Origin of the sequence: Olsenella kribbiana (assembly GCF_036408795.1) — a bacterium.
GTDB classification, from domain to species: Bacteria; Actinomycetota; Coriobacteriia; order Coriobacteriales; family Atopobiaceae; genus Olsenella_L; species Olsenella_L kribbiana.
In genome coordinates this window covers 106304-162797 of the sequence record NZ_JAZGJP010000003.1, presented here as the reverse complement: position 1 = coordinate 162797, position 56494 = coordinate 106304, and the positions used below count along the sequence as shown (strand labels likewise).

At 60.5% G+C, this 56494-nt stretch carries 54 protein-coding genes and 2 rRNA genes (2 of these 56 cut by a window edge); 44 read left to right on the top strand and 12 right to left on the bottom strand.

What is annotated here, in order from left to right; genetic code table 11:
- The 8 genes from VXJ24_RS03560 to VXJ24_RS03525 form a co-directional block, all read left to right on the top strand.
- Window positions 1-429: the 3' portion of a heat shock protein transcriptional repressor HspR gene (locus tag VXJ24_RS03560; RefSeq protein ID WP_330971547.1), read on the top strand. The gene continues 27 nt to the left of window position 1, outside the view; 429 of the gene's 456 nt are visible here — the last part of the coding sequence; the start codon falls outside the window, past its left edge; the stop codon is at window positions 427-429.
- A gap of 255 nt (window positions 430-684) precedes the next feature.
- Window positions 685-3363 (top strand): ATP-dependent chaperone ClpB, encoded by a 2679-nt coding sequence (gene clpB / locus VXJ24_RS03555; RefSeq protein WP_330971546.1) that lies wholly within the window; start codon window positions 685-687, stop codon window positions 3361-3363.
- Between the two features lie 181 nt (window positions 3364-3544).
- On the top strand, window positions 3545-5566 hold the full coding sequence (locus tag VXJ24_RS03550; RefSeq protein WP_330971545.1) for a PASTA domain-containing protein: 2022 nt from the start codon (window positions 3545-3547) through the stop codon (window positions 5564-5566).
- A gap of 2 nt (window positions 5567-5568) precedes the next feature.
- A complete protein-coding gene (locus VXJ24_RS03545; protein ID WP_330971544.1) occupies window positions 5569-5745 on the top strand; it encodes a hypothetical protein in 177 nt (58 codons plus the stop codon).
- Between the two features lie 400 nt (window positions 5746-6145).
- Entirely contained in the window at window positions 6146-6349 is a 204-nt protein-coding gene (locus tag VXJ24_RS03540; RefSeq protein ID WP_330971543.1) for a YlcI/YnfO family protein, read from the top strand.
- 2 nt (window positions 6350-6351) lie between these two features.
- Entirely contained in the window at window positions 6352-7650 is a 1299-nt protein-coding gene (locus VXJ24_RS03535; RefSeq protein ID WP_330971542.1) for a hypothetical protein, read from the top strand.
- Window positions 7647-8867, top strand: a complete 1221-nt coding sequence (locus VXJ24_RS03530) for an HNH/ENDO VII family nuclease (protein WP_330971541.1) — start codon at window positions 7647-7649, stop codon at window positions 8865-8867. Before VXJ24_RS03535 ends, VXJ24_RS03530 begins: the two co-directional genes overlap by 4 nt.
- 12 nt (window positions 8868-8879) lie before the next feature.
- Window positions 8880-9269 (top strand): SMI1/KNR4 family protein, encoded by a 390-nt coding sequence (locus VXJ24_RS03525; RefSeq protein WP_330971540.1) that lies wholly within the window; start codon window positions 8880-8882, stop codon window positions 9267-9269.
- A gap of 428 nt (window positions 9270-9697) precedes the next feature.
- On the opposite strand, the gene VXJ24_RS03520 is transcribed toward VXJ24_RS03525, so the two are convergent.
- Both VXJ24_RS03520 and VXJ24_RS03515 read right to left on the bottom strand, forming a co-directional pair.
- Complete coding sequence (locus tag VXJ24_RS03520) at window positions 9698-11008, bottom strand: AAA family ATPase (RefSeq protein WP_330971539.1); 1311 nt, start codon at window positions 11006-11008, stop codon at window positions 9698-9700.
- Between the two features lie 182 nt (window positions 11009-11190).
- Window positions 11191-11766 carry a hypothetical protein gene (locus VXJ24_RS03515; protein ID WP_330971538.1) on the bottom strand — a complete coding sequence of 192 codons (576 nt, stop codon included), beginning with the start codon at window positions 11764-11766 and terminating at the stop codon, window positions 11191-11193.
- Between the two features lie 318 nt (window positions 11767-12084).
- On the opposite strand from VXJ24_RS03515, the gene VXJ24_RS03510 reads away from it, so the two are divergent.
- The gene (locus VXJ24_RS03510; protein WP_330971537.1) at window positions 12085-12507 is read left to right on the top strand and encodes an Hsp20/alpha crystallin family protein; all 423 of its coding nucleotides are present in this window, start codon (window positions 12085-12087) and stop codon (window positions 12505-12507) included.
- Window positions 12508-12602: 95 nt separating this feature from the next.
- Here VXJ24_RS03510 and VXJ24_RS03505 read toward each other — a convergent pair whose 3' ends face one another.
- Window positions 12603-13427: an MBL fold metallo-hydrolase gene (locus tag VXJ24_RS03505; protein WP_330971536.1), complete on the bottom strand. Its 825-nt coding sequence runs from the start codon at window positions 13425-13427 to the stop codon at window positions 12603-12605.
- A gap of 108 nt (window positions 13428-13535) precedes the next feature.
- Between VXJ24_RS03505 and tilS the strand changes: the two genes are divergently transcribed.
- The 6 genes from tilS to VXJ24_RS03475 all read left to right on the top strand — a co-directional run bounded on the left by tilS (window position 13536) and on the right by VXJ24_RS03475 (window position 20147).
- Window positions 13536-15059 (top strand): tRNA lysidine(34) synthetase TilS, encoded by a 1524-nt coding sequence (tilS, locus tag VXJ24_RS03500; protein WP_330971535.1) that lies wholly within the window; start codon window positions 13536-13538, stop codon window positions 15057-15059.
- A 4-nt stretch (window positions 15060-15063) separates the two neighbouring features.
- A complete protein-coding gene (gene hpt, locus VXJ24_RS03495; RefSeq protein ID WP_330971534.1) occupies window positions 15064-15612 on the top strand; it encodes a hypoxanthine phosphoribosyltransferase in 549 nt (182 codons plus the stop codon).
- Window positions 15613-15668: 56 nt separating this feature from the next.
- On the top strand, window positions 15669-17633 hold the full coding sequence (ftsH, locus tag VXJ24_RS03490) for an ATP-dependent zinc metalloprotease FtsH (protein ID WP_330971533.1): 1965 nt from the start codon (window positions 15669-15671) through the stop codon (window positions 17631-17633).
- A gap of 36 nt (window positions 17634-17669) precedes the next feature.
- Window positions 17670-18839: a pyridoxal phosphate-dependent aminotransferase gene (locus tag VXJ24_RS03485; protein WP_330971532.1), complete on the top strand. Its 1170-nt coding sequence runs from the start codon at window positions 17670-17672 to the stop codon at window positions 18837-18839.
- The gene (locus VXJ24_RS03480) at window positions 18839-19231 is read left to right on the top strand and encodes a hypothetical protein (RefSeq protein WP_330971531.1); all 393 of its coding nucleotides are present in this window, start codon (window positions 18839-18841) and stop codon (window positions 19229-19231) included. The genes VXJ24_RS03485 and VXJ24_RS03480 overlap by 1 nt, the downstream gene beginning before the upstream one ends.
- A gap of 106 nt (window positions 19232-19337) precedes the next feature.
- Complete coding sequence (locus VXJ24_RS03475) at window positions 19338-20147, top strand: phosphatase (RefSeq protein ID WP_330971530.1); 810 nt, start codon at window positions 19338-19340, stop codon at window positions 20145-20147.
- 54 nt (window positions 20148-20201) lie between these two features.
- Here VXJ24_RS03475 and VXJ24_RS03470 read toward each other — a convergent pair whose 3' ends face one another.
- Both VXJ24_RS03470 and VXJ24_RS03465 read right to left on the bottom strand, forming a co-directional pair.
- Window positions 20202-20981 carry an exodeoxyribonuclease III gene (locus VXJ24_RS03470; protein WP_330971529.1) on the bottom strand — a complete coding sequence of 260 codons (780 nt, stop codon included), beginning with the start codon at window positions 20979-20981 and terminating at the stop codon, window positions 20202-20204.
- A gap of 54 nt (window positions 20982-21035) precedes the next feature.
- A complete protein-coding gene (locus tag VXJ24_RS03465) occupies window positions 21036-21935 on the bottom strand; it encodes a patatin-like phospholipase family protein (RefSeq protein ID WP_330971528.1) in 900 nt (299 codons plus the stop codon).
- A gap of 63 nt (window positions 21936-21998) precedes the next feature.
- Here VXJ24_RS03465 and VXJ24_RS03460 point away from each other — a divergent pair, with 63 nt between their 5' ends.
- The 3 genes from VXJ24_RS03460 (at window position 21999) to VXJ24_RS03450 (ending at window position 25010) form a co-directional block, all read left to right on the top strand.
- Entirely contained in the window at window positions 21999-22739 is a 741-nt protein-coding gene (locus VXJ24_RS03460) for an NAD-dependent protein deacylase (RefSeq protein ID WP_330971527.1), read from the top strand.
- A 114-nt stretch (window positions 22740-22853) separates the two neighbouring features.
- On the top strand, window positions 22854-24296 hold the full coding sequence (gene folP / locus VXJ24_RS03455) for a dihydropteroate synthase (protein ID WP_330971526.1): 1443 nt from the start codon (window positions 22854-22856) through the stop codon (window positions 24294-24296).
- Window positions 24297-24299: 3 nt separating this feature from the next.
- Complete coding sequence (locus VXJ24_RS03450) at window positions 24300-25010, top strand: hypothetical protein (RefSeq protein WP_330971525.1); 711 nt, start codon at window positions 24300-24302, stop codon at window positions 25008-25010.
- On the opposite strand, the gene VXJ24_RS03445 is transcribed toward VXJ24_RS03450, so the two are convergent.
- Window positions 25007-25789 (bottom strand): type III pantothenate kinase, encoded by a 783-nt coding sequence (locus VXJ24_RS03445; RefSeq protein ID WP_330971524.1) that lies wholly within the window; start codon window positions 25787-25789, stop codon window positions 25007-25009. The two genes, VXJ24_RS03450 and VXJ24_RS03445, sit on opposite strands and share 4 nt — an antisense overlap.
- Window positions 25790-25984: 195 nt before the next feature.
- Between VXJ24_RS03445 and rpmE the strand changes: the two genes are divergently transcribed.
- The gene (gene rpmE, locus VXJ24_RS03440) at window positions 25985-26419 is read left to right on the top strand and encodes a 50S ribosomal protein L31 (RefSeq protein ID WP_330971523.1); all 435 of its coding nucleotides are present in this window, start codon (window positions 25985-25987) and stop codon (window positions 26417-26419) included.
- Window positions 26420-27300: 881 nt separating this feature from the next.
- Here rpmE and VXJ24_RS03435 read toward each other — a convergent pair.
- The gene (locus VXJ24_RS03435; protein ID WP_330971522.1) at window positions 27301-28104 is read right to left on the bottom strand and encodes a trigger factor; all 804 of its coding nucleotides are present in this window, start codon (window positions 28102-28104) and stop codon (window positions 27301-27303) included.
- Between the two features lie 141 nt (window positions 28105-28245).
- Between VXJ24_RS03435 and VXJ24_RS03430 the strand changes: the two genes are divergently transcribed.
- The 4 genes from VXJ24_RS03430 (at window position 28246) to VXJ24_RS03415 (ending at window position 33401) form a co-directional block, all read left to right on the top strand.
- Entirely contained in the window at window positions 28246-30408 is a 2163-nt protein-coding gene (locus VXJ24_RS03430; RefSeq protein ID WP_330971521.1) for a DUF6273 domain-containing protein, read from the top strand.
- Between the two features lie 141 nt (window positions 30409-30549).
- Entirely contained in the window at window positions 30550-31617 is a 1068-nt protein-coding gene (prfA, locus tag VXJ24_RS03425; RefSeq protein ID WP_330971520.1) for a peptide chain release factor 1, read from the top strand.
- A 71-nt stretch (window positions 31618-31688) separates the two neighbouring features.
- Window positions 31689-32759, top strand: coding sequence for a N5-glutamine methyltransferase family protein (locus VXJ24_RS03420; protein ID WP_330971519.1), 1071 nt, complete (start codon window positions 31689-31691; stop codon window positions 32757-32759).
- A 3-nt stretch (window positions 32760-32762) separates the two neighbouring features.
- Entirely contained in the window at window positions 32763-33401 is a 639-nt protein-coding gene (locus tag VXJ24_RS03415) for an L-threonylcarbamoyladenylate synthase (protein ID WP_330971518.1), read from the top strand.
- Between the two features lie 74 nt (window positions 33402-33475).
- Here the strand turns inward: VXJ24_RS03415 and VXJ24_RS03410 are convergent, their stop codons facing one another.
- From VXJ24_RS03410 to VXJ24_RS03395, 4 genes are all read right to left on the bottom strand, one after another.
- A complete protein-coding gene (locus VXJ24_RS03410) occupies window positions 33476-34237 on the bottom strand; it encodes a MurR/RpiR family transcriptional regulator (protein ID WP_330971517.1) in 762 nt (253 codons plus the stop codon).
- A 96-nt stretch (window positions 34238-34333) separates the two neighbouring features.
- Window positions 34334-35593 (bottom strand): subtype B tannase, encoded by a 1260-nt coding sequence (locus VXJ24_RS03405; protein ID WP_330971516.1) that lies wholly within the window; start codon window positions 35591-35593, stop codon window positions 34334-34336.
- On the bottom strand, window positions 35509-35820 hold the full coding sequence (locus VXJ24_RS03400; protein WP_330971515.1) for a hypothetical protein: 312 nt from the start codon (window positions 35818-35820) through the stop codon (window positions 35509-35511). The genes VXJ24_RS03405 and VXJ24_RS03400 overlap by 85 nt, the downstream gene beginning before the upstream one ends.
- A gap of 59 nt (window positions 35821-35879) precedes the next feature.
- The gene (locus VXJ24_RS03395) at window positions 35880-36356 is read right to left on the bottom strand and encodes a hypothetical protein (RefSeq protein ID WP_330971514.1); all 477 of its coding nucleotides are present in this window, start codon (window positions 36354-36356) and stop codon (window positions 35880-35882) included.
- Between the two features lie 79 nt (window positions 36357-36435).
- On the opposite strand from VXJ24_RS03395, the gene tnpA reads away from it, so the two are divergent.
- Window positions 36436-36828 (top strand): IS200/IS605 family transposase, encoded by a 393-nt coding sequence (gene tnpA, locus VXJ24_RS03390; protein WP_330971513.1) that lies wholly within the window; start codon window positions 36436-36438, stop codon window positions 36826-36828.
- A 2-nt stretch (window positions 36829-36830) separates the two neighbouring features.
- A complete protein-coding gene (gene tnpB, locus VXJ24_RS03385) occupies window positions 36831-38012 on the top strand; it encodes an IS200/IS605 family element RNA-guided endonuclease TnpB (RefSeq protein WP_330971512.1) in 1182 nt (393 codons plus the stop codon).
- 75 nt (window positions 38013-38087) lie between these two features.
- Here tnpB and VXJ24_RS03380 read toward each other — a convergent pair whose 3' ends face one another.
- Window positions 38088-38966 carry a PTS transporter subunit EIIC gene (locus VXJ24_RS03380; protein ID WP_330971511.1) on the bottom strand — a complete coding sequence of 293 codons (879 nt, stop codon included), beginning with the start codon at window positions 38964-38966 and terminating at the stop codon, window positions 38088-38090.
- Window positions 38967-39221: 255 nt separating this feature from the next.
- Here VXJ24_RS03380 and glpK point away from each other — a divergent pair, with 255 nt between their 5' ends.
- The 19 genes from glpK to VXJ24_RS03285 form a co-directional block, all read left to right on the top strand.
- Window positions 39222-40703 (top strand): glycerol kinase GlpK, encoded by a 1482-nt coding sequence (glpK, locus tag VXJ24_RS03375; RefSeq protein ID WP_330971510.1) that lies wholly within the window; start codon window positions 39222-39224, stop codon window positions 40701-40703.
- Between the two features lie 76 nt (window positions 40704-40779).
- Complete coding sequence (gene rpiB / locus VXJ24_RS03370) at window positions 40780-41250, top strand: ribose 5-phosphate isomerase B (protein WP_330971509.1); 471 nt, start codon at window positions 40780-40782, stop codon at window positions 41248-41250.
- 2 nt (window positions 41251-41252) lie between these two features.
- A complete protein-coding gene (gene upp / locus VXJ24_RS03365; RefSeq protein ID WP_330971508.1) occupies window positions 41253-41897 on the top strand; it encodes a uracil phosphoribosyltransferase in 645 nt (214 codons plus the stop codon).
- Between the two features lie 167 nt (window positions 41898-42064).
- Window positions 42065-42337, top strand: a complete 273-nt coding sequence (locus VXJ24_RS03360; protein ID WP_330971507.1) for a hypothetical protein — start codon at window positions 42065-42067, stop codon at window positions 42335-42337.
- Between the two features lie 34 nt (window positions 42338-42371).
- A complete protein-coding gene (gene atpB / locus VXJ24_RS03355; protein WP_330971506.1) occupies window positions 42372-43181 on the top strand; it encodes a F0F1 ATP synthase subunit A in 810 nt (269 codons plus the stop codon).
- 90 nt (window positions 43182-43271) lie between these two features.
- A complete protein-coding gene (gene atpE, locus VXJ24_RS03350; protein ID WP_330971505.1) occupies window positions 43272-43460 on the top strand; it encodes an ATP synthase F0 subunit C in 189 nt (62 codons plus the stop codon).
- Window positions 43461-43491: 31 nt separating this feature from the next.
- The gene (atpF, locus tag VXJ24_RS03345; RefSeq protein ID WP_330971504.1) at window positions 43492-44106 is read left to right on the top strand and encodes a F0F1 ATP synthase subunit B; all 615 of its coding nucleotides are present in this window, start codon (window positions 43492-43494) and stop codon (window positions 44104-44106) included.
- On the top strand, window positions 44090-44557 hold the full coding sequence (gene atpH / locus VXJ24_RS03340; RefSeq protein WP_330971503.1) for an ATP synthase F1 subunit delta: 468 nt from the start codon (window positions 44090-44092) through the stop codon (window positions 44555-44557). Before atpF ends, atpH begins: the two co-directional genes overlap by 17 nt.
- Window positions 44554-46167, top strand: a complete 1614-nt coding sequence (gene atpA, locus VXJ24_RS03335; protein ID WP_330971570.1) for a F0F1 ATP synthase subunit alpha — start codon at window positions 44554-44556, stop codon at window positions 46165-46167. Before atpH ends, atpA begins: the two co-directional genes overlap by 4 nt.
- A gap of 10 nt (window positions 46168-46177) precedes the next feature.
- Window positions 46178-47092 carry an ATP synthase F1 subunit gamma gene (gene atpG, locus VXJ24_RS03330; protein ID WP_330971502.1) on the top strand — a complete coding sequence of 305 codons (915 nt, stop codon included), beginning with the start codon at window positions 46178-46180 and terminating at the stop codon, window positions 47090-47092.
- Window positions 47092-48582: a F0F1 ATP synthase subunit beta gene (gene atpD, locus VXJ24_RS03325; protein ID WP_330971501.1), complete on the top strand. Its 1491-nt coding sequence runs from the start codon at window positions 47092-47094 to the stop codon at window positions 48580-48582. The genes atpG and atpD overlap by 1 nt, the downstream gene beginning before the upstream one ends.
- Window positions 48583-48592: 10 nt before the next feature.
- Complete coding sequence (atpC, locus tag VXJ24_RS03320) at window positions 48593-49027, top strand: ATP synthase F1 subunit epsilon (protein ID WP_330971500.1); 435 nt, start codon at window positions 48593-48595, stop codon at window positions 49025-49027.
- 11 nt (window positions 49028-49038) lie between these two features.
- Window positions 49039-50322, top strand: a complete 1284-nt coding sequence (gene murA, locus VXJ24_RS03315; protein WP_330971499.1) for a UDP-N-acetylglucosamine 1-carboxyvinyltransferase — start codon at window positions 49039-49041, stop codon at window positions 50320-50322.
- 158 nt (window positions 50323-50480) lie between these two features.
- The gene (locus VXJ24_RS03310; protein ID WP_330971498.1) at window positions 50481-50903 is read left to right on the top strand and encodes a metal-dependent transcriptional regulator; all 423 of its coding nucleotides are present in this window, start codon (window positions 50481-50483) and stop codon (window positions 50901-50903) included.
- 6 nt (window positions 50904-50909) lie between these two features.
- Window positions 50910-51833: a homocysteine S-methyltransferase family protein gene (locus VXJ24_RS03305; RefSeq protein WP_330971497.1), complete on the top strand. Its 924-nt coding sequence runs from the start codon at window positions 50910-50912 to the stop codon at window positions 51831-51833.
- A 182-nt stretch (window positions 51834-52015) separates the two neighbouring features.
- Window positions 52016-52912: a UTP--glucose-1-phosphate uridylyltransferase gene (locus VXJ24_RS03300; RefSeq protein WP_330971496.1), complete on the top strand. Its 897-nt coding sequence runs from the start codon at window positions 52016-52018 to the stop codon at window positions 52910-52912.
- Window positions 52913-52919: 7 nt separating this feature from the next.
- Window positions 52920-54308 (top strand): phosphohexomutase domain-containing protein, encoded by a 1389-nt coding sequence (locus VXJ24_RS03295; RefSeq protein ID WP_330971495.1) that lies wholly within the window; start codon window positions 52920-52922, stop codon window positions 54306-54308.
- A 353-nt stretch (window positions 54309-54661) separates the two neighbouring features.
- Window positions 54662-56174 (top strand): 16S ribosomal RNA (locus tag VXJ24_RS03290).
- A 266-nt stretch (window positions 56175-56440) separates the two neighbouring features.
- Window positions 56441-56494: ribosomal RNA gene (locus VXJ24_RS03285) — 23S ribosomal RNA — on the top strand (it continues 2875 nt past the right edge of the window).
- The 16S and 23S rRNA genes sit together here, the layout of an rRNA operon.

Below are 56494 nucleotides of genomic sequence, written 5' to 3'. Positions count from 1 at the left end.
AAGAACAAGCCGCTCTACATGATCAGCGTAGCCGCAGAGCTTACCGGCATGCATCCCCAGACGCTTCGTGTCTATGAGCAGAAGGGGCTTGTGACACCGGGACGTTCGAGAGGCAATACCCGTCTCTACTCCCAGGCAGATATCGAGCGCCTGAACCTTATCGCGAAGCTCACGGACGAAGGCATCAACCTTGCAGGCGTCATCCGCATCCTCGATATGCGCGAGGTTGCAGACAAGCGCAACAAGGAGATAGACGAGCTCAGAGAACGTGTGCGCGAGCTCGAGGACGAGGTCCACGAGCTCCGCATGCGCGAGAAGATAGTGGCGCTTACTCCCTACAAGGGACAGACCGCAGAGCAGGTCATGCGCGGCCTCCTCTCTTCAGGGGCAGATGCGGACGACGACGTCGATGAAGATCGGGACGTCTAGGGAAAACTGCATACGAGCGTGCTTGGAAGGCAGCCTCGCGGCTGCCTTCCTTCGTAGGAGAGAAACCTCCTGACCCTATCTATCGTCACTGATACTACTGATAGCCCTCAAAGACTGAGTCATGGAGATACAAAAAATCTGATATGAAATGACTTAGATATGTATGAGAGAGGGGCAATGCGGGAACACTAGTACCTGAAAAGGAAAGACGGATTGGAAGAGATGCCTTCCATTCCAAAGAGAGGTGAGTGCTATATGAACATCAACAAATGGGCTGTGACGGCCCAGGAAGCGCTGCAGAGCGCTATGGGTGTGGCTGTTGATGCGCAGGCTGGCGCTCTGGAGCCCATCCATCTGCTGAAGGCGCTGCTCGATTCCGGCGAGCGCAACATCACGGCCATCATCGAGCGTGTCGGCGCAGACCCGAAGAGCATACAGAACCAGACCGACCAAGCAATCGCCCGTGCTCCCAAGGTATCGGGAGACAGCTCTCAGATGGGCATGAGCAATGACTTCGTGCGCCTCACGAACGACGCAGAGAAGATTGCAGCGAAGATGGATGACCAGTATGTCACATCCGAGCATCTGCTCATTGCGCTGGCTGACGACAAGTCAGATGCAGGTTCGATCTTGAAGGCTTCGGGCGTCACGGCAAAGCGCATCCAAGAGGCCTATACAGAGCTCAGGGGCGACTCCCGCGTCACATCGCAGGATGCAAAGCCTGAGTTCGAGGCGCTCGAGCGCTACGGCAGGAACGTCACGGACCTTGCCCGCCAGGGCAAGCTCGATCCTGTCATAGGACGAGTGGAGGAGATCCGCCGCACGATCCAGGTGCTCTCGAGGCGTACGAAGAACAACCCGGTGCTGATCGGCGAGCCGGGTGTCGGCAAGACCGCTATCGTCGAGGGCCTGGCCCAGCGTATCGTTAACGGCGATGTGCCGTCCACCCTGCGCGACAAGGAGCTCATCGAGCTCGATATGAGCGCGCTCGTGGCTGGCGCCAAGTACCGTGGCGAGTTCGAGGACAGGCTCAAGAGCGTCCTCAAGGAAGTCGAGAAGTCGAACGGCAAGATCATCCTCTTCATCGATGAGCTGCACACGATTGTGGGTGCCGGTGCCACGGAAGGCTCGATGGATGCAGGCAACATCCTGAAGCCGGCCCTGGCCCGTGGCGTCCTTCACGCAATCGGTGCTACGACCTTGGACGAGTACCACAAGTACATTGAGAAGGACCAGGCTCTGGCCCGCAGGTTCCAGCCTGTCATGGTCGGCGAGCCTAGTGTCGAGGATACAATCTCAATCCTTCGTGGCATCAAGGACAAGTACGAGCAGCACCACCGCGTCCGCATTACGGACTCGGCGCTTGTTGCGGCCGCCGATCTTTCGAACCGCTACATCTCCGACAGGTTCCTGCCGGACAAGGCCATCGACCTCGTCGATGAGGCAGCATCGAGGCTCCGCATGGAGCTCGATTCCATGCCTGCCGATATCGATGCAGTAGATCGCCAGCTCACGCAGATGCAGATCGAAGAGCAGGCTCTCATGAAGGAGGAGGACGATGCTTCGAAGGAACGCCTGAAGACGCTCCGCAAGGAGATTGCCCAGACCCAGGAGAAGCTTGATGGCATGAAGGCGAACTGGCAGAACGAGAAGTCTGCCATCGACAAGGTGCAGGACCTGAAGAGCCAGATCGAGGACGCGAAGACCGAGATGGAGCGCGTCACCCGCGAAGGCAACCTGGCCCGTGCCTCCGAGCTCCGCTATGCCACGATTCCGGCCCTTCAGAAGCAGTATGACGCTGCAGAGAAGGCGCTCAATGCCAAGCAGGAAGAGGGAGGGCTCCTCAAAGAGGAGGTCACCTCGGAAGAGATCGCAGAGGTCGTTTCGAGCTGGACCGGCATTCCTGTGTCCAAGATGATGCAGGGCGAGATGGACAAGCTCAGGAACCTCGAGACCGAGCTCCACAAGCGTGTCGTGGGGCAGGACGAGGCCGTGCGTGCCGTCGCAGCCGCTGTCAGGCGCAGCCGTGCGGGACTCTCGGATCCTGACCGTCCTATCGGCAGCTTCTTCTTCCTCGGCCCTACCGGTGTCGGCAAGACGGAGCTTGCAAAGGCTCTGGCTGAGTGCCTCTTCGACGATGAGAAGGCACTGGTCCGTATCGATATGTCCGAGTACATGGAGAAGTTCTCGGTCCAGCGTCTTATCGGTGCTCCTCCTGGATATGTGGGCTACGACGAAGGTGGCCAGCTCACCGAAGCCGTACGCCGTCATCCCTACTGCGTGATCCTGCTCGACGAGATGGAGAAGGCACATCCTGATGTCTTCAACATCCTGCTCCAGGTCCTGGACGATGGCCGCCTCACGGATGGCCAGGGCAGGGTCGTGAGCTTCAAGAACACGATCATCATCATGACATCGAACGTGGGCAGCCAGTACATCGCCGGTGCCAATGCATCGAGCGACCCGGCAGAGGTCCAGCGCCAGGTCAACAATGCCCTGCGCCAGACGTTCAAGCCCGAGTTCCTGAACCGTATCGACGACGTCGTGGTCTTCCATCCGCTTGGACTCGAAGACATCGAGAAGATTGTCGATATCCAGCTCAAGGACGTCCGCAAGCGTCTCGAGCGTGACCGCATCGTGCTCGAGCTCACGGACCCCGCAAAGCAGTCCTTGGCTCTCGATGGCCTGGATCCGGTCTTCGGTGCACGTCCTCTGAAGCGTCTGATCCAGCGCCAGGTCGTGGACAATGTCGCCAACCTCATCATCGACGGCAAGCTCCACGAGGGCGATGTCGTGAAGGTCGATGTGGGGGCAGACGACAGGCTCTATGCAGAGCGCGACGATGCCGCTTCCGAGGCCCGGAAGAAGGAGCAGGAGGCAGGTTCCTCCGAAAGCTCCGAAGACGAGCCGCTCGAGCCTGACGACGTCGAGTAATTGCGCATAGCAGCTGATTAGCCAGCTGCCTGATATGAGAGGCCTCCTGTGCCAGCAATGGTGCAGGAGGCCTCTTTGCGTATGCGGATATATGCCGGGGAACTGGCGCTGGCGTATCATTTCATTCAGGAATGTTTCGGGCAGACGCATGCCTGCCCATAAGATAAGGAGCTTGCCGATTATGAAGTGCCCGAAGTGCGGAGCAGAAGTCTTGGATACAGCCCGCTTCTGCACGCAGTGCGGCTATCCCTTGAAGCCTGGTGCCAAGGCGCCGAAGGTGCATGTCGTGGAAGCAAAGGATGCTGCAGCGACCGTTGCTGCAGGCCAGATCGATGAGGCAGTGAGGAAGGCCGCCGAAGCACGTTCCCAGGGACAGACCCAGCCTATGGGGGCGGTGGGAGATGCCACGGTCCCTACGACCCATGCACCTGAAGCGACGGCCCGCGTCGTCCCTGAAGCCATGGCAGAAACAGCCAAGGTCGAAGAGGGGCCCACAAATGCGGTGGACTTCGAAACCTATATCAAGGAGAAGGCTACCGAGGCTGTCTTCGAGAATGAGGAAGAGGACACAGATCCTTCCTTGGGCCTTGAGCGCATAGACGGCGAGAGCATCGATTCCGATTCCACGCTCACACAGGTCGCGCCGGTCGCGGTGCCACTCGATATGGCGGCAGCGCCTGAGCCGGCACCAGAAGAGCTGCCCTCCGAGGAGGGGCCTGCAGGAGAAGAGGGCGCGGAGGCTCCTGCAGATCAGGAGAAGCCAGAAGAGGGAGATGGCACAGAGCACGGCTCCACACCCAAGCGCCGCCGCACGATCGCTATCGCAATCTGCGCCGTGGCTGCCGCTCTTGCCATTGGCCTCATCGGCTACATGTTCCAGTGGTGGGGAGGCGTGAGCGTCCCTGATGTCCAGGGACTTACAGAAGATGTAGCGGTCCAGAAGATCGAGGAGGCCGGCTTTGTGGCAGACGTCGGCTACACGTATGTGGATGCAGATGCCGGCAAGGTGCTCTCGCAGGGAACCAAAGCAGGAGAGCGTGAGGCCAAGGGCACGACGATCTCTCTTGAGGTGGGCAAGGCGCGCACCATCCCCGACATCATCGGCAAGACGAAGGAGGATGCATCTGCCGCACTCTCCGAGATCGGTGCAGGCACGATTCACTGTGTGTACCAGAGCTCAGACTCCGATGCTGGCACGGTCCTAGCTGTTGATCCTGATGTGGGTACCACAATCTCTTCAGGCGATACCGTGACACTCACGGTTGCCCAGGGCTATGAAGTGCCTGACGTCATAGGCATGACAAAAGACGCTGCCGTGAGCACGCTTTCCCAGAGCGGCCTTGTCGCCAAGGTCGTCTATGTGGATGCAGACCGCGACGCCGGCACTGTGGACTCGACCGATCCAGAAGCCGGTACTCAGGTCTCTTCGGGCACGGTCGTGACCGTGCGCGTTGCCAACGAGAAGAAGGAAGAGGAGAGCTCCTCCCTCACTGATGCAGACCATGTCGCAGACTACTTCTCTGCCACACCGCAGGACATTGCCAAGTACATGGAGCAGCAGGGCTATGCGCTTGTCTATGGTGCGTCTTCCGACAATGTAGCCACCTGCACCTATACGAAGGAATATGCACCGACCATCGCCTTCACGCCGACGCCGCATGCGAAGGCACAGACGTCAGGCGCTACGGATGATGTGCTTTCCTCTGGTGCCACGATCTCGGGCGTGCAGCTTACAGTTGCAGCCTCTGACGCCGGTGCCACGGCATTGACGGATGACGGAGTGTCTGCGGTCATGTCGTTCTGCGGCCTTTCCACGAAGGGTGCCACGGTATCGAGCAGCACTTCTTCCTCGACATCCACGAATGGCAGCAGCACGTCTTCCGGCGCGTCCTCTCAGAGCCAGACGACAAACTCCTCGAGCTCCTCTTCGAGCACGTCCACAAGCACGAATGCGAACTCGAATACATCTTCAGATGCTTCGAAGGAAAGCTCGAGCACGAAGACAACGTCCGGCACTTCCTACATCTGCAGTGCTGGCAGCCAGGGAGACCTTATCTGGACCGTGCTGCTCTATCAGGAATCGGGCTCTTCGACCATCCAGGCAGTCGTGACCTGTGCTCCGAAGGATGCCTATTCGGCGCAGTCGGGAGACCTGAAGCAGATTGCACAGTATGCAGCAGATACCTATCTGGGAGTGAAGTAGCCATGGGAAAGCCAGACGATAGCAAGAAGAAGGAACCGAAGAAGGAGCATGACAGGAAGAAGCCGGATGTCGATCCTGCCTATGCCCGTCCCGAGAACGAGGACGACGACGGATACGATCCGTGGTCTGACAGAAGGCCCAAGGCGGAACCGCTCTTCGAGCGCGACCCCTGGGACTAGGGATTCTGGCATTCAGAGAGTGAGATGGAGGGGCGTCTGTAATGCGCGGGCGCCCCTCCTGTGTTGACTCTCATGCAAGCAAGTGCGTCAGTAAAATGACACTTGCCCTCTGGGAGAGAAGACACCAACTGGGCAAACGCTATTTCGGCGAGACCAAGTGTAAATTTTGGAGCCCCGAAATTTACACTTCGCTGCGAGCGTGCGGATTGCCCACGGCGAGGTACAGGGGACAGAAGCAGCCATCTGATTGACATTAAGCCTGCTGACGGGACGGCCGCCCCATGCAGCTGTCTTACCGTTTGTATACCTCCGCTTACAGGTCGCTGACTTCTCTTGGCAGAACCTGAAGGTAATATGATTGCAAATTTATTGCAGTCTGCCATCACGACAGAGGAGACCTATGAAGTACTCCGAACTGGTCGAAAGCGGTGCCACGGAATCCGTGCGTCAGGACTTCCTTGTAGAGGGAGAGCCGACAGCGGTAACCCTGCGCATCCCCAAGAACCTCAAAGATGCTGTAGCCGAGTCAGCCCGTCTCCAGGGCATCAGCTTCTCGGCCTACGTGCGCTCCTGCCTCATCGAGAAGCTTTCGGGAGGCGAATAGCCATGTCCTGCATCAAGCGCCTGAACTCTCTGCACTCTGCTATTGTCGCAGCTATGGCAGTTCTCCTTCTTCTGTCCTGCTCTGCCGTGACACCTCACGTAGCATTGGCAGAAGATACCGATAGCGCTTCGGCCAACAACAGGTATTACTACGATACGAAGGTCAACACCGGCCGCGACAATGGCTACTCCGGCTCAGAAGAGATCGGCGTAGACGATCCTCACTTCGGCTGGAATCTTGGCAGCTTCGTCGTGAGCGGTTTCACGAGCCGAGCCGATGACAACGGCACGCCCGTCTTCCTCAAGAATGTTGGCGACGAGGTCAAGCTCTCCTTCATCCTCGATCAGGACATCGATGCCCTGAATGGAGACAGCAAGAAGAAGATCAGCAACGACAAGAACGGCTATGACCAGGAGTTCGAGATAGCCAAGAACAATGATGGTTTTGGACGTGGCACGCTCATCGTGCAGCATACCGACTTCCAGAATGCCTCGACTGACCCTCAGGTCTTTCGCGACTACCTGCCCGCCCGGGAGGTCGGGGCAGAGACCGACATCGATCTCTGCGAGGAGGGCGACTATGTGGTGGCGCTCGACTACGAAGTGGAGACAGCTGGCAACATCCCTGTGGTTTCGAACATTCCTATTACACATCGCTTCGATGACTACCGCATCGCCTTCCGCTTCAAGGTGCGCAACAGCAATACGATGATGTTTCTCATCGACACGGGTACAGGAAGCGAGCTCTACAACGGTTTCGTAACACAGAATGGCTTCCGCATCGATCTTGCTGGTTCCCACTACCTCGACGTGAGCGTGAAACGCGAGCTTATGAATGAAGGACATGATGGCCTCGTCGAGGACACGAAGTTCAATAGGACTGCTACAGACGGTGCCACCTACACTCAGGAAGGCATCTACACAATCACGGTGAAGAATCCGAGCACCGGCGAGGAGCCCACTACAAAGCGGATATACGTCGGCGACGACGATGTATTGAAGGCGGCCGTAGCGAACCACATGGATGTCGCCGACGTCGAAGAGCGCATCGAAGATGGTGCCACCGTCGGAGCCGACGGGAAGTTCGTGCAAGCATCTGCGGCGGATAGTACGGAGGACGTTTCTGCGTCAGAGGATAGCAGCCAGATTGCCAATGCCAGCAGCGGTGGAAGCTTGTCCATTGCGGTGCCTGCCCTGATTGCCATTGCTGTAGCAGCTGTCGTTATCGTTCTATGGGCAAAGAAGCGCAAGCGTGACAAGGCTCAGAATCCGTCGCAAAGCAAGGGCAGTGATGCCAAATGATTGGAAAGAGAATCATCACGGCTGTTCTTACAGTTGCGCTGGTGCTCAGCGGCCTTCCTGGTTGCGGCTCGACATCACAGCCAGCATCGGACAATCAGGCCTCAAACGAAAATGCGTCGGATGCCGGCGAAGCCTCTTCCTCCACGGACGCTGAACCAGAATTCAGCAGCCTGTCTGATCCAGACCTGCAGCGTTATATCGAGGACACCACCTATGAGCAGGTAGTAGAACAGATCGATTCAGACCAATATTTCGTCGAGAATGTCCAGGCTGTCTACGTCTCACAAGAGTACTTGGACGAGCTTGCGTACAACTCTAAGAAGAATATCTATTTCGGATATACTCTCGACGAGCTTGAGGACCAATTTCAAGGCACAAGGTACATCTTTACCCTTGATGAAGATGGACATACGGCTGTCAAGGCCGTTGACGATCATGATGATACCTTCAATCAGGTCGTTCGCAATGTAGCCATTGGCGACGGTGTCATCCTTGTCTGTGTCACCATTTCCGCCGTGAGCGCTGCCGCTAACGCCCCGACAGTAAGTGCAATCTTCGCTGCTTCGGCTACCCATGCTGTTCGTTACGGCCTTGAAGGCGCAGCAATTGGTGCCGGAGCCGCTGTAATCTCCACGGGGATGCAGACCGGGGATACAGATGAAATCCTAAAGGCAGCTGCCCTTTCAGGAAGCGAGGGCTTCAAGATGGGTGCCATTTGTGGCGCCATTGAGGGAGGGGTTGATGAGGCTGGTGTCCTGCGCGGGCTCACCTTAAATGGCCTCACCATGGACGAGGCTGCCGTCATACAGAAGGAAGCAAAGTATCCGCTGGATGTAATCAGACAGTTCCACAGCATGGATGAGTATCAGATCTATCAGCAGGCGGGACTCAGAGCTCAGATGGTCGATGGAAAGCTCGCACTTGTCAGAGACATCGATCTCAACTACAAGAGCTTGCTTGCGGACGGGACCGAAGTGACCAATCTCGAGAGAATGATGCAGGGCTATGCCCCTATTGATCCGGCAACTGGAAAGGCTTATCAGCTGCATCATATCGGACAGAAGTCCGATGGTACTCTGGCGATCCTTACCGAGGCGGAACATCAGGGAAATGCTGGTATTCTCAATATCCCTGGCAAGGAGAGCGAGATTGATAGGAATGCCTTCGCTAAGGTTCGTCAGGAGTTCTGGAAGAGCTTTGCCGAAAGCCTCTCTTAAGGATGGACAGACATGCTCACTTTGAATGAACTCATAGAAAAGGGTCCTTGCCTCTGCGTTGGAAACGGGGCGCCGGAAGACCGCATCGATGAGGCCGAAAGGCAACTGGGGCTCAGGTTCTCAGAGGAATACCGGAGCTATCTGCAGCGGTTTGCGGTCGCTGCGCTCAATGGACATGAACTGACGGGAATCACTGACGTCGCACGCTGCAATGTTGTAGCCGTTACAGAAGCCGAACGAGAGCACGCGCCTGCCGCCAAGGGAAGCTGGTATGTTGTCGAGCAGGCTGATATCGATGGAATCGTTCTTTGGCAGGATGCAGACGGATTCGTCTACCAGACCATAGAAGGTGGACGGCCCATCCTGTTTTCAAAATCGCTTGCTGAATACGTGATGAAGTGAGATGCAACGCAAAGCTGCATGAACGAGGTATATTTGCTTCAGCCGGGGTCGTTGCGGACGTAGGCCCAAGGGAGCTGCATCGCGGCTAGCATGAGGTACCCGGCTCATTCTTTGAGATTCTTGCTCTGCAGATAGCTTTCGCGGAGCACAAGGTGGGAGTCTCTGTCTATATGCCAAGTTCAGGGAACAAGGCCTCTGCTATCTGATAAGTCCTGTGATTGGGGCTGGCCTCTATAGCGTCTACTTCGTCCATAGCCTGACGGGTGTCTGTAGGAATGGATCCTGCTGGACTAAGAGGGGCAATCCTCAACCAGAGCTTGCCGTCTTTAAGTATCGTGATGGGGAACCGGTTCTGCTGATTGAGTCACAGAGCTCTTCGAAGTGGATTTCTGCTTCTGCCATATCGACACTTGGCATTGCGTTGGGCTTCATTTCCGCCCCTGTACCTTCTCGGCGCTATGCGCTTGAATCTGATTGAAGGGCAGACTGCCAAAGTCGCCGGACAGAACAGGTACGCCGCCGTATCTTCCGAGAAGATAGCCTGAAGCGAGAGGCTCTCCTTCTCTCGGAAGATAATCCAGAAGAGGCGAGATGGATGTGCTGCCAGAAGCATCTTTGTCTGCAAGCCATATCTGGTCACGTCCCAGGAGATCGTGCTGCATGAAGACCGGATCGAGGGCTGTGAAGATAAGCTGGACAGGCTGCGTCTGTCCTGGTCGTTCGAAGAGCCTGACAATCTCTGTGGCAAGCATTGGATGCAGGAAGGCATCGAGCCCATCTACGATAAGCGTTCCTTGGTTCTGGAAGGCGCTGCCGATTGAAGCGCTCAGAGAGAACAGCTGCTGAGTCCCCGACGACTCAGCCTGATATTCGATATCGGCCGAACCATTGACGCCCATATGTTCAAATACGACGGTCTTCTGCATGGCCATCGTTGTGTTCCAGACACCCAGGCTAATGGGCTTTCGCACAACAGCAGCAGACGAGATTCCCAGGTCGGAGCACCTCATCATTCTCTGCACGAAGCGCTGCTGATAGCCGTCACTCGGGCTCCCGTCAAGCAACTCGCCTGTTGAAGGGAATGTAGCTGTGAGGTCCTTCTTCCAATCTGGGATGGCGAGGGCGTTCTTGAAGAAATCGCCGGCAGGCTTGATGGCTGCAGATCCCGGCATGCCGGGATGATGGAAAACGAGCGACAGTAAGAGCGTGTTGGGATTGAGCATGCTTGCTATAGCATGGCTGATTGGCACAGAGGAAGAGCCTCTGAGCAGGGAATGGCCAGATGGTCCTATCGTGCGACTGAACAAGGTGCGGCGGGAGCCTCTGGGGAAGGAGCAGAGCTTCTCCTCTACGATGGCTTCTTCGTTGTAGGAGAAGCGGTATTCATAGCGGATGTTCTCCCACACAAAAGCGATGAAACAATCGGTGGGCTTCTGCGCCGATTCATGGTCGAGAGCGAAGGGGCTATAGGGGAGTCTCCTGTCTGGAGAATACGATGCTGATTTCAGCACCAACTCCTGCATCATGCACAGGGCATCGATGAGGTTCGACTTGCCGGATCCGTTGGCTCCGAAGATTGCTGCCGAATGCAGGAAGCGTTTGCCCGAAAGGCCCGGGAGCTCGTAGCGGATGAGCTGCGCCTCGACGCCGTCTCTTGTCCGGTCCGGTGCAGCGACCAGGCTCAGCTCCTGCTCGTCTCTGATGGAGCGGAAGTTCTTCACGGAAAAGAGGATGAGCATCTATGCACCCTTCCTGGAAGCATGCTGGGCAGCGCCAAAGCATAGGGAATGAATTGCCCAGCCCTATTATCGACGAATCCCTTGCAGCGGGGTGCGTGGCTGCAAGGGAAGATGCGGAATAGAAAAGGAGCGCCTGCAATGCAGACGCTCCATGCAAGTTGCTTGATTGACGAGCCTTCTGCTTACATACCGAAATTGGAAATCAGGAGCTGGAATACGCAGATGGCAGCAATGGCCAGAATGGCCACGACCACAGCAAGCGCGATGACAGACTTCGTGCGGCGTGCACGCTCCTGGGAAGCGAAGATGGAACGGCGTCCCTTCGGAATCTCGAGGTACTGGCCGTAGTGCAGATCGCGCTGGAGACGCTTCATCTCGGAGCGGGAACGACGGTAGGAGGCACCGGAGAGCGGGCCGCCACCGCCAATTGCGATGCCGGAATCATGCGTATAGTCGCTCGGATACTTCGTGTTCTGGGGCTCGGAGATCGTCGGCTGGGTCTTGCGGGGACGGGACGGATGCACATAGCCGCCCTGGCGCGGGAAGCTGCCGGTTGGGCGGACATCACGCTCGGCAGGAGCAGCATAGCCTGCATCCTGCTCATGGGGAGCAGGGGCATAGCCATTCTGTGCAGGAGCGTATCCCGTATTGTCCATATTGTTCACATGCTGCGACTGGGTCCTCGGACGGGGCTCTCCTGCAGAGCCTTCGTATTCCCCGGCGTCTGCATCCTCATATCTATAACCGTTCTCGTCCACAGATATCCTCTCCCATAGGCGAGCGAAGTTTCATCTCGCCCCATTCTATCTCATGGAGCCCTGCCCCATGCAAAACTGGACAGCTGGCGGCTTTCAGATTCCGAGAAACCACAAAGCGGCGCTGTGTCTTGCGGCAGACTGAATGGGTTAGACTGTTACGCTCAATATCTAACAATATAGACTTAGATATGCTCAGTCTATGAAGAGCAGAATATCTTTGTTCTAGTGTTTAAAAGACCTCTCGGAGGGCACATATACCAGCAGACAACAAGAGCGTCCCAGAAGAGGGGCGCGCAGGATCTGCTAGGAGTGATAGATATGATGGGCCTTATTCCGTTTGATCGCTATGACCGTGATATGCTTCGTGCCTTCGATGGTATGGATGACCTCTTCAAGAGCTTCCCGTTCGTCGAGAGCGCCCCTGCCTTCCCGATGGATGTCGAGGATGCAGATGACAAGTACGTCGTCTCTGCTCCGCTTCCGGGCCTGAAGAAGGACCAGATCGATGTGGAGCTTAATGAAGGCACCCTGTCCGTCTCCGTCGACAAGAAGGAATCCGACGAAGAGAAGGGCAAGAACTACCTCCACAAGGAGACCGGCGAGTGGAGCGCTACGCGCAGCGTCTATCTGAAGGATGCCGCAACGCAGGGCCTCACCGCACGCTACGCAGATGGCGTGCTCACCGTCACGGTGCCGAAGCAGTCTGCAAAGCCGAACGCAACGAAGATTGCAATCGACTAGCTGCTGACGTCGGCTGTATGAGATAGCAATGGGGACAGAGCTTCCGAGCTCTGCCCCCATTTTTCTGTACTGGCAGGTTTTCTCAGAGCGGTCTTCTACCAGACGCTCACTGCCTCATGCTGCGAGGCAGGAAAGACGGTAAGCAGGCCATCAGGGGTCCTGGCTTCCGTGAAAGTCGTGTTCGTAGGCTCTGCGCCCAGCGCCTCTGCGAGCGTGCGGATGCAGACGCTCGGGCGGTTGTTCTCCTCGGAAAGATGGAGGGCTACGACGCACTCCGTATCCTTCGTGACGAGGTGCGGCAGCACGGCTGCTGCCTGGGCGTTCGAGAGATGGCCGCCCTCTCCCTTGACGCGGTCCTTGAGGTAGCGGGGGTAGGGACCCGTTTCGAGCATCTTCTCGTCGTGGTTGCTCTCAAGCCCCAGGATGCGGCAGCCGTAGAGTGCATCCAAGGCTTCGTCTGTCACATATCCCGTATCGGTGCACCAGCCGAGCGAGTCCTGGATCTCTCCCTCGCCGTCTATCACATCGAAGCGGAAGCCTACGGGATCGTTCACATCGTGTGAGGTAGGGAAGGCGCGGATGTGCATGCCGGCAAGATCCAGGGAATCGTTGTTCTTGATGAGTTCGAAGGGCATCTCCTGGAGATAGGACCTTCCTGCCACGGTGCCTGCCGTGGCAAAGAGAGGGCCGTCGAAGTGGTTGCAGAAGACAGAGAGGCCCGAGGTATGGTCTCCGTGCTCGTGGGTCAGAAGCACGGCACAGATATCGTCCAGAGGGGCTGCTACCTCCTGCGCTCTGGTTCTCAGGGCCTTGTAGGAGATGCCGTCGTCGATGAGAATTGAGCCTTCGGGGCCCTGGACGATGGCGGCATTGCCTTTGGAGCCGCTTGCCAGCACGAAAAGATGTATCGAAGGTGTCATATATTTCCCGTTTCTTGGGGCGCTGTTCTAGAATCAGACCTTACTAGCTTAGACATTCCTTGCCTGGGGCACCGAAAACCCTAGGGAAGGAACATGCAAGGGAGAGAAATGACAAGCGTTGCCAGAAGATATGCGCCGCCTGCCAAAGCGGCGCCCGGCTCGGAGGGACGAGCTCCTGTCGTCCTGATGGTCTCGGGCGGCGCTGATTCGACGGCCCTGCTCGTTCTGGCAGCCACCTCGAAGCTCGATATCGGCGATGGCAGGGGCCTGGCCCATATCGCACGGGAGCGCCTGGTCGTCCTCCATGTGAACCATGGGCTTCGTGGCATCGATGCGGAAGAGGACGAGGAGTTCGTACGGGGGCTTGCCGAGCGCTTCGGCATTCCCTGCCATGTGGAGCATGCTGACATAGCAGCGCTTGCAAAGAAGGGCGATGGAAACGTCGAGAATGCGGGACGCGAGTTCCGCTATGCCGCTGCAGCAAAGCTCGCAAACGAGCTCTGTGCCGAATATGGCTCTCCGCGTGGAGCAGCAAGGATCGTCACGGCGCACACGGCAGACGACCGTGCCGAGACCTTCTTCATGAATGCTATCCGTGGCACCGGCCCCTCCGGCCTCTCCTCGATCCCTCGGCAGAGAAACAGGATCGTGCGTCCGCTTCTGGGATATTCGCACGAAGAGCTCTGCGATCTTCTGCGCATGCGCGGCATCGTATGGCGCGAGGACCAGACGAACGCTGATACCGCCTATCTTCGTGCGTACGTGCGGCATGAGATCATGCCGGTCGTGAAGGCCAGGAATCCGAAGGTGCTCGCAAGCCTTGCCACGACCTGCGACATCCTCTCTGATGAGGATGCGTACCTCACGCAGGTGACGTCCCGCACGTTCCATGAGCTGGAGAGACGTCGGCAGGAGGGCATGGTCGCGCTCGATGCTGCACGACTTGCTGCGACCGATGTCGCTGTGGCACGCCGTGTCGTACGGCAAGCCCTCCTTGCGGTGGCGCCTGATGCCCGCCTCGAGGCCAGGCATATCGAGCGCACGCTCGAGCTTGTGGCAGAAGGCACAGGTTCCCAGACCATCCCTCTCGGTGTGGATGTGCGCGTGGAGCACGGGCTTCTCTTTGTCCGGGCACGGTCTGCGAGGGAACGCTTCACGGGTGGCTTTCTTCCGGTGCCGGGCACGCTCGAGCTGCCGGATGGCTCGGTGCTCACGGCTGCTATCACGCCTGTTGCCAAGGGTTCCGACCCTGTGGCAATCGCCCGGGTTCACGGACGCGAGTGGGCAGGATCTTCGGTCCTGCTCGATGCAGAGCGTGCAGGTGCCTCTGCCCATGATGCAGAGCTCTGGGTGGAGCCGCCGCAGGCAGGGGAGGTCTTCTGCCCTCTTGGCATGCATGGCCAGTCGAAGAAGCTCTCTGACGCCCTCTGCGATGCGAAGATTCCTGCTGCCGACAAGCAGGACGTCGCCGTCGTCCATACAGGGCCGACCGGACACATCGTCTGGGTGGCCGGTCTTCGGGCAGATGAGCGATGCCGCGTGAGCGCTGCCACGAAGCTGCTGCTAGAATTACGGCTTGAGAGTCCCTCTGAGGGAGCCAAGTCCAAAGGTGCGAATGCAAAGGAGCAATGAGCCCATGGAACAGCTGCATCCTGATGTAGACCATATCGTTCTGACCGAGGAAGACATCCACGATATCGTGACGCGTCTCGGAAGCGAGATCTCGCGCGACTATGCGGGGAAGAACCCGCTCGTCGTCTGCGTCCTCAAAGGTGCCTTCGTCTTCACGTCCGATCTTCTGCGTGCCATCACGGTGCCCTGCGAGGTCGATTTCATGGCCGTCTCGAGCTATGGCTCGGGCGTCAAGACCTCGGGCGTCGTCCGCATCGTGAAGGACCTGTCCACGAAGCTCGAGGGCAGGGACGTCCTGATCGCAGAAGACATCCTCGACTCGGGCCTCACGCTTTCGTACCTGATCGACCTCTTCAAGGCGCGCAATCCCAAGTCGGTCCGCATTGCCGCCTTTGCCGTCAAGGATATCCCCGACCATGTCCCGGCCGTCGAGCCTGACTACGTCGGAACGCATGTCCCGAACGAGTTCATCGTCGGATATGGCCTCGATTACGCCGAGCGCTATCGCAACCTGCCCTACATCGGCGTGCTGAAGCCTGAAGTCTATAGCTGATCTTTTGAGCCGCCTGCCTCCGCAGGCGGCTCGACCCTGCCTTTAAGGAGCGATTCGTGCCTGACAAGAAAGACCCGAAGCGGGGACTCGACCCCGACAAGCTCGACGGGACCACGACCCGCCGCGCTTCCATCATCTCCCTCCTCATCATCATTGCCCTGATTGTCTATCTGATTGTGAACATGGGCGGCAGCTTCGGCGCCCCGCAGACGAAGAGCCTGACCACGAGCGAGTTCGTGGCTGCGGTCCAGGACGGGCGTGTCGATACGGCGACCTACGCCACGAAGAACGGCACCCTCTCAGGCACGTATTGGGAGAACAAGGGCGATGTCGGCAATGACAGCAAGCTCGAGCACTACAGCTCGACCTATGTCGGCACGGACAACCTCGACGACCTCATGCAGGACCATACCGAGGTCAAGTTCGATGTGAACACGAGCACGGATGACTGGCTCGAGACGATCCTCATCTCGGTCGTTCCCACCATCCTGATCGTCGCGGTCATGATCTACTTCATGAACCAGATGCAGGGACAGAACAACCAGGCGATGTCATTCGGCCGCACGAAGGCAAAGACGACCGAGGAGACGCGCCCGAAGGTCAAGTTCAAGGATGTCGCTGGCATCGATGAGGCCGTGGAGGAGCTGAAGGAGATCCGCGACTTCCTGAAAGATCCTGATCGCTACCACAGGATGGGTGCAAGGATCCCTCGCGGCGTCCTTCTGGTCGGCCCTCCGGGCACGGGCAAGACGCTCCTCGCGAAGGCCGTTGCCGGCGAGGCAGGCGTGCCCTTCTTCTCGATCTCTGGCTCCGACTTCGTCGAGATGTTTGTCGGCGTCGGCGCAAGCCGTGTGCGCGACCTCTTCAAGCAGGCAAAGGAAGCCTCTCCCTCGATCATCTTCATCGATGAGATCGACGCCGTGGGTCGCCAGCGTGGCGCTGGATTGGGCGGCGGACACGACGAGCGCGAGCAGACGCTGAACCAGCTTCTCGTCGAGATGGACGGCTTCGAGGAGAACGAGGCTGTCATCCTCATCGCTGCCACGAACAGGCCGGACATCCTCGACCCGGCACTGCTTCGTCCGGGCCGCTTCGACCGCCAGGTCACGGTCGACAGGCCGGATGTGCGCGGACGCGAGCAGATCTTGAAGGTCCATGCAAAGGGCAAGCCGATCGACGAATCCATCGACTTCGCAAAGCTTGCAAAGCTCACGCCGGGCTTCACCGGCGCCGACCTTGCGAACCTCATGAACGAGGCAGCGCTCCTCTCGGCCAGAAGGAACAAGGACACGATCTCGCAGGCAGAGATCGAGGAGGCCATGGAGCGCACGATTGCCGGCCCCGAGCGCAAGACCCGCGTCATGACAGAAGGGGAGAGGAAGACGATCGCCTTCCACGAGTCCGGCCATGCCCTTGTGGGACATGTGCTCGAGAACTCCGATCCTGTCCACAAGATCTCGATCATAAGCCGTGGGCAAGCTCTTGGCTACACGCTCCAGCTTCCGACCGAGGACCACTACCTCGAGACGAAGAATGGCATGCTCGACCAGATTGCCGTCCTTCTGGCGGGCCGCACGGCAGAGGAGCTCTGCTGCGGCGACATCACGACAGGCGCTTCGAACGATCTCGAGCGCGCGACGAAGATGGCCCGCGAGATGGTCACCCGTTACGGCATGAGCGAAGAGCTCGGCACGCAGGTCTTCGGCGAGGCGCAGCACCAGGTGTTCCTGGGCCGCGACTATGCAAACCATCAGGACTACTCGGCTGAGACGGCAAAGAGGATCGACGACGAGGTCGAGCGCATCATGCGCGAGGCGCACATGCGTGCACAGAACGTCCTCTCCGAGCGCAAGGACCAGCTGAAGCTCATGGAGCAGGTGCTCCTGGAGCGTGAGACCGTCGAGGGCGAAGCTGTGGAAGCGCTTCTCGACAACAAGTGGGACGAGTACCTGGCGTCCCATCCTGAGGAGCAGAAGAAGGAAGAAGAGGCTGCCGAGGAGGCAGGCCATACGGAGGACTGAGCCTTTCGGTTTGCCGGAGGCAGAAAGCGAGGAAGCATGGATATCAACGAGACGAGCTATGGCCTGGGTGCATCCAAGTCATCGATTCGCGAGATTGCCGCCTACGGCTCGCGCCGCAAGGCAGAGATCGGGGCAGACAAGGTCTATGACTTCTCGCTCGGCAATCCTTCCGTGCCGGCTCCTGCGGAGGTAAAGGAATCCATCGAGAAGTCGCTCGAGCTCGATCCGGTCGCCCTCCACTCCTATACGCCGGCAGCAGGCCTTCCCTTCGTGCGTGACGCCGTGGCAGAGCACCTCAACAAGGAGTGCGGCACCTCCTACAAGGGCGGAGACCTCTACCTCACCTGCGGCGCCGCAGCATCGCTCACGATCACCTTCCACGCAATCGCGAACCCGGGCGATGAGATCATCGTTATCGCTCCCTACTTCCCGGAGTACAAGGTCTTCATCGAGGCCGCAGGTGCCACCTGCGTCGAGGTCATGGCAGACCCCACAACCTTCCAGATCGACTGCGACGCCGTGCGTGCTGCCATCACGCCCCGCACGAAGGCTGTTGTCATCAACTCTCCGAACAACCCGATCGGCACGGTCTATTCGCGTGAGACGCTCGAAAAGCTGGCCAAGGTTCTCTCCGAGGCTGGCCAGGACATCTGCCTTGTCTCCGACGAGCCGTACCGCAAGATCGCCTTCGGCGCCGAGGTGCCCTGGGTGCCCTCGATCTACCCGAACACAGTCGTCTGCTACTCCTACTCGAAGAGCCTCTCGCTTCCGGGCGAGCGCATCGGCTGGGTGCTTGTGCCTGACACGAACCCGAACCACGACAGGCTGATTCCGGCCGTTGCTGGCGCTGGCCGCTCCATGGGCTTTGTCTGCGCACCTGCGCTCTTCCAGCGCGTTCTTGCAGACTGCGTCGATGTGCCGTCCGATGTCGCCGCCTACGAGAGGAACAGGAAGGCTCTGACCGAGGGCCTCTCTGCACTTGGCTATGAGTACATCGAGCCGGAAGGCGCCTTCTATCTCTGGGTGAAGTCGCTCGAGCCGGACGAGAACGCGTTCTTCGAGAAGGCAAAGTCGCTCGAGCTCCTGCCGGTGCCGTCCGATTCCTTCGGCTGCCATGGCTGGGTGCGCGTCGGCTACTGCGTGAGCTACGACACGATTGTGAACTCCATGCCTGCCTGGAAGAAGCTCAAGGAGCTGTACCAGTAATGACAAAGAAGAAAAGGAGCTGCGAGGAGTGCGCGCTCTCGACGGAGAAGCCGGGCTTTCTCCGCTCGAAGGCCGTGTGCCTGGCACCAGAAGGGTCAGGTGCTGATACCGCAGAAGGCGGCAGGCACTGCCCGCGGTTCGTGCCGCGCATGAAGAGCCTGAACGCCGTCCAGAACCTTGAGGCCATGAACCTCTGGGCCCACAAGAACGTGAGGCGTGCGGAGGCAGGAGAGGAAGTCACGGTCACAGAGACCGTCGAGGCCACTGACGACGACCTCGCGCTTGCTGCGGCTGAGGCCAAGGCACGTGCTGCCAGGGCCCGGGCCGAGGCGGCAGAAGCCGAGGCAGAGCTCGCCGAAGCACGCCTGAGGGCACGCCAGAAGCGCTCCTAAAAATATGGGCATAGCGTGAGAGGGGGCAGGCATCCATGCGGTGCCTGCCCCCTTGCCGCTACGATGGGCATGAAAAAGACGATTTCAGCTTCAGAAGGTGTGCTCCATGAATCTGGTCTCAGATGTCCATACCCATACGCTCTTCTCCCGCCATGCCTACTCGACGATCCAGGAGAACGTGACGGCAGCGAAGGCCCAGGGTCTCGAGCTCCTGGGCTCGACCGACCACTTCTCCTCGATGCTCTTTACAGAGCAGGACCTGCGCAACTTCCAGTTCTTCATCAATCTCGACGTCTGGCCAAGGGTCTGGGACGGGGTCTTTGTCCTGCGTGGCTGCGAGGCCGATATCGTCGATATGCAGGGACATCTCTTCGGCTGGGATATCGACGTGCCCACAGGCATCACGGACATGCCGTACCAGAAGAAGCGGAGCCTGAAGGACATGGTCTTCCGCGGCATCGACTATGCAATCGCTTCGGTGCATGGAAAGGCATTTGCAGATGGCGCCGATCCGGTGCAGGTCTCGGAGATGTATATCAAGGCATTGCAGGATCCGAAGGTCGCGATCTTGGGGCATATCGGACGCTCAGGCCTGAAGTTCGAGCTCGATCCCGTGCTTGTGGAGGCAGCTCGCCTCCACAAGATGGTCGAGATCAACGAGCACAGCCTCGATATCTCCCCGTCAGGCAAGATCAGCAAGAAGTGCCGGAAGATTGCCGAACGTGCGGCCGAGCTCGGCGTCCAGATTGCCGTGAGCACGGATGCCCATATCGCGACAGATATCGGGCATCTCGATGCTGCCCGCTCGATGCTCGAAGAGATCCACTTCCCCGAAGAGCTTGTGGCCACGCGCTCGAAGGATGCGTTCCTGAAGGCGCTGAGAGTTGCCAACGTCGCAGATATCCAGATCGACTAGATGAAAGAAGAGGCCGGGTCACCCCGGCCTCTTCTCGTAGCTGCATGTTCTGCGCTAAAGTGCGATATCGAGCTCGATCGGGCAGTGGTCCGATCCCATGATCTCGTCGTGGATCTTTGCGTCCTGGACGCGGTCCTCTGCACCGTCGCTCACGAGGAAGTAGTCGATGCGCCAGCCGATGCCACGGGCACGGGCACGCATGCGGTAGCTCCACCACGTATAGGCACCCTCGAGCGTCGGGTTCGCCTCGCGGAAGACATCGTGGAAGCCGGCAGCGAGGAGCTTCGTGAAGCCCTCGCGCTCCTGGTCGGAAAATCCTGCATTCTCGTGGTTTGTGTCAGGGTTCTTGAGGTCGATCTCCTCGTGGGCGACATTGAAGTCGCCGCAGGTGACGACCGGCTTGTCCTTTGCAAGCTTTGCCAGGAAGTCCGTGTAGGCACGGTCCCACTCCATGCGCTCGTCGATGCGGGCAAGCCCCTGCTTCGAGTTCGGCGTATAGACGCAGACGAACCAGAATTTCGGGAATTCGAGGGCACAGACGCGGCCTTCGTCCTCGGCGACAGGCGAGCCGATCTCGCGGATCACCTGGAGGGGCTCCTCGCGGCTGAAGACCGCTGTGCCGGAATAGCCCTTGCGTGCGGCGTAGCTCCAGGTCTGCGTATAGCCGGGAAGGACGAGCTCGACCTGGCCCTCCTGGAGCTTCGTCTCCTGGATTGCGAAGATATCGGCATCGAGCGATTCGAATATCTCCTGGAAGCTTGGCTCCTTCTTGAGGACGGCGCGCAGGCCGTTCACATTCCAGGAGATGAACTTCTGCGTATGTGTATCACCCATAGGATGCTCCTTGCTGGTTGGAAATGATGCTTCAAGACTAGCGTATCTCAGGCCTCAGCCAAAGAGCCACTGCTCCCATCGGGGCCACTCCTCGACTCCTTGGGCATGTCCCTGTGCATAGGCATCCTCGAGCTTCGGGCGGTCGATCGTCGTGGACTTCACCGGCATGACGCGTGGCCGGACGACAAGGGCGCGTCCTTCCTCTTCCAGCCGGTCAAGCTCATCCAGGCTCTCGTTGTAGCGCTCGTTCCTTGTCTGGAGCGCCTGCTCCAAGGCTTCGTCTCCCTTTGCGATCCTGTGGTAGACGCGGCGCATCAGAGGTGTCGGCTCCTTCTTGCGGTAGCCCTTGGGACGGGTCGCAATGACCATGAGGCGCTTGAAGCCGCGCTCGCGGACCAGGTGGAGCGGGATGCCGGCACCGTCTCCTATGCCGCCGTCAAAGAGCTTGTGGCCGCCCAATACCTGCGGCTCCATCATGCCGGGAAGCGTCGAGCTTGACCAGACTTTCCTCATGAGCTCATGGACATCGGGCATATCGTCCTTCGTCCATACAAGCGTGCGTCCCGTGTTGCCTTCGAAGCACTGGATCGCGATAGGTGTCGGGTTTTTCGCAAACGCCTCGTAGTCGAAGGGCAGATAGCCATCGTCGACGCAGCCGATGTAGTCGTACCATGCATTGAAGTAGCCGTGCCCCGTCAGGAACGAGCGCACTCCTCCTGCCTCGGGCCGCCTGTCTGCGAGCACGATGAAGGCGTTCTTCACGCGCTCCTGGTCTCCCGAGACGAAATCGACCGTATGGCTTGCTCCTGCGCTCACGCCGCAGACGAAATCGAACGATACGCCGTGCTCCAGAAGCACATTGGCAAAGCCTGCGGTATAACTGGCTCGGTAGCCTCCTCCTTCGAAGAGGAGTGCGCAATCGCTCACGTGGCGCTCATGTGCAGCTGTCTCCATGACTGCGACCTTTCTGGAACAGCGCTCATGAGCACTGTGGCATGCGAGAAGGGATGAGGTGCTATGGGAGAATATCTTACCAATCCGGCCGATGCACAGGCTGCGATGAAGAAGGTGATGGAGAAGGCACACCATGCGGTCTTCTTCGGAGGTGCTGGCGTCTCCACGGCAAGCGGCATTCCTGACTTCAGGAGCCCGAATGGCCTCTACAACCAGCGTGGCTACAAGTATCCGCCCGAGGAGATGCTCTCGCACAGCTTCTATATGACGCACAGGGAGGAGTTCTTCGACTTCTATCGCCATGTCATGTGCGTGCCTTCGGCCAAGCCGAACCAGTGCCACAGGAAGCTTGCCGAGCTCGAGCAAGAAGGAAAGCTCGACTGCGTGATCACGCAGAACATCGATGGGCTCCACCAGGCAGCAGGCTCCAGGCATGTGATAGAGCTCCACGGCTCGACGCACCGGAATATCTGCCAGAAGTGCGGAGCAGTCTACTCCGAGGAGTGGATCCTGGATACGGAAGGCGTGCCGAAGTGCCCGAAGTGCGGAAGCGATGTGAAGCCCGATGTCGTGCTCTACGAGGAGAGTCTCAAAGAGGAGAATCTGATCGGTGCCGTGAAGGCAATCCAGAAGGCAGACGTCCTGATCATCGGCGGCACGTCGCTCGTCGTCTATCCGGCGGCGGGGCTAGTGGACTACTTCCAGGGTGACACGCTTGTCGTCTGCAACCTCGAGGCGGGGCCGCGTGACAGTGCTGCAGACCTTATCTGCGCCTGCGATATCGCAAAGACCTTCGACTTCTAAGGTTTCGAAGAACGCACAGGTACGGCCTTCAGCGGCACAAGGTGCGCGCGACGGCTACAATCGAAACCATCCATCTACAGATTCTGCTGCCCTTGCGGCATGGAAGGACCGATCATGCTCAGAGAGAACTATGCCACGTGGCACTGTGCGGGACATGAGATCTCGCTGGCGCGTCCGCACATCATGGGCATCCTCAATGTGACCCCTGACTCGTTCAGCGACGGCGGCAAGCACGCCGACGCCGACTCTGCGATTGCCTATGGCCTCAAGATGCTCGACGGCGGCGCTGACATCATCGACGTCGGCGGCGAGTCCACGCGCCCAGGAGCGACACCGGTCGATCCCGAGACCGAGCTCGCACGCATCCTTCCGGTCGTGCGTGCCTTGGCCGATGCTGGCGCCATCGTCTCGGTCGATACCTACCATCCGCAGGTCGCAGAGGCCGCGCTCGAGGCAGGAGCATCGATCCTGAACGATGTCACCGGCTTCACGGACCCGGAGATGGTGCGTGTCGCTTCCGAGAGCGACTGCGGCCTCATTGTCATGTACTGGAACAAGGAAGGCCTCGGCACCCATGCGACGAGGCGCTCTGTCGAGCTCGACGTGAACAGGCCGAACCGCCCCGTGGCACGCCGCGTTCCTTCGGCCAGGCGCTTCACGCTTCCCGAAGAGGCGCAGATCATGCGTCAGGTCATGGGCTTTCTGGGCGACCAGGCAAGGAAGCTCATGCGTGCCGGCATCGCGCATGACAGGATCTGCATCGATCCGGGTCCTGGCTTTGACAAGTTTGCCGACGAGGATGTCGTGATTCAGCGTGCGACGCCGAAGATGGTGAGCATGGGCTATGCCTATCTCTGCGCACCGTCACGCAAGCGCTTCGTCGGTGCCGTCTCGGGCGTCACGGAAGCAGACAAACGCGATGCTGCGACAATCGGCATCTGCCTGGGTGCGGTCGAAGGCGGCTGCCGGCTTCTGCGTGTCCACAACGTGCCCGAGGTCGCACAGGCCGTCGATGCCTTCTGGGCTGTGCGCCACCCGGATGCACGCCAGGCCTTCATCTCGCTCGGCACAGATATGGGAGATGTGGACGAGCGGCTCGATACCCTGGGCCATGCCTGCCGCCTGATCGACGAGATCCCGCTCACCTGTGTCGTGAACGTGAGCCATGCCTACGAGACCGATCCTGCCTATGGGCTCAAGGATGAGGTCGCGAATGCCGTGGCAGAGATCAGGACGGAGCTTGCGCCGCTCGTGCTCCTCGATGCCCTCATGAAGGTCGAGCAGGAGCTCGGGCGCACACGTCCGGAAGACGGATCGATGGGCCCCAGGACCATCGACTGCGACCTTGCGTGGTATGAAGGGGAGACCCATGCCGGCAACAAGCTGACGCTTCCGCATAAGGGGCTCGGCGAGCGTGACTACGTGCTCGTGCCGATGGAAGATCTGCTCCACGACCCCGTGCGCTTCCTGGCGCACTCCGGCGTCGAGGTGCTGCCGCCTGAAGAGCGCGTGGGGCATGTCCGCCGCGAGCTCGGCCGCATCCTCTGGGAGGCATAAAAGATGGAAGAGATGCCGCTTTCCGGGACCGGTTCCTTCGAGGAGGCACAGGCGAAGGCAGAGGAGGCAGGGCGTGCAGGCGCTCCTGCAGGAACCGCCTTCTTCGCGGTCGCGGAGGAGAAGGGTACGTCGCTTCTCTGCGTCTCGGTCGTGCTTGCGCCGAAGATTCCGATGCCGTACTACGAGAGCCTGCCTGCGGTCTCTGCCCTGGGCGTCGTCGAAGGGCTCGAGAGCGCAGGAGCGCAGGGCCTTTCTGTCGGCTGGCCAGATACGGTGGTCTTCGAAGGCGCGACGGTAGGGCGTGTGCGCGCGAAGGCAGGATATGGAGATGCCGGCATGTTCTGTGCCGCAACGGTCACGCTGACGGCTGCCTCAGCCGATGAATCCGTGCCTGCGCTCGAAGGAGCATTCGGCGGCGCGCTTCCCCAGGCGTCTGCCTTGGCAGAGATCGTGCGCGAGGCGCTGCTTGCTGAGTGCCGCGTCTGGGAGGAGGGCCTGCAGTCGAACGGAGCAGGACCCATGGCGCCAGTGCTCGACCGCTACTTCGACCGCGTCCACCTCATGGGCGAGACCGTCGATGTCGTGTATCCGAACGGACGCGTGCGTGCCCAGGGCCGCTTTGCCGGCATCGATATCTGGGGCAGGGCCACGGTCGTGCTCGAGGACGGGTCTGAGCTCGAGTTCGCTGCCGCAGAGTCCCAGATTCGGGGCTAGGAGTGCCGCTCCTGCGCGGCGTGCCAGATCAGGTAGACGCCCCGAAGCGTCAGGTCGGGGTCGATTGCGCAGAAGAGGTCGGTCGCCTCGCTCACGGTGCGCGCCAAGCCACCCGTGGCGATGACGGGAGCTGAAGGGGCTGCAATCTCGCGCTTGATGCGTGCGACGAGTCCTTCTGCCATAGCGGCGGTGCCGACGACGAGGCCTGACTGGAGCGCGCCTGCCGTATCCTTGCCGAGGGCATGCTCGGGCGCCTCGATCGGGATGCTTGCCAGCTTCGCGGCACGTTCGAAGAGCGCCGCGGCCGAGAGCATGAGGCCGGGAGCGATGGCGCCACCCACGAAGGCACCATCCTTGTCCACGACGTCGATGTTCGTCGCAGTGCCGAAGTCCACGACGATGGCAGGAGAGCCGTAGCGCTCCTTGGCTGCGACGGCGTTGCAGAGGCGGTCCGCACCGATCGTCTCGGGGTAGGGCATGGAGATTTCGAGATCGGGCACGTCTTTGGCAGAGACGATCAGGGGCTCTTGCCCGGTCAGGATCAGGAAGACCTTTCTCCAGGCGCGGGCAAGCGTCGGCACGACGCAGGAGATGCCTGCCGCATCGATTGCAGTGGCGCCGAGGCCTGCTGCAGCGAAGAAGGCATGGAGCTTTGCCAGAAGCTCGTCTGCCGTGTCGGTGCGGTCAGTCTTCAGCCGCCAGCCATGCACATGCTCGCCGCCCGTGCCATAGAGCGCAAGCGTCGTCTGGGTATTGCCTACATCGACCGCGAGAAACATGCGCGACCTTTCTCTCCTGCCACATTTCAGCTCATCAGTATCGCAGATGCGCACCTCAGTGTCTCCATATTCTGCGCGAATGCTTGCACATCAGGCGCGAAAAAGCGTACTATGTTTAACTTGCGAGCCCTGGATACAATCAGGGCCATAGCCCCTCGTCTGGTCGGAAACCAGACCTACCAAAGGAGTCCTGCCATGAAGCAAGGTATTCATCCTCAGTACGTGGAGTGCACCGTTCGCTGCACCTGCGGCAACACGTTCAAGACCCGCTCCACGAAGAGCGAGATTGTCGTCGACCTGTGCGACAAGTGCCACCCGTTCTACACGGGCCAGCAGAAGCTCGTCGACACCGGCGGACGTGTCCAGCGCTTCTCCGACAAGTTCGGCGGAGCAGCAGCTGCACGCCTCGAGGCTGCAAAGGCCGCCAAGGCTGCCAAGGCTGCAAAGGCTGCCGAGCAGGAGGCTGCCCGCAAGGCTGCAAAGGAGGCCAAGGCTGCCGAGAAGGCAAAGCGTGCTGCAGAGTACGCAAAGAAGGCCGAGGCTCAGGCTGCAGCAGAGGCTGCCAAGGAGGCTGCAGAGACCGCAGCTGCCGAGGCAACGAACGCTGCAGAGGCACCCGCTGCAGAGTAGATCTGACTGAGAGCAGATGGAGGAGGGAGTCCGGAATGTCCGGGCCCCCTCCTTTCATGCTGAGGGCCCGTGCGCGATTGACGGGCCGACAAGTACTGGATGATGCGTGAGGTCTTGGGGCTTGGAGGCCTTCGAGGAGCTGCTATGATGTGACGGAGCGGCGAGAGCCGCCAAGCTTGGGAGTATGTCCCCTGGCTGGACCTAGGTTCGCGTGCTGTCACGCGGACTGCAGGTGAAGGCCAGGGGACTTCCATTTTCTAGGTGCCTATGATTTCCCCGAGTAACGCAGGAAGTCGTAGATTCTCACGCACTTGCGGGAGAGCCTGCCAAGGAGGCTGCAGAGACTGCAGCTGCCGAGGCAACGAACGCCGCAGAGGCACCCGCTGCAGAGCAGCTCTGACTGAGGCAGATGGAGGAAGGAGCCCGGGAAACCGGGCCCTCTTCTTTAGTATCGCTCACTACCGCGTGGAGAGAGCTTTGAGGCTGAGCCCTTGCATGCTGTACTCCAAAAGGATTGGTAGATGGCGATTCCTCTTCGAGTTCGCTGCATGCGCCTTACTATCGCTCGCTACCGCCCACTACCGGCTGTGGTGTCGCAGAGGGTTTCAGGTGACCGGCAGCACAGTACCGGACTCTGGCTTTCGGTGCCCGATATGGCGCTGCGGGACTCTTCAGACGTGCTTCTCTGCGGTCATGAGGCCTTTCCACTCGCCGTGGAGCATGGGGAGGATGGATGAGGAGATGGCCTTCACGTCGCAATCTGCCAGGTTGAGGCGCCGTAGCAGAAGACCCGTCTTCTGTGTTCTCTCGCGCCTCGCTACAGACAGCGGGAGCCTTTCTTTCGTCCCTGACCCCCCACGGATCTCTCGAAGGGCCTCTTTTCATGTCTCGGGGAAGAGGCGCTGACGTTCGTGTTCAAGGTCGATATGGGCAAAGGCAGGATATGTCTCGTAGCTTTGCCAGCGCGCCTTGGCTGAAGCCTCTGACTCAGGGACAAGATGGCATTGGCAGCGCTCTGCAAGCAGAAGCGCGCACTTGTTGCGCCGGGCATCTCTGAGAAGGACCGGATAGCTCCCGTCGTGCCTTGCCTGCTGGATGCGTGCCTTGGCCTGCATGGGTGCCATGCGCAGATAGCGCGGAAGCTCTGCCTCGGTGACCTCTATGTTTTCGTGTGCGCCCCAGGCATCGAGCGCAGAAGCCTGTGCGGCCACCTGCGGGGCGAGCTGCGCTGCAAGCTCTTCGGCTGAGGCAACCTTCTGGAGCCTCAATCTCTCCTCGAAGCCTTTGGGGTCATGCGTGCGCTCGGCAGCAAGGCTCTGGAGAAGCCCGAGCCTTACGTGCTCGACCGTCATGTCATCAGGAGGCTCGATGAGCCTTTCTGCCAGCGCCTGGGCGCAGCGGGCGGGCTTCTCTGCAAGCGCCTGATCGTGCTGTGCCTGTACGAGCTGCTCTTTGAGCTTTGCAAGCCAGCCTCTGGCTCCTGTGCCCTCTGGCACATGGAGCGTACCTGCGTGGCTCCTGACCCACTCGTCGGTGAGATCCGGGAGATGTGCTCCCGAAGAGGAGAGATAGGCCTCTGCCGCCGCAAGCACATCCATCTCTCCTGCCTGGGGCACGACAATCTCTATCTCAGGGGGCTCATAGGAGCGCAGACGCGGTCCTCTTGCCCCTTCATCTTCAGCCATGGTCCATCCTTCTTTCAGCGGTACGGGTAGAATCTTCCCTGTCCGGTGTGCAGACATACCCAAGACTTGGCCTTCCGCATGCGCCAAGCGCATGCACAAGGTATCATCGGTTCATACAGAACACGCGGTGAAAGGTGACGCATGAAGTGCAGCAATTGCGGCTATGAGCTTCAGGAAGGCATGAAATTCTGCCCTGAATGCGGCATGAGGGTCAAGGGCACGAAGCATATCAATGCGCCAGGAAAGACGGCCGCGCTCGGCTCTCCCGACGAGACGCATGTGATTCCTGGCGGTGCCTCTGCGATAGTGGCGCCTGATGCAGACAGGACGACCGTGCTGCCCCATGAGGTGGCAGCAGATATCGCATCGGAAGCGACACAGGTCCTGCCGCACGACGTGGCAGCGGACATTGCAGCCGATGCCGCCGAAGAGGGCTCGGCCCCCTCATTCCTGGCTGGCGCAAAGGAGGAGCCTGAGGCAGAGCCCGAGCCTGCAGAAGAGGAAGCTCCTGCCTCTGAGGAGAGCGGGAAGACGCAGGCTGGCAGCAGGAAGGTGACGCTCCAGCGCGGACCCCAGGTGGCCCGCATCCATATCCATGTGCCTGAAGGCAAGAAAGCCCCTGCGGCAGAAGAGCTTGCCGAAGAGGCTCCTGCTCAGGAGACGGCTGTCGAGGAAGCGCCCGCAGAAGAGCCTGTGGCATCAGAAGAGGCTGCCCCTGCTGATCCGTCCGCTGAAGCCGAAGTGCCGGCAGCTGCTTCCGAAGAGCTCGGCGAGATGGCAGAGCCCGCAAGCGAGCCTGCACCTGAGCCTCTAGCCGAAGAGGATGAAGACGACTGGGACGACGAGCCGACGGGAGCCCTTCCGCGTCTCGATGCAAAGGGTGCACCTGCGAAAGAGCCTGAGCTTTCGGAAGCTGACGAGGAGGCGCTCGAGCAGAGGATCGGCGCGCTTTCCGATGAGGCAGACAGGACCGAGGTCCTGACCGATGGAATGGACGAGGAGCTTGCCTCGCACGATGTGGCAGACATCCCCGAAGCAGCACCGGTGAGCGAAGAGGATGCCACAGACGAGAACGAGACTGTCTCCTCGCCTGTACCGCTCTCTCCTGTCGCAGCCCCGCATAGGCATCTCCATGCCGGAGTCCGCCGCATGGAGGCATCCGAAGACCAGCTGCATCCGATCGACGGCTACGTCTCCTGGGACAGCCTCAATGGAATGGACGAGGCACTCGAGGACGAGAGGACGGCTGCTGCCGTGCAGGAGCCGGATACAGAGAAGACGGGCGTCCTGCCGCCAGCACCGGTGGTGCGCAGCCGCAGCGCGAAGCAGGAGGAGAAGCATGCACCGCATGCGATGCCTGTAGCCATTGCAGTGCTCTGCGTCTGCGCGGTCGTGGCGATTGTCGCCTTCGTGCACTCGGGCGCCCTTTTGGGCACGAGCGAGACGACCGAGGAAACCACCTCGGAGCAGGCTGCCACGACAGAGGAGACGTCGCCTGAGCCCCAGGCCGCACTGCCCTCTTCTGCCAAGAGCTTCAGCGAGTACAGCGCCTCCGAGCTTGCGGGCATCGCCCAGGCAATCGAGAAGACGTCCTCGCGCGATGAGGCGCTCTCTGTTGCCGAGCAGTATGGCATCTGCAACGAGGATGGCACGGTCACGACCGAGGCAAACGAAATCACGCTCACGGATGGCACGACAGCCGAGCTCCGTGTCGCTGACATCTATACGGACGATATGGCAGACGGCGGAAAGGCTGGCATAACGTTCCTGCTTTCCGGAAGCTCGCTCACGCATGCGATGAATACGACGGCGACCGACCAGGGCGGCTGGGAGAGCTCCGCGCTCCGCTCCTGGCTCTCCTCCGATGCTATGGATCTTCTGCCGGATGAGCTTGCCACCTACATCGTGCCGGTCGAGAAGATGACGAACAACACGGGCTACACCGTGAACACGGCTGCCGTCACGTCGACCACAGACAGCCTCTGGATTCCGTCCTTCGTCGAGGTCTATGGCACGGTGAACTGGAACTGGGAATCGAGCTACACGTCGAATTACAACACGATCCTCGGGTCTGAAGGCACGCAGTATGCCGTCTTCTCCGAGTCGGGCGTCACGGGCGGCTTCGGCACGGCTTCCGAGGTCGAGGCAAAATCCGGCATCGGCACCGCTACGAACACGTGGTGGACGAGGACCTCGTCTCCGTCCTCCTCTGACCACTTCCGTGCTGTGAGCACGGTCTCCGGCCCCTACGCGGTCGACAATGCTACCCAGGAGCTCGGCGTCGTCGTCGGCTTCTGCTACTAGCAATTGAATATGCACCTGCCGCATCCTTGTGCGGCAGGTGGAGCCATCCGCAAGGCGCATGGAAGTGCCCCTTCGGTGGTACCCTTATGGATGGAAAAGCCACGGCCGCGCCATGCGGCATCATATGCAAGGAGCACAGCCATGCCAGAGAAGCTGAAGAAGCTGGTGGCTGCCTACGAGGAGCTCGAGCAGAAGCTCGGAGACCCGGCAGTCATCGCAGACCCGAAAGAATATGCCCGCCTCGCAAAGGAGCATGCCGACCAGGCAGAGCTCGTCGCAAAGGCGCGCGAGTATCTCCAGGCGCTCGAGGACATCGAGACGGCCAAGGAGATGCTCAAGGAGACGTCCGACCCGGACGACAAGGCAATGCTTCAGGAGGATATCTCCTCGAACGAGGAGCGCCTGCCGAAGCTCGAGGACGAGATCAAGATCATGCTGATTCCGGGCGATCCGAACGACGAGAAGAATACGATCGTCGAGATCCGCGCCGGCGTCGGCGGCGACGAGGCTGCCATCTTCGCAGGCGACCTCTTCCAGATGTACCAGCGCTTTGCCCAGACCCGCAAGTGGAAGATCGAGGTGCTCTCTTCGAGCCCCGGCGAGGCTGGTGGCTTCAAGACCATCGAGTTCAAGGTCACGGGCGACAAGGTCTATTCCGTCATGAAGTACGAGAGCGGCGTGCACCGCGTGCAGCGCGTGCCGAAGACGGAGAGCCAGGGGCGCATCCAGACCTCGACGGCGACGGTCGCCGTCCTGCCCGAGGCAGACGAGATCGATATCGATATCAAGGACGAGGATCTCCGCATCGATACGTACTGCGCCTCCGGCCCGGGCGGCCAGGGCGTCAACACGACGTATTCTGCCGTGCGCATCACGCACCTGCCGACGAACACGGTCGTGCAGTCTCAGGACCAGCGCTCCCAGATCCAGAACCGTGCCGTCTGCATGCAGATGCTGCGTGCCCGCCTCTATGAGATGGAGCTCGAGAAGCAGCAGGCAGAGCAGGGCGCAGAGCGCCTCTCGCAGATCGGCCACGGCAACCGCTCCGAGAAGATCCGCACGTATAACCAGCCGCAGGACCGCGTGACGGACCACCGCATCGGCTTCAATGCGACGTACACGGGTGTCCTCGAGGGCGACCAGCTCGGATCGATCATCGAGGCTCTTGCGGCAGCAGACCGTGCAGAGAAGCTTGCAGAGACCGTCTGATGCCCTCATCTGAATCGTAAGCCATGTGCAGGGCGCCTTTGGGCGCCCTGCTTTCTGAAGGAGCAAAAGCGATGGGAGACGCTGCCTGGACTGTCGGACGCATGCTCAAGTGGTGCACCGACTATCTCGAGGGCAAGGGAGACGAGCATCCAAGGCTTTCTGCCGAATGGCTCATCAGCAATGCGACCGGCCTCTCGAGGGTCGAGATCTATATCAGCTTCGACCGTCCGCTCGACGAGTCGGAGCTTGCTCTCATGCATTATGCGGTGCTGAGGAGGGGCAGGGGAGAGCCGCTCCAGTACGTGACCGGAGAGATGCCGTTTCGGCACATCATCCTGCGCTGCGAGAAGGGTGTGCTGATTCCCCGTCCTGAGACGGAGATCCTCGTCGATGCGGCGCTCGAAGGGGTCGATGAGGCTATGGCGCGCGGAGATGTCTTCGACGATATCGAGCCGAAGCTCGAGGCGCGCGACCAGAAGGCCCAGGAGGCCCGTGCTGCGGCAGAAGAGAAGATCCAGGAATCGACGAAAGATGCAGACGAGCTCGGCGATGACGCTCCGCTCCATGCAGAGGATGCAGAGCTCCTGCCGCTCCAGCAGCATGTGAAGGTGCCGGCAGGTCCCCGTGTGCTCGAGATCGGCTGCGGCACGGGCTGCATTGCCCTCTCCATCGCCTCGGAGCGCCCGGGCGCCCATGTGGTCACGACAGACATCTCGAAGCAGGCGCTGGCCCTTGCCGTACGCAACAGGGATGCCCTCAATCTGAATGACAATGTGGATATCGTCGAAGGAGACCTCGCTTCAGGTGTCGATGAGTCCCTCATGGGTACGTTCTCTGTCCTTGTCTCGAATCCGCCCTATATCCCGACGTCGGTTCTGCCGACGCTTCCCGAAGAGGTCATCGGCTTCGAGCCAGGGCTCGCGCTCGACGGAGGCGCTGACGGCCTCGATGTGTTCAGAAGGATCGTGCCCGTGGCTGAGCATGCGCTTCTGCCGGGCGGTATGCTCGCCGTCGAGCTCTTCGAGGATTCGCTCGAGACCGCAGCTGCCTATGTGCGCGCACGTGACGGCTGGGTCTCAGCCGAGGTGCGCGAGGACTTGACGCACCGCCCGCGCGTGCTTGTGGCAAGAAGGAAGGCATAGGCCATGGAGGAGAAGATGCTTCAAGCTGACCAGATGGCGCCTGCAGAAAGCGCTATCGATGCTATTGCAGGAGTGCTCCTGCACGATGGGGTCTGCGTCCTTCCGACCGACTCGGTCTATGGGCTCAGCTGCCGGGCGATAGCAGGAAATCCGGCGCACAGGCGCATCTTCGAGATCAAGGAGCGTCCGCTCGCGCAGACCCTTCCACTCTTCATCGCAGATGAGTGGGACCTCGACGTGTATGGAAGAGACGTGCCCGCCTGGGCACATACGCTTGCGCAGAAGTACTGGCCAGGAGCGCTCACGCTTGTCGTGCGTGCGTCGGACAGGCTGGCACCTGAATATGTGCAGCAGAGCACCGGCACGGTGGCGCTGCGCGTGCCGGACTCAGGCCTTGTGCGGGCGCTTGTGAGGAAGGTCGGCGCGCTTGCGCAGACGAGCGCCAATACGCATGGAAACCCTGCTGCCACAAAGGCTTCGGAGATCGAGGACAGGCTCTTCGAGCTGGCAGATCTCGTGGTCGATGGGGGAGTGTCGCGTATCGGTGCTGCCTCGACGATCGTCGACTGCACAAAGGGGAAGCCAGAGATTCTGCGTGAGGGTGCCATCACAGGCGCAGACATCGAAGAGGCGCTTGCCTAGCTAAGAGGCAGATTCTGCAGCGCACAATATTCGGGCCCTGTTCCAAGCATGGAGCAGGGCCCGGCTTTTTCTGCCTAGGACTGCTGGGACCGCTTCTTCGGCGCACCGCCTACAAGCATGCAGAAGAAGATCATGGAATGCTGCGGCTCGAGATAGAGCGGAAGCTTCAGGTCTGACCACGTCGGAAGGACGATCACGTCGTCCACATGCTTGCGCTCAGGGTGCTTGGCCGTATTCGCGATGAGCGTGATGTGCGGACGCCTCTTGGGCTCTACGGTCGATGCGGTCGTAAGGAGCTGCTTGAACGTGTCGTTCTTCGCAGAGAAGATGACGACTTCATCTGCGTCCGACATGCAGTGGAGCACTTCGGTCTCGTAGCCGAGCGCGACATAGCGGGCGGGAATCGAATCCTCGAGGAGCCTGCCAGCAAGCATGCGGGCAGGGATGGAGCTCTGGCCGGCGCCGAAGACATAGACATTTCTGGCCTTCTCTATGCGTCCATAGAAGGAAGCGAAGGTCTCAGGTCCTACTGCATCGCTTACCGCCTGCATGAGCCTGGTCAAGCAGGAGATGCGGTCTTCCGGCTCTGCATCGCCTCCGAAGCTCCTGAGCGTCAATGTCTTGTGGAGCTCCATGCGGAACTCTCCGTAGCCGGCAAAGCCAAGCTTCTGGCAGAAGCGTGAGACGGCGCTCTGGGAGACGCCGAAGCGGCGGGCAAGCTCGTTGCTCGTGCATCCGAGTATCGCATCGGGATGCTCCTGGACGATGCGGCTCACGGCCTGCTCAGCAGGCGTGAGGGAGTCCTTGTGAAGCGCTATCTCGTCGAAGACGTCCATCGCATGTCCTTTCCCGCATCAGGCATCACATACATTATGTTCCATACCGTACCATCATGAAGCGGCCTCGGTTTTTGAGCCGGGGCCGCATCTTGTCTAGCGTCCGTTCAGGCAGAGCCCGTCTATCCAGCTGAAGAGCTCGGGCAGATCGTAGTCTCCGCTGTGGGGAAGGCCCCAGGGATAGCGGAAGTCGACGTCCTTGCCTGCATTCGCAAGTGAGAGCGCAAGGATGGCAGGAATGGCAAGCGACGTGTCGCGGTCATAGGAGCCATGGCGAATCCGCCAGTGCGTGCAGCAGCCAGGCGAGCTCACATATGAGAGCGGATTCATCATCCGTATCGTCCTGTCAGGCGCAAGCTCTGCAGGCATTGCTGTGTGCTCCTGCGAGAATGCCGTGAAGTGGCGGGCGATGATGTCCTCTGTGCCGAACTCCTCGTTCTCGGGGGAATGGAGATCGAGGGCGTCGAAGGCGGGGCAGGGCTTCATGCGGGTGATCGTGCGGACGAAGGCAGGCCAGTCGATGCCCTTCACGGTGCTGTCTTCGATCGAGAGGCAGGAAAGCGCTTCAGGAGCAGAGCCTTCTGTCATGAGCTGGGGAAGGTTCTGCGTGTTTGCCCCGGTCTCGAGCTCGTGCTGTGCCGAGGCAATGAGCTGGCGCTCGATCCAGTCAAGGAAGGAGCCGGTGCCGTCCTCTGCAAGCGTGAGGGAGGTGCCGTCCTTGTCTGTGAGGCCAAGGCTTCGGACATAGACCGGGAAGGCACAGGCAAGCTCTTCGGAGAGCTCCTGCTGCTCCGCCGTCAGGACGGAATCCTCGCTGATCTTCACGATCTTGCCATCGCGCTTCCTGAAATGTGTGTAGTGGCAGTCGGCAATGCCTTTGAACTGCCACTCGTATGCCATATCTGCATGATCGAGGTTGTGGATCGGGCAGTAGCAGCTGGCAGCGAAGATAGCATCGGAGGCGTCCATGACAGCGCCGATGCGCTCGAGCTCGTCAGCGTAGTCGGAAGAGTCGCCCGAGGTGCCGGCAAGGGCTGAATGGGCGCCTCCGGCAGAGGTGCCGTTCGTCACGATACGGCCGAGGTCTCCCGGCACATCCTGGGCATAGGTGCGCAGGTACCGGATGCCCGCCTTGAGGTCGGCGATGAAGGCAGGGGCGCGGCCGCAGAGCCTGCCGGTGGCCGCTGCCTCCCTGGCCTCCATGGAGCCTCCCATGAAGAACTCCGTGGAGGTGCTGCCGGTCGTCCTTCCGCGTACGCCGATGCCTGCAATCACGTAGCCATGCGCAAGGGCCTCGAAGACGGCGTTCGTCGGGAAGAAGTGGTCGGGTCCTGGCTCTGCAGCTGGTCCTGGCATGTAGCCGCCGACCGTGCTCGGGCAGAAGACGGGGCGGTCTCTGCCGTGTAGCCCGAGATGCTGCCACCCTCGAAGTAGGCTTCAGGAACGAAGATGTTGAGGACCTGTATCGGATCCTGGGGACGCTCGCAGTAGCGGACGCCACGGCATGAGCGGTATCTGAGCGTACGGCCATCGAGCGTGATGGTTTCCGGCTCGAAGTCTTTCGGTGCAAGATGCTGGAGCATGAGACACTCTCTCTTTCAGATAAGAGGCCGGCCTTGGCCGGCCTCTTCTGCAAGGCTTTCTATTCTCCGATGACCTTCTTCTCGGCATCGAAATCATAGGCAATCCACTGGATGATGAAGACAGCGACCATTGCGACGAGGATGCCGATCAGGCAGTGGATGAAGTTCGTCGGGTCTCCTGTCGGGTCGACGTAGTTTGCGAGGCCGAAGAGGCCGGATCCGCCGAAGACGTAGATCTTGCCCTTGAGATCGCCGATGATGGCGCCGCCGATGGCACCGCCGATGATGTTGATCGCGTAGGGCTTCCTGAGCGGGATCAGGATCGAGTACATGAGGGGCTCGCCGACGCCCATGACCTGGGAGATGAAGGAGGGAAGGGCGAGGTCGCGGACCTTCTTGGACTTCGTGCGCAGCGTGATGCACAGGCCCTGCGCCATGCCGACCATAGGTCCGATGCCGCCTGCAGCCATGACGTAATCGAAGCCGGCAAGGGCGATGTTGGAGAGGCCGAGGGGATGGCCAGACCCGCGGCGCAAGCCTCTTCCTTCAGGCATGGGGCCAAGCCGCGCATCGCCGAAGGCGACAATAGACAGGTCGATGTGGTATAATGCCTGCATGGAGTGCAAGAGCAACAACAACGTCGTCTACAGCTGCAGGTACCACGTGGTCTTCTGCCCGAAGTACCGCCGTCGGGTGCTCGTGGACGGCGTGGACGAGCGCCTCAAGGAGATAGCGCGCGAGGTCGCCGAAGAGCTCTCCTTCGAGATAATCGAGATGGAGGTCATGCCCGACCACGTCCACATGCTGCTGGAGGTGGACCCGCAGCTCGGCATCCACAGGGCCGTGAAGCGCATCAAGGGAAGGACCAGCCACGACCTCCGCGAGGAGTTCCCCTGGCTCAAGAAGAGGCTCCCGTCCCTCTGGACCAACAGCTACTTCGTCTCCACCGTGGGCGGAGCGCCCCTCTCAGCCGTGAAGCAGTACATCGAGAGCCAGAAGGGGGTCTAGCGATGGAGAGGGCCTACGAATACCGCATCTATCCCAGCGCAGACCAGTGCGCCCTCATCGAGCGGACCTTCGGCTGCTGCCGGTGGGTCTACAACAGGTGCCTGGAGACGAAAAGGGAGCAGTACGAGAAGACGGGCAAGTCGCCTACCGTCTACCAGCTCCAGAAGCTCGTCACCGCCTGGAAGGGGGAAGAGGCCCCCTGGCTCTCCGAGGTGGACTCGCACGCGCTCCAGCAGGCCGTGGTGAACCTGGGCAGGGCCTTCGACGGGTTCTTCCGCCGCTGCAAGACCGGCGGCAAGCCTGGCTACCCCCGCTTCAAGTCCAAGCGCGACAGCCGCCAGAGCTACCGCACCAACTGGGGGATAGCCGTGCCGGATGCCGGCCATATCAGGCTGCCGAAGCTCGGCACGGTGAAGGCCCGCGTCTCGCGCATGCCCGAGGGCCGCGTCGTGAACGCCACCGTCAAGCGGACGCCGACGGGCAAATACTTCGTCACCGTCTGCTGCACGGGCTGCCCTGCGCCCGACATGCCGGAAGGCCCTGTCGAGGTCATGGGCATAGACGCCGGCATCCGCTGCCTCATGGCGCGTTCGGTCGGCAAGGCTGTCGCCAGCCCCAGGAGCCTCGCCAAGTCAGAGAAGAGGCTGGCGCGGGAGCAGAGGAGGCTGTCGAGGAAGAGGAAGGGCTCCAACAGGCGGAGCAAGCAGCGGGTCCGGGTGGCCCGCGTCCATGAGAAGATTGCGAACCAGAGGAAGGACGCCATCCACAAGGCCACGACGAGCGCGGTGCGCGAGAGCCAAGCCATCGCCGTCGAGGACCTGAACGTGGCTGGCATGGAGAAGAGCCGCCACCTCGCCAAGGCGGTGTCCGATGCCTCCATGTCCGAGATGGCCCGCCAGCTCGAGTACAAGTGCGCCTGGTACGGGCGTGCCTTCGTGAAGGTGGGGAGGTTCTACCCGTCAAGCAAGACGTGCTCGTGCTGCGGCTACGTGAACAAGAACGTCGTGCTGGGCGTCGAGGAGTGGACCTGCCCCGCCTGCGGGGCCCGCCACGACCGCGACCTCAACGCGGCGAAGAACATCGCCGCCGAGGGCGCGAGGCTGCTGGCGGAAGGAAACGGTACCGCAGGGCTTGCGGGAACCGGGGGCGCGCGAGTGCCCCGAACGCTCGTGGAGCAGGCGTAAGACCCATCCCCGCGAAAGCGGGGAAAGGCTATCTGCTGTGAAGCGAGAATCCCCTGGCTCTAGCCATGGGGAGTGTCAAGCCGCAGATGCCCTGGACGACGGGGCCATCACGAGGTAGGTCACAGGCACGGAGATCGCAAGCACGAAGAGCGGGGTCAGGAGGTCGCGCACCATCTCATTGAGGTGCTTCCTGAAGGCATGCTCCAGGATCGAGGCGAACCAGACGGCAATCATGATCGGGACGACAGGGGACGTATAGCCAGAGCCAGGCATGACGATAGGGATGCCGAAGAACGTGTTGTAGAAGTCCATCTGGAACGGCGTCCCGGCAAAGAGCGAGCCTGCGACCGGAAGCGTCGTCGCGATATTCACCATGTTCGGATAGACGAGGGCAGCGCCGATCGTGGCGCCGATGAACTCGTTGCAGTGGAAGTGCTTCGCTGCCGTGTAGCCGAGCATGATCGGCAGGAAGTAGAAGAAGCCATCGCCGACGGCGTAGAAGACCATGTAGATGCCGTCTGTCGTGGAGAGGATGCCGAGGGCAGCAAAGAGGGCGACGAGGCCCTTGATGATGCCGGCTGCGGTAAGGACCGGAAGCGTCGGCATGAGGATGGCGGACATCGTGCCCATGAGGCGGTTCACGGCGTTGTTCTTCGCATCTCCGTCTGCCTCTGCCGGTGCTGGCTCGACCGCGCCTGCACCCTGGACGTCAAAGTCTGCCAGGATCTCGTCGTAGAGGCCTGTGACCTTGGCGCCGACGACGACCTGGTACTGGCCGCCGGCTTCGATGACCTTGATGACACCATCGGTCTTCTCGGGCACATCTGTCTTTGTCAGCTTCGGATTCTTGAGCGTGAAGCGCAGCCTTGTCACGCAGTGCGTGAGGGCGCGTACGTTGTTCGCTCCTCCGACGTTGTCCACGATGGTCTGGGCAAGAGCCTTGTAATCTGCCACCCCACTTCTCCTTTGCTCATCCGGGCGATCTGAATCGCCGAACCAGTCTACAATGAATCAGAATAGATAAATGATTCAGCAATATCTGAATCGATGAATCAGAATCAGCGAACGGCAGGATTTCGCGGGTGGGCGGCAGAAGGCGGAGTTCAACCGAGAGCGGGATGACGTCTGCGGAACTGGTAGTGTTTTCTGCGGCCTTGGCTCGCAGAATGGGGGCGTCTGTTCGGAGGAAGCCATCCCAGGAGGCAGCCCATGTCCCGCTATATCATGTCGCTCGATGCCGGAACGACGAGCGTGCGTGCCATCATCTTCGACGAGGAAGGAAAGCCTGTCGGACAGGCCAGCCGCCCGATCAAGAACTTCTATCCTCATCCGGGCTGGGTCGAGCAGGATCCCGAAGAGATCGCCTCGGGCATCGTGGCTTGCATGGTCGAGGTGCAGTTCAAGACCGGCATCCATTCGGACCGGCTTGCTGCGGTCTCGATTGCGAACCAGCGCGAGACGACGGTCGTCTGGGACAAGGAGACGGGGCATCCTATCTACAACGCAATCGTGTGGCAGTGCCGCCGCACGGCGCCCCAGATCCAGAAGCTTTTGGACGAAGGGGCAGGGGAGCTCATCCACAAGAAGTGCGGCCTCATCCCCGACCCATACTTCTCGGGCACGAAGATTGCCTGGATCCTGGACCATGTGGAGAGAGCGCGTGCTGATGCGGAGGCAGGAAAGCTTCTGGCCGGCACGATCGATACGTGGCTTGTCTGGAACCTCACGGCGCACAAGGTGCATGCGACAGACTATACGAATGCCTCGCGCACAATGCTCTTCGATATCACGAAGCTCTGCTGGGACAAGGAGCTGTGCGATCTTGTCGGCGTGCCCATGAATCTCCTGCCTGAGGCAAAGCCATCGGATGGCGACTTCGGCTATGTGACGCACAATATCCTCTCGCACAGGCCTCCGATCACGGGTGTCGTAGGCGACCAGCAGGCAGCGCTCTTCGGCCACTGCTGCTTTGCGTCGGGATCTGCCAAGAACACGTATGGCACGGGCTGCTTCCTGCTTGCAAATGTCGGTGCCGAGCCGAAGCTTTCTGACCATGGTCTTGTCACGACAATCGGCATCGCCCAGGGCTCAGAGATCGCCTATGCGCTCGAAGGCTCTGTCTTCAATGCCGGCACGGTCATTCAGTGGCTGAGAGACGACGTGGGCCTCATCTCCTCTGCGCAGGAGACGGCAGACATTGCACTCTCCATTCCAGATACGCAGGGCTGCTATCTCGTTCCTGCATTCACGGGACTCGGTGCACCCTGGTGGGACGCAGATGCCAGAGGCCTTTTGTGCGGCCTCACGCGCGGCACGAAGCGGGCGCACATCGTGCGCGCTGCCTGCGAGTCCCTTGCGTACCAAACCTACGATATCGCCGAGGCCATGTTCGGGAACACTTCGTCTTCGCTCTCCTCGCTCGAGGTCGACGGCGGAGCGTCGCGCAATGACTTCATCATGCAGTTCCAGGCGGACCTGCTCCAGGCAAATGTCGTGCGCTGCGCAGTCGGCGAGACGACGGCTCTCGGTGCCGCCTATATCGCAGGGCTCGCCACAGGCGTCTGGGGCTCGCGCAAAGAGCTCTGCCAGCTCCGGAGCATCGAGCGTACATTCGTGCCCGAGATGCAAGAGGAAGAGCGCACGCGCCTCATCGCAGGGTGGCGCCGCGCTGTTGAGCGTGCCCTCTCGTGAGGCAGGAGCGCACATAGCCAAGCTGCGCGTTTGGTGCCATAATCGAAAGAGGTATAGCCTTTGAAAGGAGCACGACGTGCGCATTGCCATAGCATCCGACCATGGCGGATACGGCTTCAAGCCGCCTATGGTGCAGTTCATCGAGTCTCTGGGCCATGAGGTGGAAGACCTCGGGCCTGAGAGCTTCGATTCCGTGGACTATCCTGACTACGCCGACAAGGTGGCGCGCAAGGTTGCAGCAGGAGAGGCCGATTTCGGCGTCCTCATCTGCGGTACCGGCCTCGGCATGGCCATCACGGCTGACAAGGTGCCGGGCGTGCGTGCAGTGACGATCACGTCGCATGAGTTCGCAGAGCTTGCCCGCCAGCACAACAATGCCAATGTCATCTGCCTCTCAGGCCGCTTCGTGTCGCTTTCCGACAACATGGACTTCGTGAAGACGTTCCTCGAGACCGACTTTCTGGGTGGCAGGCATGAGCGCAGGGTCACGAAGATCATGCGCGAGGACGATCCGAAGTTTGCTGGCGTCGATTCCGAGGGGTGCTAGATATGGCAGAAATCAACGATCCACGCTTTCAGATCATCGACCACCCGCTCGTGCAGCACAAGCTCCACATCCTGCGCGACAAGAACACGAGCACGAAGCAGTTCCGCGAGCTCGTGACCGAGCTTGCCATCTTCGAGGGCTATGAGGCCATGCGCGACTTCCCGCTCGAGGATGTCGAGGTCGAGACCCCGCTCGAGAAGACGGTCTGCAAGCGCATCGCCGGCAAAAAGGTCGCCATCATCCCGATCCTGCGTGCAGGACTGGGCATGGTCGATGGCATCCTCGACCTCGTGCCGTCTGCCCGCGTGGGACACGTGGGCATGTACCGCGATCCCGAGACGCATGAGCCGCACCAGTACTACTGCAAGTTCCCGCCCGATGTGGACAAGCGCACCTGCCTGATCGTCGACCCGATGCTTGCCACGGGCGGATCCATGACAGCGGCAATCCAGTTCCTGCGGGAGGCCGGCGTGAAGGACATCCGTGCGCTCACGCTCGTCTCTGCTCCCGAAGGCGTGCACGCTGTCCTCGACTACGACCCGGATGTGCGCCTCTACACCTGCGCGCTCGACCGCGAGCTCAACAAGGATGCCTACATCCTGCCGGGCCTGGGCGATGCGGGAGACCGCATCTACGGCACGAAGTAATTCCGTTCCCACCGGGGGTGTCTCCTGTTTTTGAACGCAAGTCAGAAATGTGTCGAAACTGAGGTGCAGACCCGAGTTTAGGTGGATGAGTGGACATTCTCGGTGGGTACGAATATTGTCTGAAGACGTTTTTCAGCGCGAATGCTGCAGCAAGAAGGAGGTAGCGCTTGGGCGTGACCGCGGCAGGGCTCATGTGTGGCCTTCTGGCGGCGCTGCCAGGCGTTGTCCTTCTGGAGCTGGTCAGGAGGAAGAGGATAGAAGCGCGCCTGGGCCGTGCCTTCGGTGCAGCCGTGTTCTCCTTTGCTCTCCTGATGGCTGCGTTTGTTATGGTGTACGTGCTGAAACCGAAAGATGTCCTGATGTTTGGGGTATCAGCAATAGGCGTGTTCCTGTCTGCATGGGTAGTCGAAGCCATACGCTCCGCCCTCTCTTCAGACTGAGCATGATATGTGTGAGTGAAGGGAAGTAGTCATCGTGGGCGAAGCCTTTGCCGAAGTCTCGAATTCGATGAGCGAGCTCATAAATACGTTCTATCCGACTGCGGTTGTCGGCGATACGACGTTCGGCCTGACGATCTATACGTTCTGGCTCCTCGTTGCATGCGCTCTGTGCGTAGCTGTGCTGCTCGTCTTCACGAAGAAGCAGAGCGCGAGCCTCGTGCCGCACGGCGTCTTCGTGAACGGCGTCGAGTACCTGATCGAGTTCGTCAGAAACGATATCGCGAAGGCAATGCTCGGCGATACGTGGAGGAAGCACTTCCCGTTCCTTGCAACGCTCTTCTTCTTCGTTCTCTTCGGCAACTACATCGGCATGCTGCCGACGTGGAAGCCGGGCACCGGCTCCACCGGTGTCACGGGCGCCATCGCGCTCATGTCGTTCTGCTACTTCATCTACATCGGCGTGCGCAAGAAGGGCCTCTGGGGCTATGTGAAGAGCCTCGCGCCTTCCGGCCTCATGCTTCCGATCCGTGTCGTCGTGTGGATCATCGAAGTCTTCTCGACGTTCCTTCGCCTGATCACGCTTGCCGTCCGTCTTTTCTGCAACATGTTCGCAGGCCATGTCGTCATGGGCACCTTCGCAATCATGTGCACGATCTTCCTCGAGCCGCTCATCAATGGTGCGATCTCTGCCGCTGCAGTCGGCACGGGCGCCATGTCTGCCCTCTGGATGGTCCTGCTCATCATGATCTACGGCGTCGAGCTCATGATCGCCTTCATCCAGGCGTATATCTTTACTCTGCTTTCTGCCGTCTACATCAATGGCGCCGAGAGCACGGAAGAATAATAGCTTCGAGGTTACTCGCAGGGACTTCCTGCTAGTACATAGTTCGGTATTCGCCGGCCATAAGGACTGGCGAATGACAAAGGAGGAATCGTGAACGTTATTGGCTACGGTCTCTGCGTCATTGGTGCAGCACTTGGTATCGGCCTCTCTGCAGCCAACGTTGCAAACAGCATGGCTCGCCAGCCCGAGGTCCAGGGTCGACTCTTTACCGTCTTCATCCTGGCAGCTGCATTCATCGAGGCTCTGTGCCTGATTGGCTTCGTCGTCTCGATTATGTAGTCCAGGCCAGCAAGCGGAAAGAGGGAGCAATATGGATTTGAAGAACAACAGCTTCTTCCGCGGTATAGCTGCGAGCGCGGCGGGCGTCGTCGCCTTTGCGCTCCCGACGCTGGCATTTGCTGAGGAGTCTTCGGGCGGCATGGCACTGCTCATGCCGAGGCCGGCAGAGTTCATCCCGGCCTGCATCGCCTTCATCATCATCTGGATCGTTCTCGCGAAGTTCGCCTGGCCTTCCGTGCTGAAGGCAATGGATGCCCGCGAGGCCAAGATCAAGGGCGATCTGGACGATGCCGCAAAGGCAAAGGCAGATGCCGAGGCGACGAAGAAGGAATACGAGAAGCGTCTCGCAGATGCCAACCGCCAGGCCGACGAGATTGTCGCAGCTGCAAAGAAGGAGGCCGAAGCCGAGCGCTCCAAGGTGCTTGCCAAGGCCCAGAAGGATGCAGCCGCAACCGTCGCAAAGGCCCATGATGTGGTCGATTCCGAGCGCCACAAGGCCATGATCGAGATTTCCAGCTCTGTCGTCGACCTCTCGGTCGAAATCGCCAGCAAGATCATCGGCGATGGACTGACCCAGGATCAGCAGCGTCAGCTGGCCGAGAAGTACCTTGCGGAAGTAGGTAGCGCTGATGGCAAGCAAGAATGATGAGGAGAAGGTCGAGGCCTATACCCGCGCACTGCTCGATGCAGCCCGTTCCGAGGGAAGAGCCAATGCCGACCTTGTCCAATGGCAGCATGCCGTCAAGTTCACGCCTGAGGTCCTCGAGACCCTCACGGCGATGCGTGAGGACAATGACCTCGATCTTGTAAAGGATGTTGCACATCAGTACAAGACCCTGGTCGACCAGGATGACAAGACCGTGTCCGTCACGGTCACGACAGCTGTGCCGATGGATGACAAGCTGAGGGGAGAGGTACGCGCAAAGATGGAGAAGGACCTCAAGGCCCCGATCTATCTCGTCGAGCGTGTCGATCCTTCAATCATCGGCGGCATCGTCATCGAGGAGCGTGGCAACCGCTATGACGCTTCGGTGAAGGCGCAGCTCGTCAACATCAGGAAGAAGCTTTCTACATCCTTCCTCGGAGGTGAAGAATAGTGAGCCAAATCAGCTCCGAAGCCATCATGGCGCAGCTGCGCAGCCAGCTGGCTGGCGTGACCGCCACGGTGGATACGCAGGAGTCGTCTGTGGTGACCCAGGTCGGAGACGGCATTGCCCGTGTCTCCGGACTCAAGTCTGCCATGGCAGGAGAGCTTCTGCAGTTCACGAGCTCTGAGACGGGACATACCGTGTACGGCCTGGCGCAGAACCTCGACGAGCACGATGTGGGCGCGGTCCTGTTCGGCGAAGTCGACTCCATCAAGGAGGGCGACGAGTGCCGCACGACCGGTCGCGTCATGGACATTCCTGTCGGCCACAAGATGCTCGGCCGTGTCGTGAATCCGCTCGGCCAGCCGATCGACGGTCTTGGCCCGATCAACACGACGCACCGCCGTCCGATTGAGTTCAAGGCTCCTGGCATCATGGAGCGCCAGCCGGTCTGCGAGCCTGTCCAGACAGGCCTGCTTGCCGTCGATGCAATGGTGCCTATCGGACGTGGCCAGCGTGAGCTCATCATCGGCGACCGCAAGACGGGCAAGACCGCCATTGCAATCGATACGATCGTGAATCAGAAGGACACGGATATCATCTGCATCTACGTCGCTATCGGCCAGAAGGCCTCGACGGTTGCATCGATCCGCGAGTCCCTGAAGCAGCACGGTGTCCTCGACAAGACGATCATCGTCTCTGCTACGGCTGCCGATTCTGCTCCTATGCAGTACATCGCTCCTATGGCAGGCGCTGCCATAGGCGAGTACTTCATGTACAACGACGAGCATGGCCATCCCGCAGATGCGCAGCATCACGGCGGACACGTGCTCGTGGTCTACGACGACCTGTCGAAGCAGGCCGTGGCCTATCGTCAGATGTCGCTGACGCTTCATCGTCCGCCTGGACGCGAGGCCTACCCGGGCGACATCTTCTATCTGCATTCGCGCCTGCTCGAGCGCGCCTGCAAGCTTTCTGACGCCAACGGCGCAGGATCGCTCACGGCACTCCCGATCATTGAGACGCAGGACGGCGATGTCTCGGCCTATATTCCGACGAACGTGATTTCCATCACGGATGGCCAGATATACCTGCAGACGAACCTGTTCTTCCAGGGCCAGCGCCCGGCAGTCGATGTCGGCATCTCGGTGTCTCGTGTCGGCGGCGCCGCACAGCTGAAGTCCATGAAGCAGGTTGCAGGCACGCTGCGCTCCGACCTTGCATACTACCGCGAGAAGCAGGCCTTCTCCCAGTTCGGCTCCGACCTGGATGCAACGACCCAGTACCAGCTGAACCACGGCGCACGCATGACGGAACTGTTGAAGCAGGGCCGCTATGCCGCACTCGATGTCGCCGACCAGGTGCTCACGCTCTTTGCGGGCAAGGAAGGCTACGTCGACGATCTCGACCTCGACCTCGTCGTCCCGTTCAGGGATGAGATGGTCCAGTACATGGCTACCCGCCATGACGGGATTCGCCAGGAGATCCGCAAGAACCGCATCTCCGACGCAATGGCCGACCAGATCAGGACGCACCTCGACCACTTCAAGGCGAGCTTCCTCGAGAAGCACGGCGTGAAGAAGGAAGAGGAAGACACGGACGAGAACGAGAAGGCGTGAGGCACGGCACATGTCGAACCTTCGCGAGATAAACAAGCGCATCTCCTCCGTCACAGCGACGATGCAGATCACGAGGACGATGGAGATGGTCTCCACCGCCAAGATCCGCAAGGCATTGGAGCGCGCCGAGCAGGCAGCACCCTATAAGGATGCAATCAAGCGCATGCTCGCAAACGTCGCCAATGCCGGCGTCGACCTGTCGCAGCCGCTCCTGGCCACGCACGACAAGGAGAAGTGCGTCCTCTTCATCCTCATCGCATCCGACCGCGGCCTTGCTGGTGGCTTCAATATCAATCTCCAGCGCGAGGTCCAGCATGAGATGGAGACCCTGAAGCGCCAGGGCAAGAAGAGCCTCCTCATCACGTGCGGCAGGAAGCCTACGGACTACTTCACCTACCGCGGCCTCGAGCCGGTCATGTCCTTCGTGGGCATCTCCTCCGAGCCGACGATGGACGAGGCAGACCGTATCGCCTCCTATGTCATGGACGGCTACAAGGCCGAGACCATCGACCGCGTCATGCTCTACTACATGCACGCCCGCAACAGGGTCGACCAGGACAAGGTCACCGAGCAGCTCCTGCCCGTGCGTACCGAGGATCTTGTCATTCCTAACGCACCGCGCAATCCCGAGGCGCTCGAGCATGTCGGACACGAGCTCTATACGGAGTTCACGTTCGACCCCAGCGCTTCCAAGGTGCTTGGATATCTGATGCCGGCCTACATCAGGACGGTCATCTTCCACGCGCTGCTTGACTCCGCCGCAGCAGAGCATGGCGCACGCCGTCGCGCCATGCAGTCCGCTACGGACAACGCGAACGAGGTCATCACATCGCTTTCGCGCATGTACAACCGCGTCAGGCAGGGCTCCATCACTACCGAGCTCAACGAGATCATCGGCGGTGCGTCCGCATTGGAGGACAACTGATGGCAGAACAAGAAAAGAACAGCGTCGACTTCGAGGCGCTTGCGCGCGACTACCGCAAGCATAGCGCCGGTGTCGGCACCGTCGTGCGCATCGTCGGCGCTGTCGTCGACGTCGCGTTCGACGACCAGGTGCCTGACATCTACAACGCCCTCATCGTCGACGGCGAGACCCCCATGGGCAAGGTCCATGTGGTGCTCGAAGTCGAGTCCCAACTTCCGCACGGTGTCGTCCGTACGGTCGCCATGGCATCGACCGACGGCATGCAGCGTGGCCTCAAAGCCAAGGATACGGGCCAGCCTATGATGATGCCGGTCGGCGAGGCAACGCTCGGCCGCGTCTGGAATGTCATGGGCCAGCCGGTCGACGGCAAGCCCATGCCTGAGGGACTCGCGTATTATCCGATCCACCGTCCGGCACCTGCCTTCGAGGACCTGACGACGACCATGGAGGTCTACGAGACCGGCATCAAGGCCATCGACCTCCTGGAGCCGTATGTCCGCGGCGGCAAGACGGGCCTCTTCGGTGGCGCAGGCGTCGGCAAGACCGTCCTGATTCAGGAGCTCATCAACAACCTGGCGCAGGAGCACGGCGGCACGTCCGTCTTCACCGGCGTCGGCGAGCGTACCCGTGAGGGTACCGACCTCTACCTCGAGATGAGCGAGTCTGGCGTCATCAACAAGACCTGCCTGGTCTACGGACAGATGAACGAGCCGCCTGGAGCACGTCTCCGTGTCGCCCTTGCCGGCCTTACGACCGCTGAGTACTTCCGCGATCAGGGCCAGGACGTCCTGCTCTTCATCGACAACATCTTCCGCTTCTCGCAGGCAGGCTCTGAGGTCTCCGCGCTTCTTGGCCGCATGCCTTCCGCAGTCGGCTACCAGCCGACGCTCGCAACGGAGATGGGCGACCTGCAGGAGCGCATCACCTCGACGCGCGAGGGTTCGATTACGTCTGTCCAGGCAGTCTATGTCCCGGCAGACGACCTGACCGACCCGGCACCTGCGACGACGTTCACGCACCTCGACGCCACGACGGTCCTTTCGCGTGCCATTACCCAGCTTGGCATCTACCCGGCAGTCGATCCTCTTGCCTCCTCCAGCTCCGCCCTCGACCCCGCAGTCGTCGGCGAAGAGCACTACCGTGTCGCCACGGCCGTGCAGGAGATTCTGCAGGAGTACTCCGACCTCCAGGACATCATCGCCATTCTCGGTATGGACGAGCTCTCCGAAGAGCAGCGCCAGACCGTCAACCGTGCCCGCAAGGTCCAGCAGTTCCTCTCTCAGCCGTTCCATGTGGCCGAGAAGTTCACGGGCCAGCCGGGCGTCTACGTCAGGGTCGAAGATACCGTCCGCTCGTTTGCTGCCATCATCGACGGCGAATGCGACGATATCCCCGAGCAGGCATTCCGCAATGCCGGCAACATCGACGATGTCCGTGCACGTGCAGCAAAGATGAAGGCCGAGGCGGAGGGCTCCGCCGAGGCTGAGTAGGGAAGTACAGATGGCAGAACTCACCTGTCAGATAGTGCGACCGGATAGGCTCCTCCTTGAGGGGCCTATCGCCCATGTCGTGCTTGTCTCATATACCGGCGAAGTCGGCGTCTGGCCGGGCCATGCCTCTGAGATCCTCGCTCTGGGCGACGGCGTCATGCGCATCACCCGCCGCAAGGAAGATGGCGGCGACCTGCGCCGTATCGTCATTTCCGGCGGCTATGCCGAGATCGACAACAACACGGTCATCGTGCTGGCCGACCATGCCCGCGACATCGACGATATCGATCCTGTCGTCGTCGAGCAGACGAAGCAGAAGGCGCTCAATGCAAAGAACGCCCTGCCGGAAGACGACCACCGCCGTGCGTACTACCAGAACAAGATCGACTGGTGCGACCTCCTTCTGAAGGAAGCGCCGACGGCTGCGGCCAAGCAGACCGCATAGATAGGAAGTACATGGAAGTTATCCAGATAGAGGGCGGCTATCCCGTCACAGGCGAGGTAACGGTCGAGGGTGCAAAGAACTCCGCGCTGAAGCTCATGGCGGCAACGATCATGGCGCCCGGCACGACGACGCTCACGAACGTCCCGAACATCTCGGATGTCCATGTGATGGGGAAGGTGTTGAAGCGTCTCGGCGCTACAATCGAGGTGCGCGACACCCATACCCTCGTGATCGATACCTCGAACGTGGACAAGTGGGAGACGCCCTATGAGCTCGTTGCCCAGATGCGCGCCTCCACGGCAGTGCTTGGCCCCTTGCTTGCCCGCTTCGGCAAGGCCATTGTCGCTATGCCTGGCGGCTGCAACATCGGCGCCCGCAAGATCGATATGCACATCTTGGGCCTTGAGGCCCTGGGCGTGAAGTTCGAGATCGACCACGGCAACATCCATGCGTCGGCACCTGATGGCATCAAGGGCGCCATGGTGACGCTCGAGTTCGCTTCGGTCGGCGCGACAGAGAACCTGATGATGGCAAGCGTCTTCGCAAAAGGGACGACGACCATCGACAACGCCGCACGCGAGCCTGAGATCGTCGATCTCGCGAACATGCTGAACGAGATGGGCGCCAGCATCAAGGGTGCAGGCTCTCCGATCATCGAGGTCGAAGGCGTGAAGGAGCTCCACCCGGTCGAGCATGCGGTCGTCGGCGACCGCATCGAGGCGGGCACCTTCCTCGCGATGGCAGGACTCACGAAGGATCCGATCACGGTCCGCGGCTTCGAGCCGCAGCATCTGGGGCTCGTGCTCAGGAAGTACGAAGAGATGGGCATGAAGGTCGAGCGCGGCAGCCGCTGCTGCACCGTGTCCCGCACGGGAAGCCTGCGTCCTGTCGATATCCAGACGCTTCCGTATCCGGGATTCCCGACCGATATGCAGGCCCAGACCATGTGCGTGCTCGCGCTTGCCGAAGGCACCTGCATCATCACGGAGAACATCTTCGAGAACCGCTTCATGTTTGCCTCCGAGCTCAACCGCATGGGAGCAGACATCAAGATCGAGGGACACCACGCAATCGTGCACGGCGTCAAGACCCTGCAGGGTGCCCAGGTGAAGTCGCCCGATCTCCGTGGTGGCGCTGCCCTTGTGATGGCAGGCCTTGTCGCGGAAGGTACGACGACAGTATCGGCAATCCACCATATCGACCGCGGCTACGAGCGCTTCGTCGACAAGCTCCAGTCCCTCGGAGCCCACGTCGTGAGGAAGACGATCGAGGCCGACGACGAGGATTTCCTCTGATAGGAACTCATTGAACGTTTCAGGGCGCAGCTTTCAAGGCTGTGCCCTTTTTTCATGCGGAGGCAGGGTCTGGTATGCTCGTCTGAAATGGGCTGCATGCAGATGCGCCCAAGATGGGTAAGAGAACGCAGACAGCAACTTTGGATGCGGAGAAGCATATGGCAAGAAACGATATCGCGCCGGAGCATAGCCTGACGATGGCAAACGAGGACTACCTCGAGTCGATCTACCGGCTTTCGAAAGAGGCGGTAAGCACGGACGGCGTGCGTTCGGTCGATGTGGCTGAACAGCTCGGGGTCTCGAAGGCTTCCGTCAACAAGGCGCTCTCGACGCTCAAGGAATCCGGCATGGTCGAGCAGACCCGCTATGGCAAGGTCACGCTCACGCCGGAAGGCAAGGAATACGCTGCGCACGTGTGGCTCTGCCACCGCGTGCTCAGGAGCTTCCTCACAAACGATCTGGGTGTCGAGCCCGAGACGGCAGACGAAGAGGCCTGCCTCATGGAGCATGCACTCTCCCACGATACGCAGAAGCGCTGGATCGAGTACATGAAGAAGCAGGGCGTGACATTCGAGAGGTAAGGGCCTATGGCTGAGCTTGATGCAGATGATGAGGCGGCGCAGAGCCTGGGCGAGCTCCTGGCGCCTGATGGGAAGGGCACGCTCGTCTTCCCGGGGGATATCCGCTACATCCTGTCGGAGTTCCCGTCGGGCGAAGAGGTGACCGACGCTGAATGGCTCATGTTCGAGCAGGAGACGGTGGCCCATGCCCACAGAATCTATCACGATGTGGGTGCAGATGTCGCCGTGACGTTCACGGAGCGCTGCTCGGCACCGACGCTTGCAAAGGAAGACACTGGCATCCGCATGGAGGATGCCTGCGCGCGTGGCGTGCGTCTTGCCTTCAGGAGTGCTTCCCCCTTCGTCGTAGGCGCGCTCGGTCCGAGCTGCCTGGACGATGCCTCGTCAGAAGATGAAGCAGTGAGGGCCTATGAGGATGAGGCGCGCCGCCTCATCTCGAAGGGCGTGCATGGGCTGCTGCTGGCTTCGATGCCTGATCTGGCGCACCTGAGGGCTGCTGCCAAGGGTGCAGGCTATGCGGCAATCGCCCGCGAGCTGGGAGCTTACCGTCCGATCATCGGCTCTGTCGTGCTCGACTCCGGACACAATCTCGCAGACGGAGCCTCGGTCTTCGATGCGGTGGCAGAAGCAGGAAAGCTGGGGCTTGCCACGCTCGGTGTCGAAGGGCTCGATGCGGTCAGCGCCTGCGCGCTTTCGGACCGTCTGTCCGAGGCAGCGGCTGAGGCAGGCGTATCTCTGCTCGTGCGCATTGCCGACACGACGGAGCGCGGCGCCCGGACGGACCGCTCGCGTCTCGACAGCATGCATGCCGTGGCGACGGCTATAGCCGACCTTGTACGTGCTGGCATCCGCCTTGTCGGCCCGGGCAAAGGTGCCGGCCCTGAAATGGCTGGCGTCATGGCAGACACGTTCGACCAGCTCGATCTCTAGGGATGGAGACCCGGGGCCCCAATTGTGGAGCATCCGTGCAAGACAGGCAGATTTGTGCCGTCTGCGGCGCAATGTCGGGCCGCACAAGCCGATGGGTGGCATGTACAAGGCAATGAGCGCTATCCTGAACAGGCTGACTGATAGTGCAAATGACTGAACAATGCTTCTGAAAGGTCAATTCCATGAAAGCCATCATTCCTGCTGCAGGACTCGGAACCCGCTTCCTCCCGGCCACGAAGTGCACGCCGAAGGAGCTCCTTCCCGTCATCGACAAGCCGGTCATCCAGTACGTCGTGGAAGAGGCACTCGAGCCTGAGGGAGTCGACGAGGTCGTGATCGTGAACTCCCGCATGAAGCCGCAGATCGAGCACTACTTCGCAAAGGACGAGGAGTTCGAGGCATATCTGCATGCCCATGGCAAGGATGCGCTGGCAGAAAAGGTCGCAGCAGCAAGCGCGCTTCCGGTCTCCTTCGTCTACCAGGAGAAGCCGCTGGGACTCGGACATGCCATCCACTGCGCAGCAGACAAGATGGACGGAGACCCGTTCTTTGTCCTCCTCGGCGACTATTTCGTGCCTGACCGCCAGATGTGCGTGAGGATGGCAGAGGTCTCGAAGGCCCACAACAACTGCTCTGTCATCGCGGTGGCGCCCGTCCCTGAGGACCAGGTCAGCCGCTACGGCATCGTCGCTGGAGAGTGTGTCGGCATGCTCGACGGCACAGATGTCACCGATCCCGAGTCTGAAGGCGCGGTCTGGAAGCTCTCGGGCATGGTCGAGAAGCCGAAGAAGGAGGATGCACCGTCCCACCTCTTCATCGTCGGCCGCTATCTCCTTACCCCTCGCGTCATGGAGCTCCTGGCAACGCAGACGCCGGGCGCCGGCGGAGAGATCCAGCTCACCGATTCGATGCTGAAGCTGCTCGACGAAGAGGAAATGTACGCTCTGGTGGTCGATCCGGCAGAGGGCTGCGATACCGGCACTCCTGCAGCCTGGGCGGCCACGAACGCACGCATGGCACTCGAAGACCCCAGCCTGGCGACTGCCTTCAAGGAGGCGCTCGGGGAGGTCAAGCTCTAGGAGCCTTATGGGAATCATCCGGTTCGGAACGCGTGGCTGGCGGGCACGCTATGGCGAGGGGTTCGATGCCTCGTCGGTCGCCCGCATCGCAGAGGCGCTTGCCGTCCTCTGGTCGGATACGCGTTCCGGCGCAACGATACTGGTCGGATACGATACCCGCCGCGATGCCTGCGAACTCGCAGATGTCGCGGCGGGCGTTCTTGCTGCGGCAGGCCTGCATGTGAAGGTGTCGGACAGGCCCTGTCCTCTGCCTGCACTCGGCTGGAACCTTGCACAGGACGCAATGGCTGTAGGCGGCATCATGATCACGGCTTCCGAGGCCGATGCCGACTACGGCGGAGTGATACTGCGCATGGCAGACGGAAGCCCTGCCTCCCGCATATTCATGGATGAGGTCGAGGAGCTCATCGCACCTGTCGCACCTCTCGAGCGCGGCACGTTCGAGCATGCCGACCTCATGACCGCCTATCTGGCTGACATCGCATCGAAGGTCGACTGTGACCTCATCGCCTCGGCCCATCTCAAGGTCCTCGTGGACCCCATGTATGGGGCAGCCTCAGGCTATATGGCAGAGCTTCTGCGCGGCATGGGGTGCGAGGTGTCAGAGATCCACGGAGGTCCGAGCACCGACTTCGGCGGCATCCATCCCGATCCGACAGAGCCCTGGGTCGACGAATGCGAACGCAGCATCGTCGCACAGCACGCAGATTTCGGCCTCGTCTTCGACGGGGATGCAGACCGCGCAACAGCGGTGGATGACAGGGGAGTGCTGCTCGCACCGAAGGCCTTCGTGCCGCTCCTTATGGACCATCTGGCAAGTGACCGGCATGAGACGGGCCGCATCGTGGCCACTATCTCGTGCTCGGCAAGCATCAAGACGCAGGCAGAGCGCCTGGGGCTCGATATGACAGAGACGCTCGTCGGATTCGGACGTCTCTACAGCGAGATGTGGGATGGAGACGTGCTCCTGGCGACCGAAGAGTATGGCGGGGTCTGCCTGCCATCCCATTTCCCGGAGCGCGATGGCCTTCTGGCCGCGCTCCTTCTTGTCGAATATGTCGCTGCACGCAGGAAGCACCTGAGCGAGCTTGTGGAAGAGCTCGACCAGAATATCGGCTCCTTCTTCTACGGCAGGCGCGATGTGCGCCTCGACTATGGGGCGATAGAGTCGTTCCGCCTCCTGCTTCCCGGCCTCAATCCGCCAAGCGTGGCTGGCAAGGCACCCTCACAGGTATCGCATGGCGACGGGCTCAAGCTGACCTTCGATGATGGGTCATGGACGATGGTGAGGCCATCGAGGACCGAGCCGACCGTCAGGGTCTATGCAGAGGCCCATACGGCAAAGGAGCGCGATGCCCTGCTCAAGTCGAGCGTGGGCATGCTCGAGTCGTTCTGAGACGGCTGAAAAGAGGGGATGCTGAAGAGGGCGCCGGAGGGCGCTCTTTTCAGCATTTGTGCAGAAACTGTGCAGAGGCAGGAATGTGCTGGCGCAGGGCGGGGGAGGAGCGTATTGTTATTCCTCGCGCTCAAGCGCACCCGGAAATCCGGGACGCAGCCAGCGCAGCGAACCTTGAAAACCGGATACTGCGATCGAAGAGATCGGAAGACAGACGTGAGCGATGCTATCGACAAGACAGCATCCGTCGATTCAATTCTTTGAGAGACATGAATCCAGATCGGCGAGAACTGGAAAAGCGGGACGGAGGCTCCATACACTCGATAGGACATGCCTCAGGGCATGGACATATCTGAACGGAGAGTTCGATCCTGGCTCAGGATGAACGCTGGCGGCGCGCCTAACACATGCAAGTCGAACGGTTAAGGCGCCTTCGGGCGCATATAAAGTGGCGAACGGCTGAGTAACACGTGGGCAACCTGCCCCTCGCACCGGGACAGCCTCGGGAAACCGTGGATGATACCGGATACTCCGCCTCCCCCGCATGGGGAGGGCGGGAAAGCCCAGACGGCGAGGGATGGGCCCGCGGCCTGTTAGCTAGTTGGCGGGGCAGCGGCCCACCAAGGCGATGATGGGTAGCCGGGTTGAGAGACCGACCGGCCAGATTGGGACTGAGACACGGCCCAGACTCCTACGGGAGGCAGCAGTGGGGAATCTTGCACAATGGGCGGAAGCCTGATGCAGCGACGCCGCGTGCGGGACGAAGGCCTTCGGGCTGTAAACCGCTTTCAGCAGGGACGAGGCGAAAGTGACGGTACCTGCAGAAGAAGCCCCGGCTAACTACGTGCCAGCAGCCGCGGTAATACGTAGGGGGCAAGCGTTATCCGGATTCATTGGGCGTAAAGCGCGCGTAGGCGGCCAGCCTGGTCGGGAGTCAAATCCGGGGGCTCAACCCCCGTCCGCTCCCGATACCGGCCGGCTTGAGTCTGGCAGGGGAAGGCGGAATTCCCGGTGTAGCGGTGGAATGCGCAGATATCGGGAAGAACACCGGTGGCGAAGGCGGCCTTCTGGGCCACGACTGACGCTGAGGCGCGAAAGCTAGGGGAGCGAACAGGATTAGATACCCTGGTAGTCCTAGCCGTAAACGATGGGCACTAGGTGTGGGGGGATCTGCCCTCCGTGCCGCAGCCAACGCATTAAGTGCCCCGCCTGGGGAGTACGGCCGCAAGGCTAAAACTCAAAGGAATTGACGGGGGCCCGCACAAGCAGCGGAGCATGTGGCTTAATTCGATGCAACGCGAAGAACCTTACCAGGGCTTGACATCCAGGTGAAGCGGCGGAGACGCCGTGGCCGAGAGGAGCCTGGACAGGTGGTGCATGGCTGTCGTCAGCTCGTGTCGTGAGATGTTGGGTTAAGTCCCGCAACGAGCGCAACCCCCGTCGCATGTTGCCAGCGGTCCGGCCGGGCACCCATGCGAGACCGCCGGCGTCAAGCCGGAGGAAGGCGGGGACGACGTCAAGTCATCATGCCCCTTATGTCCTGGGCTGCACACGTGCTACAATGGCCGGCACAGCGGGCTGCCACTGCGCGAGCAGGAGCGAATCCCCAAAGCCGGCCCCAGTTCGGACTGGAGGCTGCAACCCGCCTCCACGAAGCCGGAGTTGCTAGTAATCGCGGATCAGCACGCCGCGGTGAATGCGTTCCCGGGCCTTGTACACACCGCCCGTCACACCACCCGAGTCGTCTGCACCCGAAGTCGCCGGCCCAACCCGCAAGGGAGGGAGGTGCCGAAGGTGTGGAGGGTAAGGGGGGTGAAGTCGTAACAAGGTATCCGTACGAGAACGTGCGGATGGATCACCTCCTTTCTAGGGAGCATATCGCTATTCCAGAAAGACAATACCTACAGACGGGCCTTCATTGCCGCCAATTCCAGGCCCACGTCCCGTCTCCGATATCCGAGAGAGCAGCATCCGGTCCTGAGGGCTCGCCCTCGCACCCGTACCTTGAGAGCCGCATAGCGCAAAAGCAATCAATATCTTTCTTCAATGAAAGTCATCAGCATCTGATCGCTAGATCACGGTTCCGTAGGTGGCACGCGGGAATGGTAGAAGTAAAGGCTACCGAGCCCACAGAATACGACACGAACAACGTATAGATCGCTAGTCTACGACTACTGAAAGTAACT

Excerpts from the sequence above, each read along its gene's own strand:
- clpB (WP_330971546.1), top strand. The coding sequence starts at position 685 with ATGAACATCAACAAATGGGCTGTGACGGCCCAGGAAGCGCTGCAGAGC.
- VXJ24_RS03550 (WP_330971545.1), top strand. The coding sequence starts at position 3,545 with ATGAAGTGCCCGAAGTGCGGAGCAGAAGTCTTGGATACAGCCCGCTTC.
- VXJ24_RS03545 (WP_330971544.1), top strand. The coding sequence starts at position 5,569 with ATGGGAAAGCCAGACGATAGCAAGAAGAAGGAACCGAAGAAGGAGCAT.
- VXJ24_RS03540 (WP_330971543.1), top strand. The coding sequence starts at position 6,146 with ATGAAGTACTCCGAACTGGTCGAAAGCGGTGCCACGGAATCCGTGCGT.
- VXJ24_RS03535 (WP_330971542.1), top strand. The coding sequence starts at position 6,352 with ATGTCCTGCATCAAGCGCCTGAACTCTCTGCACTCTGCTATTGTCGCA.
- VXJ24_RS03530 (WP_330971541.1), top strand. The coding sequence starts at position 7,647 with ATGATTGGAAAGAGAATCATCACGGCTGTTCTTACAGTTGCGCTGGTG.
- VXJ24_RS03525 (WP_330971540.1), top strand. The coding sequence starts at position 8,880 with ATGCTCACTTTGAATGAACTCATAGAAAAGGGTCCTTGCCTCTGCGTT.
- VXJ24_RS03520 (WP_330971539.1), bottom strand. The coding sequence starts at position 11,008 with ATGCTCATCCTCTTTTCCGTGAAGAACTTCCGCTCCATCAGAGACGAG.
- VXJ24_RS03510 (WP_330971537.1), top strand. The coding sequence starts at position 12,085 with ATGATGGGCCTTATTCCGTTTGATCGCTATGACCGTGATATGCTTCGT.
- VXJ24_RS03505 (WP_330971536.1), bottom strand. The coding sequence starts at position 13,427 with ATGACACCTTCGATACATCTTTTCGTGCTGGCAAGCGGCTCCAAAGGC.
- tilS (WP_330971535.1), top strand. The coding sequence starts at position 13,536 with ATGACAAGCGTTGCCAGAAGATATGCGCCGCCTGCCAAAGCGGCGCCC.
- hpt (WP_330971534.1), top strand. The coding sequence starts at position 15,064 with ATGGAACAGCTGCATCCTGATGTAGACCATATCGTTCTGACCGAGGAA.
- VXJ24_RS03485 (WP_330971532.1), top strand. The coding sequence starts at position 17,670 with ATGGATATCAACGAGACGAGCTATGGCCTGGGTGCATCCAAGTCATCG.
- VXJ24_RS03480 (WP_330971531.1), top strand. The coding sequence starts at position 18,839 with ATGACAAAGAAGAAAAGGAGCTGCGAGGAGTGCGCGCTCTCGACGGAG.
- VXJ24_RS03475 (WP_330971530.1), top strand. The coding sequence starts at position 19,338 with ATGAATCTGGTCTCAGATGTCCATACCCATACGCTCTTCTCCCGCCAT.
- VXJ24_RS03470 (WP_330971529.1), bottom strand. The coding sequence starts at position 20,981 with ATGGGTGATACACATACGCAGAAGTTCATCTCCTGGAATGTGAACGGC.
- VXJ24_RS03465 (WP_330971528.1), bottom strand. The coding sequence starts at position 21,935 with ATGGAGACAGCTGCACATGAGCGCCACGTGAGCGATTGCGCACTCCTC.
- VXJ24_RS03460 (WP_330971527.1), top strand. The coding sequence starts at position 21,999 with ATGGGAGAATATCTTACCAATCCGGCCGATGCACAGGCTGCGATGAAG.
- folP (WP_330971526.1), top strand. The coding sequence starts at position 22,854 with ATGCTCAGAGAGAACTATGCCACGTGGCACTGTGCGGGACATGAGATC.
- VXJ24_RS03450 (WP_330971525.1), top strand. The coding sequence starts at position 24,300 with ATGGAAGAGATGCCGCTTTCCGGGACCGGTTCCTTCGAGGAGGCACAG.
- VXJ24_RS03445 (WP_330971524.1), bottom strand. The coding sequence starts at position 25,789 with ATGTTTCTCGCGGTCGATGTAGGCAATACCCAGACGACGCTTGCGCTC.
- rpmE (WP_330971523.1), top strand. The coding sequence starts at position 25,985 with ATGAAGCAAGGTATTCATCCTCAGTACGTGGAGTGCACCGTTCGCTGC.
- VXJ24_RS03435 (WP_330971522.1), bottom strand. The coding sequence starts at position 28,104 with ATGGCTGAAGATGAAGGGGCAAGAGGACCGCGTCTGCGCTCCTATGAG.
- VXJ24_RS03430 (WP_330971521.1), top strand. The coding sequence starts at position 28,246 with ATGAAGTGCAGCAATTGCGGCTATGAGCTTCAGGAAGGCATGAAATTC.
- prfA (WP_330971520.1), top strand. The coding sequence starts at position 30,550 with ATGCCAGAGAAGCTGAAGAAGCTGGTGGCTGCCTACGAGGAGCTCGAG.
- VXJ24_RS03420 (WP_330971519.1), top strand. The coding sequence starts at position 31,689 with ATGGGAGACGCTGCCTGGACTGTCGGACGCATGCTCAAGTGGTGCACC.
- VXJ24_RS03415 (WP_330971518.1), top strand. The coding sequence starts at position 32,763 with ATGGAGGAGAAGATGCTTCAAGCTGACCAGATGGCGCCTGCAGAAAGC.
- VXJ24_RS03410 (WP_330971517.1), bottom strand. The coding sequence starts at position 34,237 with ATGGACGTCTTCGACGAGATAGCGCTTCACAAGGACTCCCTCACGCCT.
- VXJ24_RS03405 (WP_330971516.1), bottom strand. The coding sequence starts at position 35,593 with ATGCCAGGACCAGCTGCAGAGCCAGGACCCGACCACTTCTTCCCGACG.
- VXJ24_RS03400 (WP_330971515.1), bottom strand. The coding sequence starts at position 35,820 with ATGCTCCAGCATCTTGCACCGAAAGACTTCGAGCCGGAAACCATCACG.
- tnpA (WP_330971513.1), top strand. The coding sequence starts at position 36,436 with ATGGAGTGCAAGAGCAACAACAACGTCGTCTACAGCTGCAGGTACCAC.
- tnpB (WP_330971512.1), top strand. The coding sequence starts at position 36,831 with ATGGAGAGGGCCTACGAATACCGCATCTATCCCAGCGCAGACCAGTGC.
- glpK (WP_330971510.1), top strand. The coding sequence starts at position 39,222 with ATGTCCCGCTATATCATGTCGCTCGATGCCGGAACGACGAGCGTGCGT.
- upp (WP_330971508.1), top strand. The coding sequence starts at position 41,253 with ATGGCAGAAATCAACGATCCACGCTTTCAGATCATCGACCACCCGCTC.
- atpF (WP_330971504.1), top strand. The coding sequence starts at position 43,492 with ATGGATTTGAAGAACAACAGCTTCTTCCGCGGTATAGCTGCGAGCGCG.
- atpH (WP_330971503.1), top strand. The coding sequence starts at position 44,090 with ATGGCAAGCAAGAATGATGAGGAGAAGGTCGAGGCCTATACCCGCGCA.
- atpG (WP_330971502.1), top strand. The coding sequence starts at position 46,178 with ATGTCGAACCTTCGCGAGATAAACAAGCGCATCTCCTCCGTCACAGCG.
- atpD (WP_330971501.1), top strand. The coding sequence starts at position 47,092 with ATGGCAGAACAAGAAAAGAACAGCGTCGACTTCGAGGCGCTTGCGCGC.
- atpC (WP_330971500.1), top strand. The coding sequence starts at position 48,593 with ATGGCAGAACTCACCTGTCAGATAGTGCGACCGGATAGGCTCCTCCTT.
- murA (WP_330971499.1), top strand. The coding sequence starts at position 49,039 with ATGGAAGTTATCCAGATAGAGGGCGGCTATCCCGTCACAGGCGAGGTA.
- VXJ24_RS03310 (WP_330971498.1), top strand. The coding sequence starts at position 50,481 with ATGGCAAGAAACGATATCGCGCCGGAGCATAGCCTGACGATGGCAAAC.
- VXJ24_RS03305 (WP_330971497.1), top strand. The coding sequence starts at position 50,910 with ATGGCTGAGCTTGATGCAGATGATGAGGCGGCGCAGAGCCTGGGCGAG.
- VXJ24_RS03300 (WP_330971496.1), top strand. The coding sequence starts at position 52,016 with ATGAAAGCCATCATTCCTGCTGCAGGACTCGGAACCCGCTTCCTCCCG.
- VXJ24_RS03295 (WP_330971495.1), top strand. The coding sequence starts at position 52,920 with ATGGGAATCATCCGGTTCGGAACGCGTGGCTGGCGGGCACGCTATGGC.